The organism is Pseudomonas fluorescens, from assembly GCF_003732425.1.
Taxonomy (GTDB): domain Bacteria; phylum Pseudomonadota; class Gammaproteobacteria; order Pseudomonadales; family Pseudomonadaceae; genus Aquipseudomonas; species Aquipseudomonas fluorescens_BE.
Genome location: NZ_MOBX01000015.1, coordinates 245,141 through 301,325, shown reverse-complemented (window position 1 = coordinate 301,325; position 56,185 = coordinate 245,141). Strand labels below are relative to the sequence as shown.

55 protein-coding genes, 4 tRNA genes and 1 pseudogene (2 of these 60 cut by a window edge) are annotated in these 56,185 nt (G+C 59.7%); 51 read left to right on the top strand and 9 right to left on the bottom strand.

Annotated elements, in window-relative coordinates; genetic code table 11:
• The 4 genes and pseudogenes from BK670_RS23365 to BK670_RS30315 form a co-directional block, all read left to right on the top strand.
• Positions 1 to 638, top strand: partial view of an SDR family oxidoreductase gene (locus BK670_RS23365; protein ID WP_016983635.1) — the 3' portion only. It extends 124 nt beyond the left edge of the window; the window shows 638 of its 762 coding nt (coding positions 125-762); its start codon lies off the left edge, out of view; it ends in the stop codon at positions 636 to 638.
• A gap of 190 nt (positions 639 to 828) precedes the next feature.
• Complete coding sequence (locus tag BK670_RS23360; RefSeq protein ID WP_123453302.1) at positions 829 to 2,229, top strand: aminotransferase-like domain-containing protein; 1,401 nt, start codon at positions 829 to 831, stop codon at positions 2,227 to 2,229.
• Positions 2,162 to 3,445 (top strand): annotated as a pseudogene (locus BK670_RS30320) (HAMP domain-containing protein); the annotation flags it as partial. The gene BK670_RS23360 and the pseudogene BK670_RS30320, both read left to right, overlap by 68 nt.
• A complete protein-coding gene (locus BK670_RS30315) occupies positions 3,425 to 4,306 on the top strand; it encodes a methyl-accepting chemotaxis protein (protein WP_404942491.1) in 882 nt (293 codons plus the stop codon). The pseudogene BK670_RS30320 and the gene BK670_RS30315, both read left to right, overlap by 21 nt.
• Before the next feature lie 608 nt (positions 4,307 to 4,914).
• Here BK670_RS30315 and BK670_RS23350 read toward each other — a convergent pair.
• Positions 4,915 to 5,673 (bottom strand): hypothetical protein, encoded by a 759-nt coding sequence (locus BK670_RS23350; RefSeq protein WP_171057407.1) that lies wholly within the window; start codon positions 5,671 to 5,673, stop codon positions 4,915 to 4,917.
• Between the two features lie 384 nt (positions 5,674 to 6,057).
• Here BK670_RS23350 and BK670_RS23345 point away from each other — a divergent pair.
• The 5 genes from BK670_RS23345 to BK670_RS23325 all read left to right on the top strand — a co-directional run bounded on the left by BK670_RS23345 (position 6,058) and on the right by BK670_RS23325 (position 8,030).
• Positions 6,058 to 6,133 (top strand) — tRNA-Glu (locus BK670_RS23345).
• A 2-nt stretch (positions 6,134 to 6,135) separates the two neighbouring features.
• Positions 6,136 to 6,211: transfer RNA gene (locus tag BK670_RS23340), tRNA-Gly, on the top strand.
• A gap of 104 nt (positions 6,212 to 6,315) precedes the next feature.
• A tRNA-Glu gene (locus BK670_RS23335) sits at positions 6,316 to 6,391 on the top strand.
• Between the two features lie 2 nt (positions 6,392 to 6,393).
• Positions 6,394 to 6,469, top strand: a tRNA-Gly gene (locus tag BK670_RS23330).
• A gap of 199 nt (positions 6,470 to 6,668) precedes the next feature.
• On the top strand, positions 6,669 to 8,030 hold the full coding sequence (locus tag BK670_RS23325) for an MATE family efflux transporter (RefSeq protein WP_123453296.1): 1,362 nt from the start codon (positions 6,669 to 6,671) through the stop codon (positions 8,028 to 8,030).
• Positions 8,031 to 8,080: 50 nt separating this feature from the next.
• Here the strand turns inward: BK670_RS23325 and BK670_RS23320 are convergent, their stop codons facing one another.
• The 3 genes from BK670_RS23320 to BK670_RS23310 form a co-directional block, all read right to left on the bottom strand.
• Positions 8,081 to 8,719 carry a LysE family translocator gene (locus BK670_RS23320; RefSeq protein WP_123453292.1) on the bottom strand — a complete coding sequence of 213 codons (639 nt, stop codon included), beginning with the start codon at positions 8,717 to 8,719 and terminating at the stop codon, positions 8,081 to 8,083.
• A gap of 1 nt (position 8,720) precedes the next feature.
• A complete protein-coding gene (locus BK670_RS23315; RefSeq protein ID WP_123453290.1) occupies positions 8,721 to 9,491 on the bottom strand; it encodes a 2OG-Fe(II) oxygenase in 771 nt (256 codons plus the stop codon).
• 90 nt (positions 9,492 to 9,581) lie between these two features.
• Positions 9,582 to 10,208 carry an alanyl-tRNA editing protein gene (locus BK670_RS23310; RefSeq protein ID WP_123453288.1) on the bottom strand — a complete coding sequence of 209 codons (627 nt, stop codon included), beginning with the start codon at positions 10,206 to 10,208 and terminating at the stop codon, positions 9,582 to 9,584.
• A gap of 90 nt (positions 10,209 to 10,298) precedes the next feature.
• On the opposite strand from BK670_RS23310, the gene BK670_RS23305 reads away from it, so the two are divergent.
• Positions 10,299 to 11,297: a LysR family transcriptional regulator gene (locus tag BK670_RS23305; protein ID WP_123453286.1), complete on the top strand. Its 999-nt coding sequence runs from the start codon at positions 10,299 to 10,301 to the stop codon at positions 11,295 to 11,297.
• A 61-nt stretch (positions 11,298 to 11,358) separates the two neighbouring features.
• Here BK670_RS23305 and BK670_RS23300 read toward each other — a convergent pair whose 3' ends face one another.
• Both BK670_RS23300 and BK670_RS23295 read right to left on the bottom strand, forming a co-directional pair.
• Positions 11,359 to 11,766, bottom strand: coding sequence for a PA2817 family protein (locus BK670_RS23300; RefSeq protein ID WP_123453284.1), 408 nt, complete (start codon positions 11,764 to 11,766; stop codon positions 11,359 to 11,361).
• Positions 11,767 to 11,840: 74 nt separating this feature from the next.
• Positions 11,841 to 14,288 carry an acyl-CoA dehydrogenase gene (locus BK670_RS23295; RefSeq protein WP_123453281.1) on the bottom strand — a complete coding sequence of 816 codons (2,448 nt, stop codon included), beginning with the start codon at positions 14,286 to 14,288 and terminating at the stop codon, positions 11,841 to 11,843.
• Between the two features lie 248 nt (positions 14,289 to 14,536).
• Here BK670_RS23295 and BK670_RS23290 point away from each other — a divergent pair, with 248 nt between their 5' ends.
• The 4 genes from BK670_RS23290 to BK670_RS23275 all read left to right on the top strand — a co-directional run bounded on the left by BK670_RS23290 (position 14,537) and on the right by BK670_RS23275 (position 17,705).
• Positions 14,537 to 15,196 (top strand): transglutaminase-like domain-containing protein, encoded by a 660-nt coding sequence (locus BK670_RS23290; RefSeq protein WP_123453279.1) that lies wholly within the window; start codon positions 14,537 to 14,539, stop codon positions 15,194 to 15,196.
• A 43-nt stretch (positions 15,197 to 15,239) separates the two neighbouring features.
• The gene (locus tag BK670_RS23285) at positions 15,240 to 15,863 is read left to right on the top strand and encodes a glutathione S-transferase family protein (protein WP_123453277.1); all 624 of its coding nucleotides are present in this window, start codon (positions 15,240 to 15,242) and stop codon (positions 15,861 to 15,863) included.
• Positions 15,864 to 15,996: 133 nt separating this feature from the next.
• On the top strand, positions 15,997 to 16,929 hold the full coding sequence (locus tag BK670_RS23280; RefSeq protein ID WP_123453275.1) for an ABC transporter ATP-binding protein: 933 nt from the start codon (positions 15,997 to 15,999) through the stop codon (positions 16,927 to 16,929).
• The gene (locus BK670_RS23275; protein WP_123453273.1) at positions 16,926 to 17,705 is read left to right on the top strand and encodes an ABC transporter permease; all 780 of its coding nucleotides are present in this window, start codon (positions 16,926 to 16,928) and stop codon (positions 17,703 to 17,705) included. Before BK670_RS23280 ends, BK670_RS23275 begins: the two co-directional genes overlap by 4 nt.
• 147 nt (positions 17,706 to 17,852) lie before the next feature.
• Here the strand turns inward: BK670_RS23275 and BK670_RS23270 are convergent, their stop codons facing one another.
• Complete coding sequence (locus tag BK670_RS23270; RefSeq protein WP_122842567.1) at positions 17,853 to 18,371, bottom strand: DUF2062 domain-containing protein; 519 nt, start codon at positions 18,369 to 18,371, stop codon at positions 17,853 to 17,855.
• A 136-nt stretch (positions 18,372 to 18,507) separates the two neighbouring features.
• On the opposite strand from BK670_RS23270, the gene BK670_RS23265 reads away from it, so the two are divergent.
• The 12 genes from BK670_RS23265 to BK670_RS23210 all read left to right on the top strand — a co-directional run bounded on the left by BK670_RS23265 (position 18,508) and on the right by BK670_RS23210 (position 30,032).
• Positions 18,508 to 20,742, top strand: a complete 2,235-nt coding sequence (locus BK670_RS23265) for a DNA internalization-related competence protein ComEC/Rec2 (RefSeq protein ID WP_123453271.1) — start codon at positions 18,508 to 18,510, stop codon at positions 20,740 to 20,742.
• A gap of 101 nt (positions 20,743 to 20,843) precedes the next feature.
• Positions 20,844 to 21,479 carry a MotA/TolQ/ExbB proton channel family protein gene (locus BK670_RS23260; protein WP_042560451.1) on the top strand — a complete coding sequence of 212 codons (636 nt, stop codon included), beginning with the start codon at positions 20,844 to 20,846 and terminating at the stop codon, positions 21,477 to 21,479.
• Positions 21,476 to 21,904: an ExbD/TolR family protein gene (locus BK670_RS23255; protein WP_007908223.1), complete on the top strand. Its 429-nt coding sequence runs from the start codon at positions 21,476 to 21,478 to the stop codon at positions 21,902 to 21,904. Before BK670_RS23260 ends, BK670_RS23255 begins: the two co-directional genes overlap by 4 nt.
• A complete protein-coding gene (gene lpxK / locus BK670_RS23250; protein ID WP_123453269.1) occupies positions 21,904 to 22,914 on the top strand; it encodes a tetraacyldisaccharide 4'-kinase in 1,011 nt (336 codons plus the stop codon). The genes BK670_RS23255 and lpxK overlap by 1 nt, the downstream gene beginning before the upstream one ends.
• A gap of 21 nt (positions 22,915 to 22,935) precedes the next feature.
• Positions 22,936 to 23,121, top strand: a complete 186-nt coding sequence (locus BK670_RS23245) for a Trm112 family protein (RefSeq protein ID WP_003174668.1) — start codon at positions 22,936 to 22,938, stop codon at positions 23,119 to 23,121.
• On the top strand, positions 23,118 to 23,882 hold the full coding sequence (gene kdsB / locus BK670_RS23240) for a 3-deoxy-manno-octulosonate cytidylyltransferase (protein ID WP_123453267.1): 765 nt from the start codon (positions 23,118 to 23,120) through the stop codon (positions 23,880 to 23,882). Before BK670_RS23245 ends, kdsB begins: the two co-directional genes overlap by 4 nt.
• Complete coding sequence (locus BK670_RS23235) at positions 23,882 to 24,346, top strand: low molecular weight protein-tyrosine-phosphatase (protein ID WP_016986041.1); 465 nt, start codon at positions 23,882 to 23,884, stop codon at positions 24,344 to 24,346. Before kdsB ends, BK670_RS23235 begins: the two co-directional genes overlap by 1 nt.
• Complete coding sequence (gene murB / locus BK670_RS23230) at positions 24,343 to 25,362, top strand: UDP-N-acetylmuramate dehydrogenase (RefSeq protein ID WP_123453265.1); 1,020 nt, start codon at positions 24,343 to 24,345, stop codon at positions 25,360 to 25,362. Before BK670_RS23235 ends, murB begins: the two co-directional genes overlap by 4 nt.
• 314 nt (positions 25,363 to 25,676) lie before the next feature.
• Positions 25,677 to 26,147, top strand: a complete 471-nt coding sequence (locus BK670_RS23225) for a (2Fe-2S)-binding protein (protein WP_122604981.1) — start codon at positions 25,677 to 25,679, stop codon at positions 26,145 to 26,147.
• Positions 26,144 to 28,465 carry a xanthine dehydrogenase family protein molybdopterin-binding subunit gene (locus BK670_RS23220; RefSeq protein WP_123453263.1) on the top strand — a complete coding sequence of 774 codons (2,322 nt, stop codon included), beginning with the start codon at positions 26,144 to 26,146 and terminating at the stop codon, positions 28,463 to 28,465. The genes BK670_RS23225 and BK670_RS23220 overlap by 4 nt, the downstream gene beginning before the upstream one ends.
• Positions 28,465 to 29,445 (top strand): XdhC family protein, encoded by a 981-nt coding sequence (locus BK670_RS23215; protein ID WP_123453261.1) that lies wholly within the window; start codon positions 28,465 to 28,467, stop codon positions 29,443 to 29,445. The genes BK670_RS23220 and BK670_RS23215 overlap by 1 nt, the downstream gene beginning before the upstream one ends.
• On the top strand, positions 29,442 to 30,032 hold the full coding sequence (locus tag BK670_RS23210; protein ID WP_123453259.1) for a nucleotidyltransferase family protein: 591 nt from the start codon (positions 29,442 to 29,444) through the stop codon (positions 30,030 to 30,032). The genes BK670_RS23215 and BK670_RS23210 overlap by 4 nt, the downstream gene beginning before the upstream one ends.
• A 156-nt stretch (positions 30,033 to 30,188) precedes the next feature.
• On the opposite strand, the gene rne is transcribed toward BK670_RS23210, so the two are convergent.
• Positions 30,189 to 33,428 (bottom strand): ribonuclease E, encoded by a 3,240-nt coding sequence (rne, locus tag BK670_RS23205; RefSeq protein WP_123453256.1) that lies wholly within the window; start codon positions 33,426 to 33,428, stop codon positions 30,189 to 30,191.
• Positions 33,429 to 34,127: 699 nt separating this feature from the next.
• Here rne and rluC point away from each other — a divergent pair.
• The 3 genes from rluC to BK670_RS23185 are packed head-to-tail and all read left to right on the top strand — an operon-like array spanning position 34,128 to position 36,750.
• Positions 34,128 to 35,087, top strand: coding sequence for a 23S rRNA pseudouridine(955/2504/2580) synthase RluC (rluC, locus tag BK670_RS23195; protein WP_103306709.1), 960 nt, complete (start codon positions 34,128 to 34,130; stop codon positions 35,085 to 35,087).
• On the top strand, positions 35,074 to 35,736 hold the full coding sequence (locus BK670_RS23190) for an HAD-IA family hydrolase (RefSeq protein ID WP_123453254.1): 663 nt from the start codon (positions 35,074 to 35,076) through the stop codon (positions 35,734 to 35,736). The genes rluC and BK670_RS23190 overlap by 14 nt, the downstream gene beginning before the upstream one ends.
• Positions 35,737 to 35,760: 24 nt before the next feature.
• Positions 35,761 to 36,750, top strand: a complete 990-nt coding sequence (locus BK670_RS23185; protein ID WP_123453252.1) for a S49 family peptidase — start codon at positions 35,761 to 35,763, stop codon at positions 36,748 to 36,750.
• Between the two features lie 48 nt (positions 36,751 to 36,798).
• Here the strand turns inward: BK670_RS23185 and BK670_RS23180 are convergent, their stop codons facing one another.
• A complete protein-coding gene (locus tag BK670_RS23180; RefSeq protein ID WP_123453250.1) occupies positions 36,799 to 37,377 on the bottom strand; it encodes a Maf family protein in 579 nt (192 codons plus the stop codon).
• Between the two features lie 105 nt (positions 37,378 to 37,482).
• Between BK670_RS23180 and BK670_RS23175 the strand changes: the two genes are divergently transcribed.
• From BK670_RS23175 to araG, 22 genes are all read left to right on the top strand, one after another.
• The gene (locus BK670_RS23175; RefSeq protein ID WP_038364482.1) at positions 37,483 to 38,010 is read left to right on the top strand and encodes a YceD family protein; all 528 of its coding nucleotides are present in this window, start codon (positions 37,483 to 37,485) and stop codon (positions 38,008 to 38,010) included.
• 13 nt (positions 38,011 to 38,023) lie between these two features.
• Positions 38,024 to 38,206, top strand: coding sequence for a 50S ribosomal protein L32 (gene rpmF / locus BK670_RS23170; protein ID WP_003179396.1), 183 nt, complete (start codon positions 38,024 to 38,026; stop codon positions 38,204 to 38,206).
• 4 nt (positions 38,207 to 38,210) lie between these two features.
• Positions 38,211 to 39,221 carry a phosphate acyltransferase PlsX gene (gene plsX / locus BK670_RS23165; RefSeq protein WP_123453248.1) on the top strand — a complete coding sequence of 337 codons (1,011 nt, stop codon included), beginning with the start codon at positions 38,211 to 38,213 and terminating at the stop codon, positions 39,219 to 39,221.
• 123 nt (positions 39,222 to 39,344) lie between these two features.
• A complete protein-coding gene (gene fabD / locus BK670_RS23160; protein ID WP_122604994.1) occupies positions 39,345 to 40,283 on the top strand; it encodes an ACP S-malonyltransferase in 939 nt (312 codons plus the stop codon).
• Between the two features lie 16 nt (positions 40,284 to 40,299).
• Positions 40,300 to 41,043, top strand: a complete 744-nt coding sequence (gene fabG / locus BK670_RS23155) for a 3-oxoacyl-ACP reductase FabG (RefSeq protein ID WP_123453246.1) — start codon at positions 40,300 to 40,302, stop codon at positions 41,041 to 41,043.
• A 196-nt stretch (positions 41,044 to 41,239) separates the two neighbouring features.
• A complete protein-coding gene (gene acpP, locus BK670_RS23150) occupies positions 41,240 to 41,476 on the top strand; it encodes an acyl carrier protein (protein WP_003175607.1) in 237 nt (78 codons plus the stop codon).
• Between the two features lie 111 nt (positions 41,477 to 41,587).
• A complete protein-coding gene (gene fabF, locus BK670_RS23145) occupies positions 41,588 to 42,832 on the top strand; it encodes a beta-ketoacyl-ACP synthase II (protein ID WP_122604995.1) in 1,245 nt (414 codons plus the stop codon).
• Positions 42,832 to 43,647: an aminodeoxychorismate lyase gene (pabC, locus tag BK670_RS23140; RefSeq protein ID WP_123453245.1), complete on the top strand. Its 816-nt coding sequence runs from the start codon at positions 42,832 to 42,834 to the stop codon at positions 43,645 to 43,647. The genes fabF and pabC overlap by 1 nt, the downstream gene beginning before the upstream one ends.
• Positions 43,648 to 43,650: 3 nt before the next feature.
• The gene (mltG, locus tag BK670_RS23135) at positions 43,651 to 44,826 is read left to right on the top strand and encodes an endolytic transglycosylase MltG (RefSeq protein WP_123453243.1); all 1,176 of its coding nucleotides are present in this window, start codon (positions 43,651 to 43,653) and stop codon (positions 44,824 to 44,826) included.
• 19 nt (positions 44,827 to 44,845) lie between these two features.
• Positions 44,846 to 45,478 carry a dTMP kinase gene (tmk, locus tag BK670_RS23130; RefSeq protein ID WP_123453241.1) on the top strand — a complete coding sequence of 211 codons (633 nt, stop codon included), beginning with the start codon at positions 44,846 to 44,848 and terminating at the stop codon, positions 45,476 to 45,478.
• The gene (locus tag BK670_RS23125; protein WP_123453239.1) at positions 45,471 to 46,454 is read left to right on the top strand and encodes a DNA polymerase III subunit delta'; all 984 of its coding nucleotides are present in this window, start codon (positions 45,471 to 45,473) and stop codon (positions 46,452 to 46,454) included. The genes tmk and BK670_RS23125 overlap by 8 nt, the downstream gene beginning before the upstream one ends.
• A 42-nt stretch (positions 46,455 to 46,496) precedes the next feature.
• Positions 46,497 to 46,853: a PilZ domain-containing protein gene (locus BK670_RS23120; protein ID WP_007908272.1), complete on the top strand. Its 357-nt coding sequence runs from the start codon at positions 46,497 to 46,499 to the stop codon at positions 46,851 to 46,853.
• A 14-nt stretch (positions 46,854 to 46,867) separates the two neighbouring features.
• On the top strand, positions 46,868 to 47,659 hold the full coding sequence (locus BK670_RS23115) for a TatD family hydrolase (protein WP_123453236.1): 792 nt from the start codon (positions 46,868 to 46,870) through the stop codon (positions 47,657 to 47,659).
• A gap of 351 nt (positions 47,660 to 48,010) precedes the next feature.
• Positions 48,011 to 48,649 (top strand): TetR/AcrR family transcriptional regulator, encoded by a 639-nt coding sequence (locus tag BK670_RS23110; protein WP_007950805.1) that lies wholly within the window; start codon positions 48,011 to 48,013, stop codon positions 48,647 to 48,649.
• A 137-nt stretch (positions 48,650 to 48,786) separates the two neighbouring features.
• On the top strand, positions 48,787 to 49,755 hold the full coding sequence (locus BK670_RS23105; RefSeq protein ID WP_123453234.1) for a GTP 3',8-cyclase MoaA: 969 nt from the start codon (positions 48,787 to 48,789) through the stop codon (positions 49,753 to 49,755).
• A gap of 171 nt (positions 49,756 to 49,926) precedes the next feature.
• On the top strand, positions 49,927 to 50,532 hold the full coding sequence (locus BK670_RS23100; protein ID WP_093435410.1) for a DUF4823 domain-containing protein: 606 nt from the start codon (positions 49,927 to 49,929) through the stop codon (positions 50,530 to 50,532).
• Between the two features lie 15 nt (positions 50,533 to 50,547).
• On the top strand, positions 50,548 to 51,108 hold the full coding sequence (locus BK670_RS23095; protein ID WP_123453232.1) for a DUF1285 domain-containing protein: 561 nt from the start codon (positions 50,548 to 50,550) through the stop codon (positions 51,106 to 51,108).
• A gap of 193 nt (positions 51,109 to 51,301) precedes the next feature.
• Complete coding sequence (locus BK670_RS23090) at positions 51,302 to 52,018, top strand: FadR/GntR family transcriptional regulator (protein ID WP_123453230.1); 717 nt, start codon at positions 51,302 to 51,304, stop codon at positions 52,016 to 52,018.
• Between the two features lie 132 nt (positions 52,019 to 52,150).
• The gene (locus BK670_RS23085) at positions 52,151 to 53,026 is read left to right on the top strand and encodes an SMP-30/gluconolactonase/LRE family protein (protein ID WP_123453228.1); all 876 of its coding nucleotides are present in this window, start codon (positions 52,151 to 52,153) and stop codon (positions 53,024 to 53,026) included.
• 271 nt (positions 53,027 to 53,297) lie between these two features.
• A complete protein-coding gene (locus BK670_RS23075; RefSeq protein WP_123453224.1) occupies positions 53,298 to 54,116 on the top strand; it encodes an SDR family oxidoreductase in 819 nt (272 codons plus the stop codon).
• A gap of 135 nt (positions 54,117 to 54,251) precedes the next feature.
• On the top strand, positions 54,252 to 55,256 hold the full coding sequence (locus BK670_RS23070) for a substrate-binding domain-containing protein (RefSeq protein ID WP_064120360.1): 1,005 nt from the start codon (positions 54,252 to 54,254) through the stop codon (positions 55,254 to 55,256).
• Between the two features lie 53 nt (positions 55,257 to 55,309).
• Positions 55,310 to 56,185, top strand: partial view of an L-arabinose ABC transporter ATP-binding protein AraG gene (araG, locus tag BK670_RS23065; protein WP_123453222.1) — the 5' portion only. Its footprint extends 669 nt past the window's final position; 876 of the gene's 1,545 nt are visible here — the first part of the coding sequence; its start codon is at positions 55,310 to 55,312; its stop codon lies off the right edge, out of view.

Genomic DNA, 56,185 nt, shown 5'->3' with positions numbered 1-56,185 from the left:
CAGGGGGCGAGGGCACGGTGGCGCTGATTCGTACAGCCGGCGGCGAAGCGACCTTCGTGCGCTGCAACGTGACCGTCGAAAGTGAAGTGAAAAATCTGATGGACGAGGTTATCAACACCTACGGCCGTCTCGACTATGCCTTCAATAATGCCGGCATCGAAATCGAAAAAGGCAAACTCGCCGACGGCTCGATGGATGAGTTCGACGCGATCATGGGCGTCAACGTCAAAGGCGTCTGGCTGTGCATGAAGTATCAGCTGCCGCTGTTGCTGGCGCAGGGCGGTGGAGCGATCGTCAATACCGCTTCGGTGGCAGGGCTGGGCGCGGCGCCGAAGATGAGCATTTATGCAGCGTCGAAGCACGCGGTGATCGGTTTGACCAAATCGGCGGCTATCGAATACGCGAAGAAGAAAATCCGCGTCAACGCTGTGTGTCCGGCGGTGATTGATACCGACATGTTCCGCCGCGCCTATGAGGCCGATCCGAAGAAGGGCGAGTTCGCCAATGCCATGCACCCGGTCGGGCGCATCGGCAAAGTCGAGGAAATCGCCAGTGCCGTGTTGTACCTGTGCAGCGACGGGGCGGCATTCACCACCGGCCACTCGCTGGCAGTGGATGGCGGCGTCACCGCTTTCTGAAGGACGCGCAAGAAAAACAGCCCGCATTCGTTGCGGGCTTTTTTGTGGGCAGCGGTCAGTTCCGTGAAGCCCCTTAAACAATGTGTATCAAACGGTTAGAACGGTCGCTTTTGGCGGCGTTGTCGCACAGCCTGTCCGGCGCGGCTGTGATTTACTGCCGCCAGCAAAACGGACAGGAGTTTGCTTGCTCATGGAATTGAGAATTGATCGACAGGCAATGGTGCCGGTCGTGCAGCAGATTGTTGACGGATTGACCGAGTGGATCCTGCAAAGTGGCGTACCGCCGGCCACCCGTTTGCCCTCCGTGCGGCAGATCGCCAGGGGCAATCTGCTCAGTCAGTCGTGCGTGGTCGAGGCGTGTGAGCGGCTGGTATCGCAGGGGGTTCTGAGTTCATGCCAGGGCGCCGGGTTCATTGTCGCCGCCTCGCCGTCGGCACTGGGCGTAGAAGATGAACTGGCGCCATTCGAGGGTCGGTTTGCCTGGTGCGATGCCGTGTGCGAAGCCGCCGGTGGCTTGAAGCTTGGCGCGGGCGGTCTGCCGCAAAGCTGGCGCGAGCCCGACGACCTCAGCTATGCGCTGCGCGAAGTGGCGCGCACCGATATGGCCAGCCTGTTCAACTACAGTACGCCCTTGGGGCTTCCAGCGTTGCGCGAGCAGATCGTCAAACGTCTGAAGATGTTCAATATAGAGGCCCGCAGCGCGCAGTTGCTGAGTACCTGCGGCGCCAGCCACGCGCTGGATCTGATCGTGCGCACCTTGTTCAAGGCCGGAGACTGCGTGGTGGTCGAAACGCCCGGGTATGCGCCGTTGTTCGATCTTTTGCGCCTGCATGGCGTGCGCATGCTTGAGGTGCGTCGTACCCCGCACGGGCCGGATATCGACGCGCTGGAAGCGTTGCTGCAACAGTTTCGCCCTGGCGCACTGTTCATCAACAGCCATCATCAAAACCCCACGGGCAGTTGCCTGTCGCCGAGCGTGGCGCAACGTCTCCTGCAACTGAGCAAGACCTACGATTTGCGCGTGATCGAAGACGATGTCTACGCAGACTTGCACACCGGTAACGGCACGCGCCTGGCGGCTCTGGATGATGAGGGGCGGGTCATCTATGTGGGCAGTTTTTCCAAAACGCTGAGCAGTTCGTTGCGCGTCGGGTTCGTCTGCGCCGACAGCGAAATTGTCGAGCGTCTGGCGCAGGTCAAGATGATCAGTGGCCTGGGAGCATCGAGGTTTACCGAGGCGGTGCTGGCCAGTCTGATGGTCAGTGGCGCTTACCGCAAACTGGTGCAGCGCCAGCGACAACGCCTGAATGCTGATCGCGCCGCCGCGTTACAGGTGCTTGAGGATGCCGACTGGGAGGTTTTCGGCAAGCCTGCGGGTGGGTTGTTTATCTGGGCGCGTTCGCGCATGACCGATCATTCCCGGGTACGTCGGCAAGCTCAACGCTGTGGCGTGTTGCTGTCAGCACCTGATGCGTTCAGCCCCAGTGGCGAGTCGGGCGACTGGCTGCGCATCAACGTCGCCTATGCTTGTGATCCACGCGCCCGGCAGTTTTTTCGCAACACCGTGGCGGATCGACCTCAAGTGTTCTGAAAACGACGCGGGCGTAGCTTTTTGCCATTATTCCGACGTCAGAGACTTGTGCCGGTGGATGGCCGTTGCGACTCTTCGCTCTACTGACAATGGCAGGGGACTACGCGCAATGATTTCGGCCATGCAAGGACGTTTTGCCAACCTCGGTATGGCAATAAAACTGGGTATCGGGTTTGTACTGGTCTTGCTCCTGACCGCGCTGGTGGCGGCTATTGGCGTCTGGTCCCTGCAAACCATCAGTCAGCGTTTTGACGGGCTGAAGCAAATGTCCTCGCTCAATAGCGGTCTGCTCAAGGTGCGGCTGCTCGAGCAGGAGTATGCCCTGCGCGGCAATTCGAAGACGGCCGATGCCCTGCGTAAGGGCGTCGACGAACTGGTTGCTCTGGCTGATCAGCTCAAAGCGCAGTCGGCGGCCAATGTGCCGGTCATGAATGATGTACAGCAGTCACTGGGCGCCTATCGCAAGGCGTTCGACGAGTTTGTGTCGCTGACGCAGGCCAAGGATCTGGCACTGGAAATGGCCAGCTGGTCGGTGTCCAGTGTGGCCAACAACCTTGACGTATTGCAGGCCGGGCTTGCCGACGACGGCGCCTATACCTTGAAAGACACCGAGGGCAAGGATGGCGCGCAGTTCATCGAGCAGGCCAGTCAGGTCAGCCAGGTTTCGCGGTTGATGCTGCAAGCGATGAACGAAGCGCGGATTCGCCTGGATCAAAGCCGCAAGGGCGATGCCGACAGTGCCGGCAAGGGCAATATCGAACAGGCTGCACAGGCGCAGGCGCAGGCCGAAGAATTGAAAACCACGGTCAAGGACGAAGGCTATCTGACCGTGCTCAATGAAGTCTCCGGGCACATTGTCGGTTTCAACGACAAACTGGCTGAGTACACCGGATTGCTTGCAGAGGAAAAAACTGTCTACGAGAAATTGCATCAGCGTGCCGACCAAGTGGTCGAGCGGGTGAATCAGGCGTATGTCGCCGAAGACGGCGCGATGCAGGCGGAACTGAAGAAAAACTCGCTGCTGATCATTGGTTCTTCGGCGCTGGCGTTGTTGGTGGGATTGCTCGCTGCGTGGCTGATCACTCGACTCATCGTCGCGCCATTGCGCAGCGTGATTCAGGTCGCGCAACAGATTGCCGCTGGCGACTTGAGTGCGACCGTGGAAGTGACCCGCCGTGACGAGATCGGCCAGTTGATGCTGGCGATGCAACAAATGGGGGCGGGGCTGAGCACGATCGTCAGTGGACTGCAGGCGGGGATCGAGCAACTGGCCAGTTCGGCGCAATCGTTGTCGGCGGTCACCGAGCAGACCAACCTTGAGGTCAGCAGCCAGAAGGAAGAAACCGAGCAGGTCGCCACGGCAATGAACCAGATGACCTCCACCGTGCATGACGTTGCACGCAATGCCGAAGAAGCGGCGCTGGCCGCGCAGACGGCGGATGACAAGGTCGAGAGCGGGCAGCAGGTGGTGCGCCAAAGCATGGCGCGGATCGAGCAATTGGCTGACTCGGCGACGTCGGCCAGTTCGAGCATCGAAAGTCTCAGTGCGGAAATCCAGAATATCGGCACGGTGCTGGGGGTGATCAAGAGCGTCGCCGAGCAGACCAACCTATTGGCGTTGAACGCCGCGATCGAGGCCGCACGGGCCGGGGAGCAGGGCCGGGGCTTTGCGGTGGTGGCCGATGAGGTGCGTGCGCTGGCGCGGCGCACGCAGCAATCGACTGAGGAAATTGAGCGGCTGGTGAGTGCGTTGCGCACGGCGGCGCATTCATCGGTGCAGCAGATTCAGAGCAGCGGCGAGTTGGTGAAGCTGGCGGTCAGTGATGCGTTGCAGACTGAGAGTGCACTGGGGAGTATTGCGGCGGCGGTGTCGTTGATTCAGCAGATGAATCAGCAGATTGCGGCGGCGGCCGAGGAGCAGAGTTCGGTGGCGGAGGAGATCAATCGCAGTGTCACCAGTATTCGTGCGAGTGCGGATCAGTCGTCGATCGCGATGCGCGGGAATGCGGCTTCGAGTGTTGAACTGGCGCAGTTGGGGAGTGAGTTGCGTGGGATGGTTGGGCATTTTCGGCTTTGATTGAGCCTTGGCGGCCTGTGGGCCGACCATGCGCTTGGGTTTTGGGTGTATATCCGGTTTTTTGGGTGTTGCGGCTGGCGGTTCCGCCCTTACGGCGGGTCACTTTTGGCAAACGCCCCAAAAGTAACCAAAAACGCTTGCTCCTGCGTCCGGCCCACTCGCTAGGGCTCGGGGTTCCTTCGCTGCGGGATCCATCCGGGGGCATCGCTTCCGGTTTGCTTCGCTGCACCTCCTTTCGATGTGTTCGACTTCGTCGAACGGCGCTACGCGCCTGACCCCCGGATGCATCCCTCCACTCAGCCTTCCGACGTCGCCCGTGGATCAAGATCAATATCAAGAGCTGCAGCCGAGCTAACGCTCATCCTGTTGAGTGGTGAGGGGCGACGCGATACGAGTATCTAACGGTTGAACTTAATCCCTGTGGGAGCTGGCTTGCCAGCGATGGCGGCCTGACAGTCGACCAATCTCTATCCGAATTCACTCAATCGAAACTGTGGGAGCGAGCCTGCTCGCGAAAGCGTTCTCACATTCACCGGTTTTCTATCGGGTTCACTCCTGCGCGCCCACAAAAAAGCCACCTCTCGGTGGCTTTCTTTCAATCTTTGCAATCAGTCGTAGATCACTTTCTTCTTCCAGTCGGCATCGGCCTCGACATCTTTGAGGCCGGCGGTCAGTTGGTTCTCTTCGCCTTCGACCGGTGCAATCTTGTCCATGACCTGGGCGTTGGCGCGGGCCAGCAGTTTTTCCAGGTATTGCAGTTGTTCTGCGTAGATCTGCGGATCCTGCTGTTTGCGCAGGTATTGCACGCCGCGTTCGAAGGCGAGGCGGGCTTGGCCGGGCTGGTTTTGTTGCAGGGACTGTTGGCCGAGGTTGTTGAAGAATTCGATATGCAGCAGCACCAGAATGTGGCGGACTTCGCGAATCCAGTGTTTGGCTTCATTCGGCGGCAGGAAACCGTCGTGGGCGGCGCGGGTGATTTGGCCGTGGAGGGCTTCAAGCAGGAAGCGCACGTCTTTGGCTTTGGCTTCGGTCAGGATCGGCGCCGGTGGGTTGTTGACCGGGATCGATTCGCCTTGGGCAACCAGGGCGCTCAGTTCGGTGATGCGCGCCTTGGTGGTGGCGCTGGTTTTTTCCAGGTTCAGCAGGCGCTGGCAGACGTTCAATTCCAGACGGGTCAGCAGCAGCTTGAGTGCCGGGGTCATGAACTGGCCGGGGAAGGTTTCGGTCAGTTCGCCACAACGGCGCAGGCGGTCATTGAGTTCGACCTTGGTGCGGGCCTTCTCCAGTTTGTTGTTTTCCACCACATGGTTCATGTAGCCAATGGCGATCAGAATTGCGATCCCGGCTATGACTAGCAGGGTGATCATGAGTGGTGTCACCGGTAAGACCTCTTTATAGGGTTCGCATGCGAGTGTAGTGGCTAGGCATTTAGCCGCCTAGCGCCGCTCGACGAGTTGGATCGGCAGGTTCAATCTGTATCGGCCGCACGCTGCTTATATGAATGCTGGCGCTGCGGGTGCAGATTGCCATCACTGTGCGGTGGACTATAACGTCTTGGCGAGTGGCGGAATATAGGCGTCAATCGTCGGGCGACGGAAAAGCCTGGTTGCCGCTGTAAAGCAGGTCGAAGTCATTGATTTAAATAAATTTATATCAAGGGGTTGACGACCTCTCAATCCATCCATAGAATGCGCGCCACTTGCAGCGTAAAGCACATAGCGAAGCGCGGCAGGGAGTGAATGTTGTAGTGTGTCCCCTTCGTCTAGTGGCCTAGGACACCGCCCTTTCACGGCGGTAACAGGGGTTCGAGTCCCCTAGGGGACGCCAATGCGGGAATAGCTCAGTTGGTAGAGCACGACCTTGCCAAGGTCGGGGTCGCGAGTTCGAGTCTCGTTTCCCGCTCCAATTTTAAACAGCAGCGCTTTCGGGCGGTGCTGAGTGAAACCAGAACCAAGTCTTCGGATGCGGATCTGGACACCGAAACACACACCATGTGTTCCGGGTAGCGTGTCCCCTTCGTCTAGTGGCCTAGGACACCGCCCTTTCACGGCGGTAACAGGGGTTCGAGTCCCCTAGGGGACGCCATTGCGGGAATAGCTCAGTTGGTAGAGCACGACCTTGCCAAGGTCGGGGTCGCGAGTTCGAGTCTCGTTTCCCGCTCCAATTTCACAAAAACGCCGCTCAATAGAGCGGCGTTTTTGTATGCGCGTTTTTTGTGTTTCTCCTGCCTGTTACAAATTTCCTACCGCGAATCCGCGAGAAACGGAAAGGTCTGACAGCCTGCGCAAAACGATTCTGGGATAACGATCAGCCGGCTGGCGTGGGTCGTCGAGCCGTTCTGTCGAATCCAGAGATCTTTCCAATGTCCTTTAAATCAATATCGCGCGGCAGCTTGCCAGAGATACGCGCCACGGCACTTCTCGCACTGCCTTTGGTCATCGGCCATGTCTGTGCCGGTTTGATTGCCTTCGTTGACAATCTGATCGCCGGCAATCACGGCACCGACACATTGGCGGCCGTCACACTGGGCACCGCGTTGCTGTGGCTGCCGATGCTGGTGCCGATTGGCACGTTGATTGCGCTGACGGCTTCGGTTGCCCGTTTACAGGGCGCCAAGCGAAGCCATGAGATAGCGCCGATCTTTCGCCAGGCGTTATGGCTGGCGCTGTTCATGGGGCTGTTGATGTTTGTTTTTCTGAGCCTTGTGCCGATGGCGCTCGCACCTGCCGGGATCGCTGCCGAAATGATTCCCGGTGCAGAGGCGTTTCTGCATGCAGTGCGGTGGGGAAGCCCGGCGCTGACGTTGTTTTTCTGCATGCGTTATTTGTGCGAAGGGATGCACTGGATGCGTCCGACGATGATTTTCAGTTTCGGCGGTCTGCTGGTGCTGGCGCCGTTGGGCTACGTGTTGACCAATGGCAAGTGGGGTTTTCCCGAAATGGGCGCGCAGGGGCTGGGCATCGCTTCGGCAGTGATGATGTGGCTGCAGGCGCTGCTGTTTGCGGGCTATCTGTGGTACGGCAAGCGTCTGGCACATTTGCAGTTGTTTGCGCGTTTCGATGCGCCGAGCCTTACAGGCATCAAGGATCTGTTGCGAACCGGCATGCCAATCGGCATTGCGATTCTGATGCAGGGCAGCCTGTTTATTGTCACTTCGCTGCTGGTCGGGCGATTGGGTTCGACGTTCCTGGCCGCACATCAGATTGCGGTGAACCTTGCGCAGTTGTGTTTCATGATCCCGGTCGCCGTGGCGGAGGCGACCACGGTGCGGGTAGGGCATGCGCTGGGGCGCGGCGATCTCAAGGGCGTCAGGCAAGCCGCAGGCGCCGGGTGTGTCATCGTGCTGGTTGCGCAGAGTGTGTCAGTCGCGATCCTGCTGTTGGGCAATGAGGCAATTGCCAGCCTTTACAGCTCGGATGTTGCGGTCACGGCATTGGCCTCGACCCTGTTGCTGTTCGCCGCCGCGCTGCAGTTTCCCGACGGTTTGCAGATGCTTTCGGCGGGCGCATTGCGTGGCCTTCAGGACACACGTGTGCCGATGTGGCTGGCGGTTTTCTGTTATTGGGGTGTCGGCGTGCCACTGGGCGCGGGTTTGGCATTTGGCCTGGAGTGGGGGCCGCAAGGAATCTGGACGGGCCTGATCACCGCCCTGAGCCTGGCAACACTGCTGATGGGCGCGCGATTTATCCATAGCAGCCGGATCAGGGTGGCTGCCGTCAGTTGAAAAAAAGGCCCGTCGATGAGCATCGACGGGCCTTTTTGCGTGCCTTTGAGTTACCAGGACATCATCAGGCGACCGGCAAACAGGATCAGTACGACACCCATGGTGCGCTCGAACCAGTGCCCCATGCGCAGGAACAGCAGGCGTACTTTGGCGCTGGAGAAAAACAGCGCGACGATCACGAACCACGATGCGTTCACAAAGCACATCCACAGTCCGTATAGCGCCTGAATTTTCAGTGGTGTGCTGGCGCTGATGATCGTGGTGAAGATCGCCAGAAAAAACAGCGTGGCCTTGGGGTTGGTGGCGTTGGTCAGGAACCCGGTGGTGAAAGCCTTGAGTAGTGTTTGCTCGACCACGGGTTCGTCGACAGTCTTCTCACCTTCGATTGCTGACTTGGGTTTGCTGCGTAACAGGCTGACACCCAGATACAGGATGTAGGCGCCACCAATGACTTTGGCCACGGTTAGCAGCCAAGGGGTGGTGTGCATCAATGCACCGACCCCAAGTAATGTATACAAGACATGCACGGAGATGCCCGCGCCGATACCCAGCGCCGTACAAATGCCCACCACTCGGCCAAAACGCACGCTTTGGCGGATGGTTACGGCGAAGTCCGGTCCGGGGGCGACGACGGCCAGAAAGTGGATGGTGGCCAACGCGAGAAATTCGCCCAGGTAGTTCGATAACATCTCAGCTCCAGAAAGTCAGGGGGGAAGCATTGCCGCGGTAGCCGACAAAGAACGAAAGGCTCAGGCGCGGGTCCGCCACACCGGGGGTTACCGAGTGCATGCAGCGCGAATTGAACATGATGAAATCGCCGGGATTCGGCCGCACCTCAAGGGCTGGCGGGCCGAGCAGGGCAGGGTCGATGCCGTAACTGGCGCCGCGCATTTCGTCGAACTGATCCGCAGAAATGTCGTCATCCCACATTTGCAGTGCGCCGCCTTCGGTCGGCATGTTCAGGTAAACATTGCAGGCGAACTGTGCTTCCAGGCTGCGGGCCTGAAAGCTGTCCGGGGCATCTTTGGCAAAGATGTCGTGATGGGCGAGGAAGCACACCCCGGGCTTAACTACGCGGGACAGGCCGACATACATTTTACGTCCGTAAAGGTTTTCCAGATGCGCCCCGGCTGGCCATGACTCGTCGAGCATGCAGCGCAGCGTATCAACGGGTGAAGAGTAGGGAGCGCAACGCTTGCGCAGTTCCGCGATATTGCTGGTGGCGCGCTCGAAGTAGTCTTCGATAAGCAACGGCTGATTTTCCGCTTCATAAAACGCCATACCAATGCGGCCAATACTCGGTGCGTTGATGTAGCCTTCAAAACCAGGCCCCAGGATCTTGTCGCCAATCTGGATCGCCAGCGGCTCAGGCAAAAAGCCTTTGACGCGGATGGCAAGGACTTCTTCGTTGGCCAGTTTTTTTATGCACGTCTCATCGAGACGCTCGACGTCTAGCATCATTTTTTGTAGGTCCATCTATCGATAGTCAACGGAACCGGCGAACGCGGTCCCCCCGGCGTCGAGCGATGCGCGCTGCACCGCCCAAAATCCTTAATCCACGCTGTAATGGACCGACAAGGTGCCCTTTTTCTGCGACAGGGACGCGATCGTGACTGTGCCCAAATCCTTCAGGCTGCGTACATGGGTGCCGCCGCAGCCGTAGGCCGGCAGCTCACCGAAACTGATTTCCCGCGCGCCTTCACGCAGCGAGGTCAGGCGCGGCAGATCGTGTTCGATCCACTGGCCGATGCCGTATTGAACGGCGTCTGCATCGACTTCCTGAGCGATATCGCCCGGTTTGAATTGCACACGGCCTTCATCAGGCCAGTGATGTGCCTTGATCGGCGTCCAGCCCATGGCTTGCACGAAATGCCCGATCAGGTGGCCGGCCGAATGCATGCGCGTGTTGAAGCGACGACGTTCTTCGTCGATGCGAATGCTGGTCATGCCGAGGGGCACAGGGTGCTCGACGAAATGAATGATGCGATCCGTCTCCTGCACCACGCGCAGCACCTGGCTGTCACCGATCCAGCCAGTGTCGCAGGGCTGGCCACCCCCTTGCGGATGAAACAGCGTGGCGCGCAGCACCACGGCAAATTCGGTGTCGCGGGGCGTGCAGTCGAGGACTTCCACATTGGCCTTGAGGTCATCACTATGGAAAAAGAGGCGAAGCGTCATATTCCATGCCCTTATTAAAGTTTCTTTTTTTATTATATGAATCGTGTAATAACGTGATAATCCGTTAAAACCTCAAAGGACTTGTGCGCTGTGAGCATAAATCTTCCACTACCGCTGCTCGGTGAGATGGCGATCTTCGTGAAAGTCGTGGAGACCGGCAGTTTTTCTGAAGCGGCCCGCCAGCTCGGTTCATCGCCGTCGGCGGTCAGTCGCAGCATTTCGCGTCTGGAAAAAGCCCTGGCTACGCGGTTGCTGCAGCGCACTACGCGCAAGCTGCGACTGAGTGACGGCGGGGAAGAGGTGTTCAAGCGCTGTCAGGAGATGGTCAGCGCGGCCAAGTCGGTGATGGAAATCAGCGGTCAGTTCACCCATGAAGCGGAAGGACTGGTGCGCGTCAGCGTGCCGAAAGCGGTGGGGCGCTTCGTGATTCATCCACACATGCCGGAGTTTCTGCGGCGTTATCCCAAGGTCGATGTCGAGTTGCTGTTGGAGGATCGTCAGGTCGATTTGATCGACGACCATGTCGATCTGGCGATTCGCATTACCGATCGGCCACCCGCCGGGCTGGTCGGTCGGCAATTACTGACCATCGACCACTTGCTCTGTGCCACGCCGCAGTACCTGGCCGAACACGGCACACCGACTCACCCGCATGATTTGCTCAATCACAGTTGTATTTATCTGGGCGAAACCCCGAGCGACGCGCGCTGGAAATTCAAGCGGGGCACCAAAGCGGTGACAGTCGGTGTGCGTGGTCGTTATGCCGCCAATCACACGGGCGTGCGATTGGGGGCGGTGTTGCAGCACATCGGCATCGGCAGCCTGCCGTATTTCACTGCCCGCTATGCGCTTGAGCAAAAGTTGGTGGTACAGGTGTTGCCGGACTGGACGTTTCTTGCTTCCTATCATGGCGGATTGTGGTTGCTGCACTCGCCGACGCGTTATCTGCCACCCAAGTTGCGGGTGTTTATCGACTATCTGGTGGAGTGCCTGCAGAAAGAGCCGACCTTGAGCAAACCGGGCAAATCGGTGGGGGAGAGCAACGCCGCGATGGCGTATGAATTGCCCGAAAGCGAAGGTCTACTCTGACGCCAGCGCAAAAAAATGCCCGCATGGTCAACCATGCGGGCATTTTTATAACGGTGGGAAATCAGTGCTTGCTGTCCTGAGCGGACATCGCCAGCAGCTGTTTTTCCTGATTCCAGTCGAACGGCTCATCGTTCTGTTCGGCTTCGTAGCGACGTTCTTCCAGTGCCTGATACAAGTCGATCTCTTCATCGGACAGGTAGTGCAGGCAGTCGCCGGCGAAGAACCACAGCAGATCGCGCGGGATCAGGTGGGCGATCTGCGGATAACGGCTAATCACTTGAGTCAGGATGTCCTGGCCCAGGTATTGGCTTTCGATCGGTTCGATCGGTAGCGATGCCAGCAGTTCATCGAAGCGCTCCAGGAACAAGGCATGGCTTTCTTCGGGCACCTGATCGGCCTCACCTACGGCGACCAGGATACTGCGCAGGTGGTCGAGCAAAACAAGATGATCGGCAACGACGTTGGACACGAGATAAGTCCTCAAGAGCAAAACGGGCGCGGGAGTATAAAGCGCCCGCGCGCGCATTGACATGCCTGTCAGGATCAGCGGACTTTGCCCTCTGCCAGCGCCAGCTCCTCTTTGTCGAAATCGTCGACGTCGATCACCTTGCGTCGTGCCGCTTCGGCATCGCGCAGACTCTGCGCTTCCACCGGTTGCAACACCCCGGCCTCAAGTGCTGCATCGATGGCATGTTCACCCGCGGCCGGTTTCACCTGACCGCTTTTCAGCGAGGTGTGCAGTTTTTTGTGCAGTGGCTGCGCGGCATTCAGCAAATCACTGGCGTGTTGCAGCGCGCCGACTGCATCGTCTGCCGACTGCGGGCGATAGCAACCGGCGAGCAGTTCTTCCAGTGCCGGATCGCCCTTGGCGCGACCAATGACGCCAGCCACTTCGGCACCGAGTTTGTCCGACGGGCCTTTGTGACGACGACCGAACGGGAAGACAATGGCGCGCAACAGACAACCGAACACTTTGTTCGGGAAGTTGCGTAGCAACTCGTCCAGCGCCCGTTCCGATTGGCCGAGGCTTTCTTCCATCGCCCATCTGAAGAGCGGTTCCATATACGCCGGCGAATCCAGATCGTGATAACGCTTGAGCGCGGCCGAGGCCAGATACAGGTTGCTCAATACATCGCCCAGACGGGCCGACAGACGTTCGCGACGTTTCAGTTCGCCGCCCAGCAGCATCATGCTGAAGTCGGCGAGCATGGCGAATGCCGCGGCCTGACGATTGAGTGCGCGGAAGTAGCCCTGGCTGATCTTGTCGCCCGGCGCATGTTCGAAATGGCCGAAACCGAGGTTCAGCACCAGCGTGCTGGCGGCATTGCTCACGGCGAAACCGATGTGTTTGAGCAGCAAGCCGTCGAACTCTTTCAGCGCCTGATCCTTGTCCTCACGACCGGCGAGAGCCATTTCCTTCAGTACGAACGGATGGCAGCGAATCGCACCCTGACCGAAGATCATCAGGTTGCGCGAAAGGATGTTCGCGCCCTCCACAGTGATGAAGATCGGCGCGCCGTTCCAGCTGCGCCCGAGGTAGTTGTTCGGGCCCATGATGATCGCCTTGCCGCCGTGCACATCCATGGCGTGGCTGATGCACTCGCGGCCGCGTTCGGTGAGGTGATACTTGAGAATCGCCGACAGCACCGACGGCTTCTCGCCCAGATCCACCGCGTTGGCGGTGAGCATCCGTGCCGCGTCCATCATCCACGCGTTGCCGCCGATGCGCGCCATGGCTTCCTGAATACCTTCGAAAGCCGACAGCGGTACGTTGAATTGTTCACGAATCTGCGCGTACTGACCGGTAACCAGGCTGGTGAACTTGGCCGCGCCAGTGCCGACAGCCGGCAACGAGATCGAACGGCCGACCGACAGGCAGTTCATCAGCATCATCCAGCCCTTGCCGAGCATCTCCTGACCGCCGATGAGGAAGTCCAGCGGGATGAACACGTCTTTACCCGAATTCGGGCCGTTCATGAACGCCGCACCCAGTGGCAGGTGACGACGACCGATTTCCACGCCTGCGGTATCAGTCGGAATCAGCGCGAGGCTGATGCCGAGGTCTTCCTTGTCGCCCAACAGATGTTCCGGGTCATAGGCCTTGAAAGCCAGGCCGAGGAGGGTCGCGACCGGGCCGAGGGTGATGTAGCGTTTTTCCCAGTTCAGGCGCAGGCCGATGACTTCCTGACCTTCCCATTGGCCTTTGCAGATGATGCCGGTGTCGGGCATCGCACCGGCATCGGAACCTGCCAGTGGGCCGGTGAGGGCGAAGCAGGGGATGTCATCGCCGCGGGCCAGGCGTGGCAAGTAGTGATTGCGTTGTTCGTCGGTGCCGTAATGCAGCAGCAGTTCGGCCGGGCCGAGGGAGTTGGGCACCATCACGGTGGAGGCGAGGTCACCGCTACGGGTGGCGAGTTTCATCGCCACTTGCGAGTGGGCGTAAGCCGAGAAGCCCTTGCCGCCAAATTCTTTCGGGATGATCAGGGCGAAGAAGCCGTGTTCCTTGATATGCGCCCAGGCTTCGGCCGGCAGGTCCATTGACTGGCCGATCTGCCAGTCAGTGACCATCGCGCAAAGCTCCTCGGTCGGGCCGTCGATGAACGCCTGTTCTTCTTCGCTCAATTGCACCTTGGGATAGGCCAGCAGTTTGTCCCAGTCCGGACGACCGCTGAACAGCTCGCCATCCCACCACACAGTGCCGGCGTCGATCGCGTCGCGCTCGGTCTGCGACATGGGTGGCAGGGTTTTCTGGAACCAGCTGAACAGCGGCGCAGTGAAATGTTTGCGGCGCAGGTCAGGCAACAGCAGCGGTGCAGCGACCACCGCCAGCAAGATCCACAACACCGCCAATAACCAGCCCGGCGCATGACTGAAAATACCCATCGCCAGCAGATAGACGGCCACGATGCCCAGCGCGGGCAGCGGGGCGGTACGCCGGTGGGCGAGATATGCCACGCCAACGATCAAAACCAGTATCCACAACAACAGCATATTCAGTCCTCCGTGAACCAAGGCAAAACGACCCTCCAGAGCTTAGACGGCATCTGTAAAACCGGGTGGTCAGACCAAGGTGATTGAAATCGTGGGAAACCCCGGATGGTTTTCGTAGGTTCGGTGGGCAACACGTGTGGGAAATCGTTCGCTGATCCCGCGTCTTTGCGTCCAAGTTTGGCCGAAACGTCGTTATCTCTGTGCTGACGCTGTCGCTAGACTCGGGGCTCACCCAGGAGATTGTCGTCATGCACGAGTATCTGAGCCCCGGCCGCTTCATCGATAGTGACCACCCGGCGGTGGTGGAGTTCGCCGAACAACATCGGGGTGCCAGCCGCGATCCGCTCGAGCAGGCGATCAGTCTTTATTACGCCGTGCGTGAGGCGGTGCGCTACAACCCCTACACCTTCAGCCGTGATCCGCAGACCTTGCGTGGCAGCTATGCGCTGGCAACGGGGGAGAGTTATTGCGTGCCGAAAGCCACGCTGCTCGCCGGTTGTGCGCGGCATTGCGGGATCCCGGCACGCATCGGTCTGGCCGATGTGCGCAATCACCTGTCGACCCCGCGCCTGCTCGAGCTGCTGAAGAGCGACATGTTCGCCATGCACGGTTACACCGAGTTGTTCCTCAATGAGCGCTGGGTCAAGGCCACGCCGGCGTTCAATCAGAAACTCTGCGAATTGTTCAACGTTGCACCGCTGGAGTTCGACGGCGTTAACGACAGCGTTTTTCACCCGTTCAACCGTGACGGTGCGCAGTTGATGGAGTATCTGGTCGATCACGGTCAATTCGCCGATGTGCCGGAAACGTTCTTCTTCGAACATCTGCAAAAGTGCTATCCGCATCTGTTCACTGATCTGCAGCCGCAACGGCTGGGCGATATGCAGAGTGATTTGAGCCGTACCTGATCCGGCGTATGCTGCCTGCCCACTCATTTGAAAAGAGGCGGTCATGCTGAAGATCTGGGGACGGAAAAACTCATCGAATGTCAGGAAGCCATTGTGGGCGGCTGAAGAGCTGGGCCTGGCCTACGAGGCGATCGATGCCGGCGGCGCATTCGGTGTGGTCGACACACCCGAGTACCGGGCGATGAACCCGAACGGCCGGGTGCCAGTGATCGAGGACGACGGTTTCGTGCTGTGGGAATCCAACGCCATCGTCCGCTATCTGCTGGCCAGACATGCGCCGGACAGCCACTGGTATCCGGCGGATCTGCAAGCGCGAGCCATCGCTGACAAATGGATGGACTGGACCACTTCAAGTTTTGCCGGCCCCTTCCGCACGGTGTTCTGGGGCGTGTTGCGCACCCCGGCGGACAAGCAGGACTGGGCTGCGATCAACGCTGCGATCAAGGAATGCAATGAGTTGCTGAGCATGGCCGACCATGCCTTGGCCAGTCAGCCCTATCTCTCTGGACAAGACATCGGCATGGGCGATATCCCGTTGGGCAGTTTCATTTATGCCTGGTTCGAGATGCCCATCGAGCGCGCGCCACAGGCGCATCTGCAAGCCTGGTACGAGCGCTTGAAGCAGCGTCCGGCTTACCAGAAAGCGGTCATGACCGCGTTGACTTAATACTTACTATCGACACACTTGACTGTACTTGTGCGGCGGCGGCAAGCACCATTGCGCTCGGGTGCTGCGGTTGTTTCCCTCGCCGCCCGCCCTTATGTATCCCTTTCTTCCCTTCTTGGTGCGTAAATCCGATATGAGTTCCGCTCTGTCCATCCGGCAGCTAACCAAAACCTACGGCAACGGGTTCCAGGCCTTGAGTGGTATCGATCTGGACGTCGCCGAAGGTGACTTTTTCGCCCTGCTCGGCCCTAACGGTGCCGGCAAATCCACGACCATCGGCATTCTCTCGACCCTGGTGAACAAGACCAGCGGCACAGTGAATATCTTCGGCCATGACCTGGACAAGAACCCGGCAGCGCTCAAGCGCTCGATCGGCGTGGTGCCCCAGGAATTCAACTTCAACCAGTTCGAAAAGACTTTCGACATCGTCGTGACCCAGGCCGGTTACTACGGCATTCCGGCGAAAATCGCCAAGGAACGCGCCGAGCAGTACCTGACCCAGCTTGGTCTATGGGACAAACGCGATGTGCCGTCACGTTCGTTGTCCGGCGGCATGAAGCGGCGCTTGATGATCGCCCGTGCGCTGGTGCACGAACCGCGTCTGCTGATCCTCGACGAACCGACTGCCGGGGTCGACATAGAGCTGCGCCGCTCGATGTGGACGTTCCTCACTGAACTGAACCAGAAAGGCATCACCATCATCCTCACCACGCACTATCTGGAAGAGGCTGAGCAGTTGTGCCGCAACATCGGCATCATCGACCACGGCACCATTGTCGAGAACACCAGCATGAAACAATTGCTGGGCCAGTTGCACGTCGAAACCTTCCTGCTGGACCTGAAAAACGACTTGAGCGCCGCGCCGCAATTGCTCGGCTATCCGGCCCGGTTGATCGACAGCCATACCCTGGAAGTCCAGGTCGACAAGTCCATGGGCATCACGGCGCTGTTCACTCAGTTGGCGCAGCAAAACATCGAAGTGCTGAGCCTGCGTAACAAAACCAATCGCCTCGAGGAGCTGTTCGTGTCCCTGGTGGAGAAAAATCTGTCGAAGGTGGCGGTATGAGTTCCGAATTCCGACCCAACCTCGTCGCCCTGCAAACGATCGTTTACCGCGAGGTCAAACGCTTTACGCGGATCTGGCCACAAACCCTGCTGCCGCCGGCGATCACCATGGTTCTGTACTTTGTGATCTTCGGTAATCTGATCGGCCGGCAGATTGGCGACATGGGTGGTTTCACTTACATGGAGTACATCGTACCGGGGCTGATCATGATGTCGGTGATCACCAACTCCTACGGTAACGTGGTCTCGAGTTTCTTCGGCAGCAAGTTCCAGCGCTCCATCGAAGAGTTGATGGTGTCGCCGGTGTCGCCGCACACGATTCTGATCGGCTTCACCATTGGCGGTGTGTTGCGTGGTCTGATGGTCGGCGTGATCGTGACCATTCTGTCGCTGTTTTTCACCCATTTGCAGGTGCATCACCTTGGTGTGACGGTGCTGGTGGTGGTGCTGACGGCGACGATTTTCTCGCTGCTGGGCTTCATCAACGCGGTGTTTGCGCGCAACTTCGATGATATTTCGATCATCCCGACCTTTGTGCTGACGCCGCTGACGTACCTGGGTGGGGTGTTTTACTCGATCACCTTGCTACCGCCGTTCTGGCAGACCGTGTCGCTGGCCAACCCGGTGCTGCACATGGTCAACGCTTTCCGCTACGGCATTCTGGGCGTGTCGGATATCAAGATCGGCATCGCGATCACCTTCATGCTTGTCGCGACCGTTGTGCTGTATCTCGGTTGTGCGCGGTTGCTGGTAAGTGGGCGCGGGATGCGTACCTGATCCGGAACCGCGTCGATTTCTTCGCGAGCAGGCTCGCTCCCACATTGGATCTATGTTGTGCTGAAGATCTCCTGTGGGAGCGAGCCTGCTCGCGAATGCAGACGCCACAAATCAAAACGGCCTCCCACTGCGGAGGCCGTTTTGCATTCAGCGCATGCGACTTTTCTTGCGCCGCGCCCATTGCCGCGCCACCCACCAGCGCCAATACATCATCACAATGCAGTAGGCGAGGGCGCCGAGTACCAGTCCCACCACCACCGAGCCGAGCAGAAACGGCTGCCACAACGTCGACAACTCGCCGCTGATCCACTCCCAAGTCAACTCGTCCGGCAGATGCCGGGCGGGCACATCCATCAAAAACGCCCCGGCCTGATAGGTGCAGAAGAACACCGCCGGCATGGTGATCGGATTGGTCAGCCAGACCAGACTGACGGCAATCGGCATGTTGCCCCGTACGGTGATCGCCAGCGCGGCCGCCACCAGCATCTGCGCCGGTATCGGCAGGAACGCGGCGAACAGACCGACCGCCATCGCCCGGGCGACGGAGTGACGATTGAGGTGCCAGAGGTTCGGGTCATGCAGCAACTTGCCGAGAAAGCGTAAGGATTTGTGTTCCCTGATGCTCGTCGGGTCAGGCATGTAACGTTTGAATAAGCGCCGGGGCATAAGGCTTCTCGGTCGGTTAAGGCGGCAAGTATGTCTGGATTCTACGAAGCGCCCATTCAGACTTTGTGACAATTGTTGACGACGCTCGTGCCCGACACCCGCTATGCCTAGTTGTGGGACTCTCAAGGACGGGCTTATGCGCACAGGGATGATGGCGCTCGCAGTCGGTCTGCTGGTCGCGGTTTTTATGCCGGCATTACCGCCGGTCTGGTTGATGCTGTTGTTGCCGGTCGTGGTGTTGATGCTGCTGCCGTTTCGCAGCTATCCCTTGGCGTTTTTGCTGTTTGGCTTCACATGGGCCAGCGTCGGTGCGCAATGGGCGTTGAATGACCGTTTACCGACCGGGCTGGATGGCGAAACCCGGTGGGTTGAAGGGCGGGTTGTCGGTTTGCCGCAGAACAGTGACGGCGTGGTGCGCTTCGAATTGGCCGATGCGCGATCACGTCACGAAAAGCTGCCATCGCTGATGCGGCTCGCCTGGTACGCCGGGCCGCCGGTCAACAGTGGCGAGCGTTGGCGTTTGGCAGTCAAGCTCAAGCGTCCCGGTGGCTTGCGCAATCCATATGCGTTCGACTATGAGGCCTGGCTGCTGGCGCAACGCATTGGCGCCACCGGCACGATCAAGGACGGCCAGCGCTTGAGCGAAGCGCGCTGGGCTTGGCGTGACAGCATTCGCCAGCGTTTGCTGAGCGTGGACGCGCAGGGGCGAAACGGCGCATTGGCGGCGCTGGTGCTGGGCGACGGTTCGGGACTCAGTCGCGAGGACTGGCAGATTCTGCAGGACACCGGAACGGTGCACTTGCTAGTGATTTCCGGTCAGCACATCGGTTTGCTGGCGGCGCTGATGTATGGGCTGGTCGCCGGCCTGGCGCGATTTGGCCTGTGGCCGCTGCGCTGGCCATGGCTGCCGTGGGCCTGTGGTCTGGCGTTCGCAGCAGCACTGGGCTATGCCTTGCTCGCCGGGTTCGATGTGCCGGTGCAGCGCGCCTGCGTGATGGTCGGGCTGGTGCTGTTGTGGCGCCTGCGCTTTCGTCATCTTGGCCCATGGTGGCCACTGCTGCTGGCGTTCAACGCTGTGCTGTTGCTGGACCCGCTCGCCAGTTTGCGCCCGGGTCTGTGGCTCTCGTTTGCAGCGGTGGCGGTGCTGATTTTTACCTTTGGCGGCCGCTTGGGCGCGTGGCGCTGGTGGCAGACCTGGACGCGGGCGCAATGGTTGATCGCGATTGGTTTGTGCCCGGTGTTGCTGGCGCTGAACCTGCCGATGAGCCTCAGCGGGCCGCTGGCCAATTTGCTCGCGGTGCCCTGGGTCAGTCTTGCGGTGTTACCGCCGGCGCTGCTCGGGACGGTGTTGTTGCCGGTTCCTTATGTCGGCGCCGGCCTGCTATGGCTGGCCGGCGGTTTGATCGATGGGCTGTTTCGCACGCTGGCAATGATTGCCTGGCATTGGCCGGCGTGGATCGTACCCTCGATACCCGTTTGGCTCTGGGCCATCGGCAGCCTCGGCGCCGTGTTGTTGCTGTTGCCGCGCGGCGTGCCGCTGCGTCCACTGGGCTGGCCGTTGCTGTTATTGCTGATCGTGCCGCCGCGCGAGCGGCTGGATGAAGGCCTGGCCGATATCTGGCAGCTCGATGTCGGCCAAGGCCTGGCCATCCTGATTCGTACTCGTCATCACGCATTGCTCTACGATGCGGGGCCGCGCTTTGGTGAGTTCGATCTCGGCGAGCGTGTGGTGCTGCCCGCATTGCGCAAACTCAGTGTGGAAAAACTCGATTTGATGCTGCTCAGTCATGCTGACGCCGATCACGCTGGCGGCGCTTTGGCGATCAGTCGTGGGTTGACCGTTGATCAGGTGATCAGCGGCGACCCGGCGGGATTGCCCGCGCAATTGAACGCCGGAGACTGCGCAAGTGGCCGGCAATGGCAGTGGGACGGCGTGCGTTTTCAACTCTGGCAGTGGGCGGACGCTCGCGACAGCAATCAGCGTTCCTGCGTATTGCAGATCGAGGCCAATGGCGAGCGCTTGCTGCTGACCGGCGATATCGACACCCACGCCGAACGCGTGCTGCTCGACAGTCCATTGGCCGTGCCGACGCAATGGCTGCAGTCACCTCATCATGGCAGCCGCAGTTCATCGTCAATGGCGCTGCTCAAAGTCCTGAAGCCTGAGTCCGTGTTGATCTCTCGAGGCCAGGGCAACTCCTTTGGCCATCCGCATCCGACTGTGTTGGCGCGTTATCGCAAACTGAGCCTGCAGATTTACGACAGCGCCGAGCAGGGTGCCATTCATCTGCAATTGGGTCGCTTCAGGGCGCCACGCACGATGCGTCATCAGCGGCGGTTCTGGCGTGATCCGCCCGCACTGACCCGCTGATCGGGACGTGGGTCAATGGGGCGTCACGGTCGTCGGGGCGGCGGGTCTTAATCGTCAATCGGTATGGTAAAGTGGCGCACTTTTTCGAGGGGACTGTCACTGTGTGGGAATTGGTCAAATCCGGCGGCTGGATGATGTTGCCGATCATTCTGAGCTCCATCGCGGCTATGGCGATCGTTGCCGAACGCCTGTGGACCCTGCGCGCCAGTCGCGTCACCCCCGAGCATCTGCTGGGCCAGGTCTGGGTCTGGATCAAGGACAAGCAGCTCAATAAAGAAAAACTCAAGGAATTGCGCGCCAATTCGCCGCTGGGGGAAATCCTCGCCGCCGGTCTGGCCAACTCCAAGCATGGTCGCGAGATCATGAAAGAGTGCATCGAAGAGGCCGCCGCCCGGGTCATTCACGAACTCGAACGCTACATCAATGCGCTGGGCACCATCGCCGCCATGGCGCCGCTGCTGGGCCTGCTGGGCACGGTGCTGGGCATGATCGATATTTTCAGCGCGTTCACCGGTTCGGGCATGACCACCAACGCTTCGGTCCTGGCCGGTGGTATCTCCAAAGCGCTGATCACCACCGCAGCGGGCCTGATGGTCGGTATCCCGGCGGTGTTCTTCCACCGCTTCCTGCAACGCCGCATCGATGAATTGGTGGTGGGCATGGAGCAGGAAGCGATCAAACTGGTTGAAGTGGTGCAGGGCGATCGTGACGTCGACCTGGCCGAGGGCCGCGCGTGAAATTCCGTCGCAAGCCTCGGGAAACCATCGACATCAACCTCGCGTCGCTGATCGACGTGGTGTTCATTCTGCTGCTGTTTTTCGTCGTGACCACCACGTTCACTCGCGAAACCCAGCTGCGCGTCGATCTGCCGGAGGCGGTTAGCGGCTCGCCAGCCGAAGATCAACAGCTCAAGCAGATCGACGTCGCCATCAGCGCCGAAGGTGTGTTTTCGGTGAACAACAAGATTCTGCCGAAGAACGACCTGGCGACCCTGATGGAAGCCATGCAGAAAGAGTCCAACGGCGACACCAACATGCCGTTGTCGATCAGTGCCGATGGCAAGACTCAGCATCAATCCGTGATCACCGCCATGGACGCGGCCGGCAAGCTCGGTTTCAGCCATCTGCGCATGACCACGGTCGAGGCGGCGCCCAAATCCTGATGAGCCTGTCCGATCGCTTGCTCGCCGCGTGGTATCAGGGGCACCCGGCCCTGACGCTGCTGCGGCCGCTGGAAATGCTGTATCGCCGCGTGGTGGTGGGAAAACGCCAGCGCTTTCTCGCCGGTCAGGGTGAAATCTATCAGCCGTCCGTGCCGCTGATCGTGGTCGGCAACATCACCGTCGGTGGCACCGGCAAGACGCCGATGATTCTCTGGTTGATCGAACATTGCCGGCGCAGCGGTTTGCGCGTCGGTGTGGTCAGCCGTGGTTACGGCGCCAAGCCGCCGCAACTGCCGTGGCGCGTTGAGGCCGAGCAAACTGCTGACATTGCCGGTGACGAACCGTTGCTGATCGTCCAGCGCACCGGCGTGCCGCTGATGATCGATCCCGATCGCAGCGCCGCCGTCAAAGCCTTGCTCGCCAGCGAACCGCTGGACCTGATTCTGTCCGACGACGGTATGCAGCATTACCGTCTGGCGCGGGATCTGGAGCTGGTGCTGATCGACGCCGCTCGCGGCCTTGGTAACAAACGCTGTTTGCCGGCAGGGCCGTTGCGTGAACCGATTGAGCGCCTGCAAAGTGTCGACGGCGTGCTGTTCAATGGTGCCAGCGAAGACCGCGACGACGGTTTCGCTTTCCGCCTGCAACCGACCGCACTGGTCAATCTGCGCAGCGGCGAGCGCAAGTCGCTCGATCATTTTCCGCCCGGCCAGGCCGTGCATGCGGTGGCCGGGATCGGCAATCCACAACGTTTCTTCAATACCCTCGAAGCGCTAGACTGGCGAGCAGTCCCCCATGCGTTTGCCGACCACGCCGAGTACAGCGTGCAGGCCTTGAATTTCACACCGTCATTGCCATTGGTGATGACCGAAAAAGACGCGGTGAAGTGCCGTGCCTTCGCGGCTGCCGACTGGTGGTATCTGGCGGTCGATGCACTGCCGTCGCCAGCCTTTGTGGCTTGGTTCGACACGCAGTTGGTGCGCCTGTTGCCGGATCGTCTTTTGCCTTAATTTTTTACTCAGGGAAAGTTCATGGACACCAAATTGCTCGATATCCTCGCGTGCCCGATCTGCAAAGGCCCGCTCAAGCTCAGCGCTGACAAGACCGAGTTGATCAGCAAGGGCGCCGGTCTGGCCTACCCAATCCGCGACGGCATCCCGGTGATGCTCGAAAGCGAAGCCCGCACCCTGACCACCGATGAGCGTCTGGATAAATGACCACTGCCTTTACCGTTGTCATCCCGTCGCGTTTTGCCTCGACCCGTTTGCCGGGCAAGCCGTTGCTGGACATCGCCGGCAAGCCGATGATCCAGCACGTCTGGGAACAGGCGAGCAAAAGCAGCGCCAGCCGTGTGGTCGTCGCGACCGACGATGCGCGCATCGTCGAGGCCTGCAAGGCTTTTGGTGCCGAAGTGGTGCTGACCCGTGAGGATCACAATTCCGGCACCGATCGTCTGGCCGAAGTCGCGGCGAAACTGGGTCTTGAGCCCGACGCGATCGTGGTCAACGTGCAGGGTGACGAGCCGCTGATCCCGCCGAGTGTGATCGATCAGGTCGCCGCCAATCTGGCTGCCCACACCGAAGCGCGCATGGCCACGCTGGCCGAGCCGATCGAAGACGTGGACACCCTGTTCAATCCGAACGTGGTCAAGGTCGTCAGCGATCTCAACGGTCTGGCGCTGACCTTCAGCCGCGCGACCTTGCCCTGGGCGCGCGATGCGTTCGCCAAGAGCCGCGAGCAATTGCCGGAAGGCGTGCCGTACCGTCGTCACATCGGCATTTATGCCTACCGTGCCGGTTTCCTTCACGATTTCGTGAGCTGGGGCCCGTGCTGGCTGGAAAACACGGAATCCCTCGAGCAACTGCGCGCCCTGTGGCACGGTGTGCGGATTCATGTCGCCGACGCGCTGATCGCGCCGCCAACCGGCGTCGACACCGCTGAAGACCTCGAGCGCGTTCGTCGCCTGCTGGAGGCCTGATGCGCGTTCTGTTTGTGTGCCTGGGCAACATTTGCCGTTCGCCCACGGCCGAAGGCGTACTGCGCCACAAATTGCGTGAAGCGGGGCTGGCGGATCAGGTCGAGGTGGCCTCCGCCGGCACCGGTGACTGGCACGTCGGCAACCCGCCGGACAAGCGCAGCCAGGCCGCCGCCAAAGTGCGCGGCTATGACCTGTCGGCGCAACGCGCGCAGCAGGTCAGCCGTGCCGATTTCGCCAGTTATGACCTGATTCTGGCGATGGACAACAGCAACCTGCGCAACCTCAAGGCGTTGCAGCCATCCACCGGCAAAGCCGAGCTGGATCTGTTTCTGCGCCGTTATGCCGGCGTCGTCGATGAAGTGCCAGATCCGTATTACGACGGCGATCAGGGTTTCGAGCAAGTGCTGGACCTGATCGAAGCTGCATGTGACCAATTGTTGATCGAAGTGAAGGGCCGGTTATGAGTTTGCAGGTGCAACCGCAGGTTTCCCTGAAACCGTTCAACAGTTTTGGCGTGGATGTGCGCGCGCAACTGTTCGCCGAAGCCCACAGCGATGCCGATGTCCGTGAAGCGCTGGCCTATGCCACCGCGCACGATGTGCCGTTGCTGGTGATCGGCGGTGGCAGCAACTTGCTGCTGACTGCCGACATCGCGGCGCTGGTGCTGCGCATGGCAACGCGCGGGATCCACGTGATCAGCGATGATGGCAGCCGCGTGGTGATCGAGGCTGAAGCCGGCGAGCCGTGGCATCCCTTTGTGCAATACACGTTGGCGCAGGGCTTTTCCGGACTGGAAAACCTCAGCCTGATTCCCGGCACGGTCGGCGCCGCGCCGATGCAGAACATCGGTGCCTACGGTGTCGAGATCAAGGATGTGTTTGCCGGACTGACTGCGCTGGATCGCCAGACCGGCGAATTGCGCGATTTCAGCCTCGAAGAATGCAACTTCGCCTACCGCGACAGTCTGTTCAAGCAGCAGCCAGGGCGTTGGCTGATTCTGCGCGTGCGTTTTGCGCTCGACCGCGTCGCCCATCTGCATCTGGAATACGGCCCGGTGCGTCAGCGCCTGAGCGAGCAGGGTATCGAGCAGCCGACGCCGACCGACGTCAGTCGCGCGATTTGCAGCATCCGCAGTGAAAAACTGCCGGACCCGGCGGTGCTCGGCAACGCCGGCAGCTTCTTCAAGAATCCGCTGGTGTCGGCGGCCATCGTTGCCCAGATCAAAGCGCAACATCCGGATATGGTGGCGTACGCGCAACCGGACGGGCAGATGAAACTGGCCGCCGGTTGGTTGATCGAGCGGGCCGGCTGGAAAGGTTTCCGCGAGGCCGATGCCGGCGTGCATAAGTTGCAGGCACTGGTATTGGTCAACTACGGGACGGCAACCGGGCTGCAACTGCTCGATCTGGCGCAACGCATCCAGAAAGACATTGCCGAACGTTTCAATGTCGAGCTGGAAATGGAGCCCAATCGGTATTGAAGCAGCTGCGAGCTTCAAGCTTTTAGCGGCAAGCTACAATCTTTCCAACATGAACCAGCTATTGCCTTTACGTGCAGCGTGTAGCTAGAAGCTCGCCACTGAAAAGCCCTGTCTCAGCAGGGCTTTTTTGTTAATGCTGGGTTAACTTAGCGAGCTAACGATAACCGTCATTTGCTCCACCAAAGGCCCGGTGCAGACGTTCCCGTCGGCACAAGAGAGCCTGATTAGCCTGAGTCGATCTGCGTGAACCACCGCCGATTCAACGGCGGCAGATTGCTCGACCCGATAACCACCAAAAATATGCGGGCGTGCCCATGATTACCCTGAAACTCAACGGTCAAGACCATCCCCTCGATGTCACTGAAGACATGCCACTGTTGTGGGCGATTCGTGATGTCGCCGGTTACAACGGCACCAAGTTCGGCTGCGGCATGGGCTTGTGCGGCGCCTGCACCATTCATATCGACGGCTTGCCGGCGCGCAGTTGCATCACGCCGATCGGCTCGGTGGTCGGCCAGAACGTCACCACTATCGACAACCTGCACGCCGATCCGGTGGGTCAGATCGTCCAGCAAGCCTGGCTCGACACGGCTGTCGCCCAATGCGGTTTTTGTCAGGGCGGGCAAATCATGTCGGCCACTGCGTTGCTCAAGACCAACCCGAACCCGAGCGACGAGCAGATCGAAGAAGCCATGGTCGGCAACATCTGCCGCTGCGGCACCTACAACCGGATCAAGACCGCGATCCGTCAGGCGTCCACGCACTTGAAGGAGGCCAAGGCATGAGCCACCTGCCGAATGATTTCGCCCTGAGCAATCTCAGCCGTCGCGGTTTCCTCAAAGGCGTCGGCGCCACCGGCGCCCTGGTGCTGGCCGCCAGTTGGGGTTGGCAGGATGCGTTGGCCGAGGACAAACCGAAGCAATTCGGCGCCGATGGCATGCCCAATGGCTGGATTGATGATCCGAAGGTCTATGTGAGCATTGCCGCTGACGGCACCGTCACGGTGGTCTGCAACCGCTCCGAGATGGGCCAGGGCGTGCGCACCAGTCTGACCATGGTCGTTGCCGATGAGCTGGAAGCCGACTGGGCCCGGGTCAAAGTGCAGCAGGCGCCGGGTGATGAGGTGCGCTTCGGTAACCAGGACACTGACGGTTCGCGCAGCATGCGCCATTGGTTTGAACCGATGCGGCGTTGCGGCGCGGCCGCGCGAACCATGCTTGAGCAGGCGGCTGCTGCGCAGTGGAACGTGCCGGTAGGCGAATGCCACGCACAGTTACATAAAGTGCTGCACAAACCGTCCGGCCGTGAACTGGGTTATGGCGAACTTGCCGCCGCCGCCAGTGCGTTGCCGGTGCCGGCGCGCGACAGTCTGCGCCTCAAGCAGCCGTCGGAGTTTCGCTACATCGGCAAGGAAGGCACGAAAGCCATCGATGGCGCAGACATCGTCAACGGTCGTGCGGTATACGGCGCCGATGTGCATTTCGATGGCATGTTGTACGCGACCATCGCCCGTCCGGCGGTGTACGGCGGCAAGGTCAAATCGCTGGATGATAGCGCCGCGCTGAAAGTCCCCGGCGTGCTTAAAGTGCTGCAGATCGAAAGCCGCCCGCTGCCTTCGGAATTTCAGCCGTTGGGCGGTGTGGCGGTCGTGGCCAGCAATACCTGGGCCGCGATCAAGGGCCGCGAGGCGCTGAAAATCGAATGGGACGACGGTCCGAACGCCAGTTACGACTCGATCGCCTATCGCAAGGAGCTGGAAGCCGCATCGCTGAAACCCGGCAAAGTGGTGCGCAACACCGGTGATATCGACAAGGCCCTGAGCGGTGCTGCCAGTACCCTCGAAGCTTCTTACTATTTACCGCATCTGGCCCAGGCGCCGATGGAGCCGATGGTCGCCATCGCCCGGTACAAGGACGGCGTTTGCGAAGCCTGGGCACCGAGTCAGGCGCCACAAGTCACCCGCGAGCGCATCGCCGAGCGTCTTGGACTGCCGTTCGATAACGTCACCTTCAATGTCACCTTGCTTGGCGGTGGTTTCGGTCGCAAGTCGAAACCGGATTTCGTCGTCGAAGCAGCGATTCTCGCCAAAGAATTTCCCGGCAAGGCTGTGCGGGTGCAATGGACCCGTGAAGATGACATTCACAACTCGTATTTCCACACTGTGTCCGCCGAGTATTTGAAGGCGGGCGTGGGCAAGGACGGCATGCCGTCCGGCTGGTTGCATCGCACCGTGGCGCCGAGCATCACCGCGCTGTTCGCGCCGGGCATGAACCATGAAGCAGCCTTCGAGCTGGGCATGGGCTTCACCAACATGGCCTACGCGATTCCCAACGTGCGCCTGGAAAACCCCGAAGCGACCGTGCACACGCGGGTTGGCTGGTATCGCTCGGTGTCGAACATTCCCCATGGTTTTGCCATCCAGAGTTTCGTCGATGAGCTGGCGCACAAGGCCGGTGAGGATCCGCTCAAGTATCAGATCAAACTGCTTGGCCCTGATCGCCAGATCGACCCGCGCACCTTGAGCGAAGAGTGGAACTACGGCGAGTCGCCCGAGCGTTATCCGATCGATACCGGGCGTATGCGTACGGTGCTGGAAACTGCTGCGAAGGCGGCCGGTTGGGGCCGCAAACTGCCCAAGGGCCGTGGTCTGGGCCTGGCAGTGCATTACAGCTTCGTCACTTACGTGGCGGCGGTGATCGAAGTCGAGGTCAAGGATGATGGTTCCTTGATTGTGCACAAGGCGGATATCGCCGTGGATTGCGGGCCGCAGATCAATCCTGAACGCATTCGCTCACAGTTCGAAGGCGCGTGTGTGATGGGCCTCGGTAATGCGGTGCTGGGGGAAATCAGCTTCAAGGATGGCAAGGTGCAGCAGGACAACTTCCACATGTACGAAGTGGCGCGCATGTCGCTGGCGCCGAAGGAAGTTGCCGTGCATCTGGTGACGCCGCCGGGCGACGTACCTTTGGGCGGTGTCGGCGAACCGGGCGTGCCGCCGATTGCTCCGGCCCTGTGTAACGCGATCTTTGCCGCCACCGGCAAGCGCATCCGCAATCTGCCGGTGCGTTATCAACTGCAGGGCTGGCAGAAGGCAGAAGCTTAATGGACAGCGTCGATCTCAATGTCTTGCGCAGCGTCCTTGAATGGCGCCGCGCCGGACAGCGGGTGGTGCTGTTCAGTGTGGTGCAGACTTGGGGCACGGCGCCGCGGGCGCCCGGTGCCATGCTCGCCTTGCGTGAGGATGGCGTGGTGATCGGGTCGGTGTCGGGCGGCTGCGTCGAGGATGACTTGATCGCCCGTCTGCACGACGGGCGCATCGCCATCGATGGGCCGCCGGTGCAGTTGATCACTTATGGCGTCACACGCGAGGAGGCAGCGCGCTTTGGCTTGCCTTGTGGCGGCACGTTGCGCCTGACTGAAGAGCGTGTCGGCGATCCTGCGTGGGTCGCTGAATTACTGTCCCGTTGCGAGGCTCACGAGATCGTCGCTCGCGAGTTGAACATCGAAACCGGTGAAGTGCTGCTGTCACCGGCGAGTAAAAGTGATTCGCTGGAGTTCGATGGCAAAACCCTGCGCGCAATCTACGGGCCGCGCTGGCGCTTGCTGTTGATCGGTGCCGGGCAGTTATCGCGCTACGTCGCGGACATGGCGCGGCTGCTGGATTTCGAAGTGCTCATCTGCGATCCGCGCACCGAGTTTGTTTACGGTTGGGAAGAGCACCACGGTCGCTTCGTCCCGGGCATGCCGGATGACGCGGTGTTGAGCATCCAGACCGATGAGCGCACGGCGATTGTCGCGTTGACCCATGATCCGCGTCTGGATGACATGGCGTTGCTGACGGCGCTGGATTCGCCGGCCTTTTACGTCGGCGCACTCGGCTCGCGGGTCAATAGTCAGAAGCGCCGCGAAAATCTGGCTCAGCTAGGCTTGTCGGTACAGGCGATCGAACGCCTGCACGGGCCAATCGGTCTGCACATTGGTAGTCATTCGCCGGCAGAAATTGCCTTGTCATTGTTGGCGGAGATTGTCGCGATCAAGAACGGCGTGGAGTTGAAGCAGAAGAAAACTTTGGAGGACGCATGAGTCGATCCATTGCAGTGATTGTGCTGGCGGCGGGTGAGGGCAGCCGTTTTCGCCAAGTGGCGGGTGCCGATAAGGACAAGTTGCTGGCGGACTGCACCGGGAGGGATGGCGCGGTGCGTTCGGTGATCGAGCAGGTGCTGGTGAATCTGCCGGCCATTCTCGACAAGCGCGTGCTGGTGACGACCGAGGCGCGGCCGCAGGCGATGCGCATGGCGCAGGCGTATGGCTGTGACGTGGTCTCGATTGAATCGACCGGGATGGGCGACAGTATTGCTGCGGGCGTCGCGGCATGCCCGGAGGCGGATGGCTGGTTGATTGTGTTGGGGGATATGCCGTTTATCTTGCCGTCGAGTATCGAGCGGGTGGTCGCGGCCATTGCCGATGATGCGGTGAGCGTGCCGGTTCAGGGTGGCGAGTTTGGTCATCCGGTGGGGTTTGGGCGCTCGTTTGGTCCGGGGTTGCAGGCATTGAGAGGCGATCGTGGGGCCAGACCGTTGTTCAAGCAGGGGAGGGTGGTGGAAGTGGCGGTGGATGATCCTGGGGTGTTGTGGGATATCGATGTACCGGAGGCGTTGGTTTTCAAATAACAGCAAGATCAAAAGATCGCAGCCTTCGGCAACTCCTACATGTGATCGCATTTCAATGTAGGAGCTGCCGAAGGCTGCGATCTTTTGATCTTTTAAACAGTATAAAAAAGCCCCGCCAGGTTTTCACCGGGCGGGGCTTTTTAACGGCTTTGGAAATTACACGAGAGGTTTAGGCTCGTGTTCTTTTTCCTCGGCCTCTTGGTGTTGCTCGGCTGCGTCCTGAACGGAGCGTGGTGCTTCAGCAATCACCGACTCAACTACGGCTTCTTCAGTCACCGGGGCAGGAGCTGCCTCGACCACTTCAGCAACCACGGCTGGCTCGGCAGCGACTGGAGCAGCAGCGGCAGCCAGTTCGGCTTCCTTCTGCAGACGCTCTTCTTCACGCTTGCGACGACGCACTTCACGTGGGTCGTTTGGCGCGCGGCCGCTTGGCGTCAGAGCGCTGACCGGAGCCGGAGCTTCAACTACCGGGGCAGCCTCTGCAACTACTGGAGTTTCGACAACCGGAGCTTGAACGGCAGGCGCTGGTTCAGCGACGACCACTGGCTCGGCAGCCTTGGCGTGTTCGAACACGGGGGCTTCAACAACCGGCGCTTCAACCACTGGCGCAGGTTTTTCAGCAACAGTCGGCTCGGCAACCCAGTTGAAGGCAGTCTGCTCTTCGCGAACTTCACGCACGGTTTCGGTCACGGTTTCTGCGACGGTTTCAACCACTGGCTCGGCAGCCACAACTGGCGCTGGTTCAACCTGAGGCAGGGTTTCCTGAACCGGTGCCACTTCGACTTCCGGAGCAGCAACCACTTCTACCGGCGTGGTTGCTTCAACAACCGGCGCTTCCACTGCAGTGGTTTCCTGAACAGCCGCGGTAGCGCGTTCAGCTTGCTCGTGGGCTTGTGCTTCAGCCGGCGCACTGATCACGCTGCTGGCAACAGCGGCGGTTACAGCCAGGCCAGCAGCCAGATCGGCAGTGCCTGGCGCTTCAGCGTTTTCGCCGGCTTCGGATTCTTCCGAACCTTCGATCACGTTGCCGTTGGCATCACGCTGACGCTCACGACGGTTGCTGCGACGACGCTGACCGCGGGAGCGACGACGTGGACGATCGCCTTCAGCGTTCTCCGAACCGTCTTCCGGCAGTTGCTCTTCGTTGCTGTTCACTTCTTCTTCAGCGACGGCAGCAGCGGCCTGTTCGGCACGCGGTTGACGCTCTTCACGTGGCGGACGCGGTGCGCGTTCTTCACGTGGCTGACGGGCCGGGCGTTCTTCAGCGGTAACGGCAACGGCAGCTGCAGCGGCTGGAACGGCGTCCAGTGGCTCGCGCAGTTCACGCACACGCTCTTCACGCTCGCCACGTGGCTTGCGGTCTTCGCGCGGTGCACGAGGTGCACGTTCTTCACGCGGAGCACGTGGTGCGCGCTCTTCGCGAGCTACTGGCGCTTCGGTACGGGCTTCACGAGGCTCGCGGACTTCACGGGCTTCACGTGGTGCACGCTCTTCACGCGGCTCACGTGGAGCGCGTTCTTCACGTGGAGCACGTTCTTCGCGCGGCTTGCGCTCTTCATCGCGGCGACCGTTACGGTTGCGGCTCTGCTGACGACCGTTGCGACGTTCTTCGTTGCGGGCCGGACGTTCGGTGGCTGGTTTTTCAACCACCACCGGAGCGGCTGGCTCTTCTTTGGTGGCGAACAGGCTGACCAGCGATTTCACCAGACCTTTGAACAGGCTTGGCTCTGGTGCAGCAACCGGAGCCGGTGCTGGAGCGGCAGGCGCGGTGGCTTCGCTCGGAACCGGAGCGTTGGCACGGGCCGGCGCAGTCTTGACTGCAGCTTCCTGGCGAACCAGGGTGCGGGTCGCGGCGGCCGGCTGGACTTCTTCGACTTCGGCAGCGGCAGCAGCGATTTCGTAGCTGGACTGGTTGGTCGCGGCTTCCGGGCTGTCGTCACGCAGACGCTGAACTTCGAAGTGCGGCGTTTCGAGGTGATCGTTCGGCAGAATGACGATGCGAGCACGGGTGCGCAGTTCGATCTTGGTGATCGAGTTGCGTTTTTCGTTGAGCAGGAATGCAGCGACCGGGATCGGCACCTGGGCGCGCACTTCGGCAGTGCGGTCTTTCAGGGCTTCTTCTTCGATCAGGCGCAGGATCGCCAGCGACAGCGATTCAACGTCACGGATGATGCCAGTGCCGTTGCAACGCGGGCAGACGATGCCGCTGCTTTCGCCCAGGGACGGACGCAGGCGCTGACGGGACATTTCCAGCAGGCCAAAGCGCGAAATGCGGCCGATCTGCACGCGGGCGCGGTCGGCTTCCAGGCATTCGCGGACTTTCTCTTCCACGGCGCGCTGGTTCTTGGCAGGGGTCATGTCGATGAAGTCGATGACGATCAGGCCGCCGATGTCGCGCAGGCGCAACTGACGGGCGATTTCTTCGGCGGCTTCAAGGTTGGTTTGCAGAGCGGTTTCTTCGATGTCGCTGCCTTTGGTGGCGCGCGCCGAGTTGATGTCGATGGACACCAGGGCTTCGGTCGGATCGATAACGATGGAGCCACCGGAAGGCAGCTCGACGACGCGCTGGAAAGCGGTCTCGATCTGGCTTTCGATCTGGAAACGGTTGAACAGCGGTACGCTGTCTTCGTAGAGCTTGATCTTGCTGGCGTACTGCGGCATCACCTGGCGAATGAAGGTCAGGGCTTCGTCCTGGGCTTCAACGCTGTCGATCAGCACTTCGCCGATGTCCTGGCGCAGATAATCGCGGATCGCGCGGATGATCACGTTGCTTTCCTGGTAGATCAGGAATGGCGCGGAGCGATCCAGCGAGGCTTCTTTGATGGCGGTCCAGAGTTGCAGCAGGTAATCGAGGTCCCACTGCATTTCTTCGCTGCTGCGGCCCAGGCCGGCAGTGCGCACGATCAGACCCATGTCCGCTGGGGCAACCAGACCGTTCAGCGCTTCACGCAGTTCGTTGCGCTCTTCGCCTTCGATGCGACGGGAGATACCGCCGGCACGCGGGTTGTTCGGCATCAGCACCAGGTAACGACCGGCCAGGCTGATGAAGGTGGTCAGGGCAGCGCCCTTGTTGCCACGTTCTTCTTTTTCGACCTGAACAATGACTTCCTGGCCTTCGCTCAGGACGTCCTTGATGTTGACGCGGCCTTCCGGGGCTTTCTTGAAGTATTCGCGGGAGATTTCTTTGAGGGGCAGGAAGCCGTGGCGCTCGGAGCCGAAATCGACAAAGGCAGCCTCAAGGCTTGGTTCGATGCGAGTGATACGGCCTTTATAGATGTTGGCCTTCTTCTGCTCGCGTGCACCGGATTCGATGTCCAGGTCGTAGAGGCGTTGGCCATCTACCAGTGCAACACGCAACTCTTCGGGTTGAGTTGCGTTAATCAGCATTCTTTTCATGTAGTACCGTCGGTTTCCGGGCTGCCGGAAACGGCGTTCGGCACACACGACTTCTCACGGTCGGTGTCAGGTGCGTCGGGAGTGGTTGGCCATTCCCGTGTCCAGCGATATGCGGCCAATTGGGCCGATATAGCGACGTACGCGTCCTGCTTGCTGTGGCTACTTAAGCACTCAGTCAGGAGGAGGAATCAACCAGCGGCTGTGGACGAGATGAAGCGTCTTGATAAAGCCTATTGCTACACAGTCCAGCGGTTGTGCATCTCCACCCTACACGTATCCCTGATAATTCGGGTGCTGCCGCGCGCAGAATCCGCAGCGGGTTGGCATTTACCGTGAGCTCCGAAAGGGGAGGTCACGCATCATGGCTAATTCAGGCGTTGTTTCCGAAGCATTCGCTCGGGGTCATCTGCAGCTGACTGCACTTTGTGAACTGGCCTTGAATGTGTGCCTGCCAGGCGAGTAAAAACTCTGCTCGGCGGTGTAATTCAGGCCTCATGTCACCTGCGCTTGTTACAACTGAAAACTCCACCGTTACGTAGCGAAAGCCCCGTAGGACGGCCTCGCGTCCTGGTGAATTGCGTTGGTCAGGGCCGGTTTTTGACCGTGGTTCCTCTGTCCAGGCCGCTTTTGGCGGCGTTCGCGACTATAGCAGCAATGATTAAGTGCTTCAATTCCATAAAAATTGTTATCATCCGCCGCATGACAACTACTGCCCCTTCGACTCCAGGCGTTCAATTGCTTGAAGTCTCGCCGGAGTATGCCGGCCAACGAATCGACAATTTTCTCCTCGCCCGGCTCAAAGGCGTGCCCAAGACCTTGATTTACCGCATTTTGCGTAAAGGCGAAGTGCGCGTGAACAAAGGTCGGATCAAGCCCGAGTACAAGCTGCAGGCCGGCGATATCGTGCGCGTGCCGCCGGTTCGCGTGCCTGAGCGTGACGAACCGGTGCCGCTGGCCCAAGGCCTGTTGCAGCGCCTTGAGGCCTCGATCGTCTACGAAGACAAAGCCCTGATCGTGATCAACAAGCCCGCCGGCATTGCGGTTCATGGTGGCAGCGGTTTGAATTTCGGCGTGATCGAAGCCTTTCGTCAGTTGCGTCCCGATGCCAAGGAGCTGGAGCTGGTTCACCGTCTCGACCGTGACACCTCCGGCCTGCTGATGATCGCCAAGAAGCGCAGCATGCTGCGCCACCTGCACGAAAAACTGCGTGGTGATGGCGTCGACAAGCGTTACATGGCGCTGGTGCGTGGTAACTGGGCGACCTCGATCAAGCAGGTCAGTGCGCCGTTACTCAAGAGCAACCTGCGTTCCGGCGAGCGCATGGTCGAAGTCAACGACGAGGGTAAAGAAGCCCTGACCGTGTTCAAGGTGCTGCGCCGTTTCGGCGATTTCGCCACCATGGTCGAGGCTAAACCGGTTACCGGTCGTACCCACCAGATTCGCGTGCACACTTTGCATGCTGGCCATTGCATTGCTGGTGACAGCAAGTACGGCGATGACGACTTCACCAAAGAGATTCGCGATCTGGGCGGTAAGCGCCTGTTCCTGCACGCTTACATGCTGACAGTGCCGCTGCCCGATGGCGGCAAGCTGACCTTGCAGGCGCCGGTCGATGAAATGTGGGCCAAGACCGTGGAGCGATTGAGTGCGCCCATCTGATTACAAACTGCTGATTTTCGATTGGGATGGCACGCTGGCCGACTCCATTCACCGGATCGTCGAAGCCATGCATTCGGCGTCCGGGCGCTCCGGTTTCGAGTTGCGTGATGATTTTGCCGTCAAAGGCATTATCGGTCTGGGCTTGCCTGAGGCGATTCGCACCCTGTATCCCGAGATCAGTGACGCCGAAATGACCGCGTTTCGCGAGTATTACGCCGATCACTACATCGCAGCGGAAGCCGTGCCTTCGCCATTGTTCGAGGGCGTAGTCGAGTCGATTGCGTCCTTTCGCGAGCAGGGTTATCACCTGGCCGTCGCCACCGGCAAGAATCGCCGCGGGCTGGATCGGGTGCTTAAGGCCAATGGCTGGGAAGATTATTTCGATATCACCCGCGCCGCCGATGAAACTGCGAGCAAGCCGCACCCTCTGATGCTGGAGCAGATCCTCGCTCATTGTGGTGTGCGCGCGGAGCAGGCGCTGATGGTCGGCGATTCGTCCTTCGATCTGTTGATGGCGCGCAATGCCGGGATGGATTCGGTGGCCGTCAGCTATGGCGCGCAATCGATCGAGTCGCTGCAGCAGTTCGAGCCGCGCCTGTCGATCGACCGTTTTTCCGAATTGCATGCCTGGCTGGGGAAGCAGGCTTAATACGTTTTTGCTGGGGTGGATGGCATGACCGACGAATGGAAAGCACCGGCCAAGGCAAGTGCCGACGGCGGTGACGAGAAAAGCTGGAAGCTGTTGGAAAAGACCCTGCTCGCCGGTGTGCAAGAGCAGCGTCGTTCGCGGCGCTGGGGGATTTTCTTCAAGTTGCTGACATTTGTTTATCTGTTTGTTGCGCTGATTCTGTTCACGCCACTGATGGACATGGAAAAGAGCGCCACACGCGGCCCGAACTACACCGCGTTGATCGACGTCACCGGCATGATCGCCGACAAAGAGCCGGCCAGTGCCGATAATATTGTTGGCAGCCTGCGCGCGGCGTTCGAGGACAAGAAGGTCAAGGGCGTGATCCTGCGCATCAATAGCCCGGGCGGCAGTCCGGTGCAGTCGGGGTATGTCTATGACGAGATCAAGCGTCTGCGCGGCCTGCATCCGGATACCAAGCTGTATGCGGTGATTTCCGATCTGGGCGCGTCCGGTGCTTATTACATTGCCAGTGCTGCGGATCAGATCTATGCCGACAAGGCCAGCCTGGTCGGCTCTATCGGCGTGACGGCGGCGGGTTACGGCTTTGTTGGCACTATGGACAAGCTCGGTGTCGAGCGCCGTACGTACACTTCGGGCGAACACAAGTCGTTCCTCGATCCGTTCCAGCCGCAGAAGCCTGATGAAACGGCGTTCTGGCAGACGGTGCTGGACACCACGCACAAGCAGTTCATTAACAGCGTCAAGCAGGGTCGTGGCGATCGCCTGAAAGACAAAGAGCATCCGGAGCTGTTCTCCGGGCTGGTCTGGTCAGGCGAGCAAGCGCTGCCGCTGGGCTTGATCGATGGTCTGGGCAATGCCAGTTCGGTGGCGCGTGATGTGATTGGCGAGAAAGAGCTGGTCGACTTCACTGTTCAGGAATCGCCGTTCGATCGCTTCTCGAAGAAGCTCGGCGCCAGTGTCGCTGAGCAGTTGGCGATGTGGATGGGTTTCCATGGGCCGTCGTTGCGTTAAAAAGTCGCGGCATAAAAAAACCGGCCTTGATGGCCGGTTTTTTGTGGGTCAGGGGATTTGCACGCCTTCAACCAATAGCATGTCGATCAGGCGAATCAGCGGCAGGCCGATCAGGCTGGTGGCATCAGGGCCTTCGGTGGATTGAAACAGGCTCACGCCCAGTCCTTCGGCCTTGAAGCTGCCCGCGCAGTCGTAGGGCTGCTCCAGTCGCAGGTAGCGCTCAATGCTTGCTTGGTCGAGTTGGCGCATGTGAACCGTGAACGGCACGCAGTCGACCTGGCATTGACCGGTCTGGCTGTTGAGCAGCGCCAGTCCGGTGAGGAAGGTCACGCTGGCGCCGCTGGCAGCCATCAATTGCTCGCGCGCCTTCTCAAAGGTGTGTGGCTTGCCGATGATCTGCTCGCCGAGCACGGCAACCTGGTCCGAGCCGATAATCAGATGGGCGGGATGGCTGTCAGCCAATGCTCGGGCTTTTTGTTCGGCGAGGCGTTTGACCAGTTCGATCGCCGATTCGCCCGGGCGATGACTTTCATCGATATCCGGCGAGCTGCAGACGAACGGCAGGTGCAGGCGGGCGAGCAATTCCCGACGATAGGTCGAGCTTGAAGCGAGTAATAAAGGCAGCATTCGCGTCTCCTGAGGCAGGTGCGAATTCTAGCGGAGGCACGCAAGTGACGGACAGGGCACAATTTCCTTTGACATGGGTGGGTGCATCCCTATAATGCTGCGCCTATGTTGAATGACCCGATTCCACCTCACGTTGACCCGCGCAAATTGGCTGACCGTGGCACCACCCTTCAAGGTGAACTGCTGCTGGCCGATTTGAAGAGACTCTGCGACCCGCTTTCCGACGATGTCGGTACGGTGCAGGCGAAATTCGTTTTTGAACGAGATGAACGTAAATCTGTGGTGATCCACAGCTTTATCGACACCGAGGTCAAAATGGTTTGCCAGCGTTGTCTTGAGCTGGTCACCCTGCCGATCCACAGCGAATGCAGTTACGCTGTTGTGAAGGAGGGTGCGAATACCCAGTCGTTACCGAAAGGTTATGACGTGCTGGAACTGGGCGAAGATCCATTGGATCTGCAGTCACTGGTCGAGGAAGAGCTTCTGCTTGCCTTGCCTATTGTGCCTGCTCATCATCCGGAAGAATGCCAGCAGCCGGCGGGAGCAGATGAGCCCGAACCGAGCGAGGACGAGGTAACGCGGTCCAACCCGTTCAGTGTATTGGCGCAGTTAAAGCGTGACCCAAACGTTTAGGAGTTAATCAATTATGGCTGTTCAGCAGAACAAAAAATCCCGCTCTGCCCGTGACATGCGCCGTTCGCACGACGCTCTCGAGGCTAGCACCCTGTCTGTAGAAAAAACCACTGGTGAAGTTCACCTGCGTCACCACGTATCGCCAGAAGGCGTATACCGTGGCCGTAAAGTGATCGACAAGGGCGCTGACGAGTAATCACTTGTCCGCTCAAGTCATCGCGATTGACGCAATGGGCGGGGACTTCGGTCCCCGCAGCATTGTTCAGGCCAGCCTTGCTTGCCTTTCTGCTACGCCCTCGCTGCACCTGACCCTCGTCGGTCAACCCTCCCTTCTTGAAGAATTGATCAACGGCCAATCGGCTGCCGATCGCGCGCGCCTGTCGATTGTCCCGGCGTCTGAAGTCATCACCATGGACGAAAAACCGACCCAGGCCTTGCGTGGCAAGCCGGACTCGTCGATGCGTGTCGCCCTTGAGCTGGTCCGTGATGGCAAGGCGCAGGCGTGTGTCAGTGCCGGCAATACCGGTGCGTTGATGGCGTTGTCACGGTTTGTGCTGAAAACGCTGCCCGGTATCGATCGTCCGGCGATGGTGGCGGCGATCCCGACACAGACGGGCTATTGCCAGTTGCTCGACCTGGGCGCCAACGTCGATTGCAGTGCCGAGCATTTGCTGCAGTTTGCGGTGATGGGCTCGGTGGCGGCACAGACACTGGGCATCCATCGTCCGCGTGTCGCGCTGTTGAACATCGGTACCGAAGACATCAAGGGCAATCAGCAGGTCAAACTGGCCGCGACACTCTTGCAGGCTGCCCGCGGCATCAACTACATCGGCTTTATCGAAGGCGACGGTTTGTATCGTGGCGAGGCCGATGTCGTGGTGTGTGATGGTTTCGTCGGTAATATCCTGCTCAAGTCCAGTGAGGGGCTGGCTACGATGATTGCTGCGCGCATCGAAGCATTGTTCAAAAAGAATCTGGCCTCCCGTGCGGTGGGGGCTTTGGCGTTGCCACTGATGAAGCGCTTGCAGGCGGATCTGGCGCCGGCGCGACATAACGGCGCAAGCTTTCTCGGCTTGCAGGGCATTGTCGTGAAAAGTCACGGTTCGGCCGGGGTTCAGGGCTTTCAGAGTGCTATTTCCCGTGCGTTGATCGAGATTCAGGAGAATCTTCCCGAGCGTCTCCACGGTCGTCTGGAGGATCTGTTGTCTTAGGCGTTTTCGTCGGACAATGCTTAAATGTGACCGCCCGGTTCAAAGGGCCATCCAACTGTCAGTTTCTTGCGTCCCAAAGCGGGGCGTCATTTTTCGACGACAAGATCATTAGGGGCTTGTTACATGTCTGCTTCCCTCGCATTCGTCTTTCCAGGACAGGGTTCGCAGTCCCTCGGCATGCTGGCCGAGCTGGGCGCGGAATATCCGTTGATCCTCGAAACTTTCAAAGAAGCCTCCGAGGCTCTGGGCTATGACCTGTGGGCGCTGACCCAGCAGGGCCCGGAAGAGCTGCTCAATCAAACCGATAAAACCCAACCGGCCATTCTGACCGCTTCGATCGCCCTGTGGCGTCTGTGGCTGGCGGAAGGTGGTGCGCGTCCGGCCTTTGTTGCCGGTCACAGCCTGGGCGAATACAGCGCGCTGGTCGCTGCTGGCAGCCTGACACTGGCTGATGCGGTGAAGCTCGTTGAGCGTCGCGGCCAGTTGATGCAGGAAGCGGTTCCGGCCGGGCAGGGCGGCATGGCCGCGATCCTCGGTCTGGACGATGCCGATGTGCTGGCTGCCTGCGCCGAAGCGGCGCAAGGTGAAGTGGTCAGCGCGGTCAACTTCAACTCGCCGGGCCAAGTGGTCATTGCCGGTGCCAAGGCCGCCGTCGAGCGCGCCATCGAAGGCTGCAAGGCCCGTGGCGCCAAGCGTGCCATGCCGCTGCCGGTGAGCGTGCCGTCGCACTGCGAGCTGATGCGTCCGGCCGCCGAGCGTTTCGCCGAATCCATCGCCGCCATCGACTGGCAGGCGCCGCAGATCCCGGTGGTACAGAACGTCAGCGCGCAAGTGCCGGCTGATCTGGAAACCCTCAAGCGTGATCTGCTCGAACAACTGTACAAGCCAGTACGCTGGGTCGAGTCGGTGCAGACGCTGGCCGCCAAGGGCGCGACCAATCTGGTCGAATGTGGCCCGGGCAAAGTCCTGGCCGGTCTGAACAAACGTTGCGCCGAAGGCGTGGCGACTTCCAACCTCAATACCCCAGACGCTTTCGCTGCCGCTCGCGCAGCGCAAGCCTGAATCAGGAGAAACTTGCATGAGTCTGCAAGGTAAAGTTGCACTGGTCACCGGTGCAAGCCGTGGCATCGGTCAGGCTATCGCACTGGAACTGGGTCGTCAGGGCGCCATCGTCATTGGCACCGCGACTTCCGCTTCGGGCGCTGAGCGTATCGCTGCAACCCTGAAGGAAAACGGTATTCAGGGCACCGGTTTCGAACTCAACGTCACCAGCGATGAATCGGTCACTGCGGTGTTGGCGGGCATTCAGGAGCAGTTCGGTGCGCCAGTGGCGATCCTGGTCAATAATGCCGGCATTACCCGCGATAACCTGATGATGCGCATGAAAGACGACGAGTGGTACGACGTGATCGATACCAACCTGAACAGTCTGTATCGCCTGTCCAAGGGCGTTCTGCGCGGCATGACCAAGGCGCGCTGGGGCCGAATTATCAGTATTGGCTCGGTGGTGGGTGCCATGGGCAACGCAGGCCAAGTAAACTATGCAGCCGCCAAGGCCGGTCTGGAAGGTTTCAGCCGTGCAATGGCGCGTGAAGTCGGTTCGCGTTCGATTACGGTCAACTCGGTAACCCCAGGGTTTATCGACACCGATATGACGCGCGAGCTGCCTGAAGCACAGCGTGAAGCCTTGCAGACGCAGATTCCGCTGGGTCGTCTGGGGCAAGCTCAAGAGATCGCGTCTGTGGTCGCTTTTCTTGCATCCGACGGTGCGGCATACGTCACTGGGGCTACAATCCCGGTGAACGGTGGGATGTACATGTAAGTAAAATGTGACGGATTGCTTCAAAAAAATGTCATACGAGCTGTCTAAAATCCGTTATAAAGCTGCAATCTATTTATAGGCAGAGGGCTGCAGGGTTTGAGGAGTGAAGCTTTCAGTTGAAAAACTGAAAAGTCTTTCTATACACTTACCCACTGGCCAGCTGCCTGAATTTGTCCATTAGGAGTGAAAACAAGGTATGAGCACCATCGAAGAGCGCGTCAAGAAAATCGTTGCCGAGCAACTGGGTGTTAAAGAAGAAGAAGTGGTCAACACTGCTTCCTTCGTAGAAGACCTGGGTGCCGACTCCCTTGACACCGTTGAGCTGGTGATGGCTCTGGAAGAGGAATTCGAGACCGAAATCCCTGACGAAGAAGCTGAAAAGATCACTACTGTACAAGCTGCAATCGACTACGTTACTAGCCACCAGGCGTAATAGTTTGTAATCGTTGTTTGCTGTCATGGAAAAACCGCACTGCCATCATGGCGTGCGGTTTTTTCTTTAGGCCTGATGCAAAGTCGTCGTCATTTGAAAAAGGAGAGTGCTGTGTCGCGTAGACGCGTCGTAGTCACCGGTATGGGTATGTTGTCGCCACTGGGCACGGATGTGCCGAGCAGTTGGCAGGGCATTCTGGCTGGCCGCAGTGGCATTGGTCTGATCGAACACACCGACCTTTCTGCCTATTCCACCCGCTTTGGCGGCTCGGTAAAGGGCTTCAATGTCGAGGAATACCTGTCGGTCAAGGAAGCGCGCAAGCTCGACCTGTTCATTCAGTACGGTCTCGCTGCCGGCTTTCAAGCCGTTCGCAACGCCGGTCTGGAAGTCACCGACGCCAACCGTGAACGCATTGGCGTGGCCATGGGTTCGGGTATCGGCGGTTTGACCAACATCGAAGAAACCAGCCGTACTCTGCATGAGACGGGCCCGCGTCGAATTTCGCCATTCTTCGTGCCAGGTTCGATCATCAATATGATTTCCGGTTTCCTGTCCATCCACCTGGGGGCACAGGGACCTAACTACGCCATCGCCACTGCATGTACCACCGGTACGCACTGCATCGGCATGGCGGCGCGCAACATCATGTACGACGAAGCCGACGTGATGATTGCCGGCGGTGCCGAAATGGCCGCATGCGGTCTGGGCATGGGTGGCTTCGGCGCGTCCCGTGCGCTGTCGACCCGCAACGACGAACCGACCCGCGCCAGCCGTCCATGGGACAAGGGCCGTGATGGCTTCGTCCTGTCCGACGGTGCCGGTGCACTGGTTCTCGAAGAGCTGGAACACGCCAAGGCGCGCGGCGCGACCATCTATGCCGAACTGATCGGCTTTGGCACGAGTGGCGACGCGTTCCACATGACCTCGCCACCTGCCGACGGCGCCGGTGCAGCACGCTGCATCACTAATGCGCTGCGTGATGCGAAGATCAACGTTGATCAAGTGCAATACATCAACGCTCACGGTACTTCGACTCCGGCCGGCGACCTCGCCGAAGCCAATGCGATCAAGACCGTGTTCGGTGATCACGCCTACAAACTGGCGGTCAGCTCGACCAAATCGATGACCGGTCACCTGTTAGGTGCGGCGGGCGCGGTTGAAGCGATCTTCAGCGTTCTTGCGATCAACAGCCAAGTGGCACCGCCGACCATCAACCTCGATGAGCCGGATGAAGGCTGCGATCTTGATTTCGTGCCGCACACTGCGCGCAACATGGACATCGATGTCGTGCTGTCCAACTCCTTCGGTTTTGGCGGCACCAACGGCACCTTGGCGTTCCGTCGGTTCGCAGGCTGATGGACAGCTGGGTCGACGGTCAACCGGCTGACGCTCTGTCGCTGAAAGATCGCGGCCTGGCTTACGGCGACGGTCTGTTCGAGACCATCGCCGTGCATGGCGGCCAGCCGATCCTGCTGGATCGGCACCTGACGCGACTGGCTGACGGCTGCTTGCGTCTGGCCATCGTGGCCGATATCGAGCTGATTCGCCATGAACTGCTGAGCTATGCGGCAGCAATGGGTGAGGGCGTGCTCAAGCTCATCCTGACCCGTGGCGACGGTTTGCGCGGTTATGCGCCTGATCCTGCGGCGCCGGGCCGACGCATTCTGCAAGGCAATCCTCCGGCGGCTTATCCTGCTGTGCATGCTGAACAAGGCGTTCGTCTGTTTCCGTGCAGCACGCGCCTGGCCAAACAGCCTTTACTGGCTGGACTCAAACACCTCAATCGACTGGAACAAGTCATCGCCCGTGCCGAATGGCAGGACAGCGAGCACGCCGAAGGCTTGATGCTCGATCAGGCGGGTCGGGTGATCGAGGGGGTATTCAGCAATGTGTTTCTGGTCCGCGACGGTGTGTTGATCACGCCGGATCTGAAACGCTGCGGCGTCGCCGGGGTGATGCGCGCCGAAATATTGTTTCAGGCCGAGTCATTGGCCATTCCCACGCAGATCGCCGACATCAGCCTCGAACAGCTGCAATGGGCCGATGAAGTGTTTGTCTGCAACAGCGTGTATGGCGTCTGGCCGGTACGCGCCTACGCTGCACTGAGCTGGCCGGTTGGCTCGCTCACCCGTAAACTGCAAACCATTGCCCGCGCCCTACTGGATGCCTGATTTGTGAGACGTAAACTTTTGCTGCTGCTGGAAACCGGACTGGTTCTGGCAGGGCTGTTGATGGGCGCCAGCGCCTGGAAGATTCACAGTGCGCTGGAACAGCCTCTGAACATCACGCAGGAAGAACTGCTGGATGTGCCGAAAGGCTCTACACCGACTCGAACTTTCCTTGAACTCGAAACCGATGGCGTCATCAAGGATGCGTTCTGGTTGCGGGTTTACTGGCGCTTTAATCTCGCTGGCACGCCGATCCATAGCGGCGAATACCGCATGCAGCCGGGCATGACCGTCAACGGCCTGATCGACTTGTGGAAGCGTGGCGAAGTGGTTCAGTACAGCCTCACCTTGGTCGAGGGCTGGAATTTCCATCAGGTACGCGCGGCGTTGGCCAAAGATGAAAAGCTCGCTCAGACCCTCAATGGCATGAGCGACAGCGACGTCATGGCGAAAATTGGTCATAAGGGCCTGTTCCCGGAAGGGCGTTTCTTCCCCGACACCTACCGTTTCGTGCGTGGCATGTCCGATGCCGAACTGCTGAAAAAAGCCTTTGATCGTCTCGATGAAGTCCTGGCGAAAGAATGGGAAAGTCGTTCTGCCGATGTGCCGTACACCGAACCCTACCAAGCGCTGATCATGGCCTCGCTGGTCGAGAAAGAGACCGGCGTGCCACAGGAGCGCGGGCAGATTGCCGGTGTCTTCGTGCGCCGCATGGCCTTGGGCATGCAACTGCAAACCGACCCGACCGTCATCTATGGTCTGGGCGATCGCTACACCGGCAAGCTGACTCGCGCGCATTTGAAAGAGCCGACGCCTTACAACACTTACGTGATTCCCGGGCTGCCTCCGACGCCGATTGCGATGGTCGGGCGTGAAGCGATTCACGCAGCGTTGAACCCGGTGGATGGCACCAGCCTGTACTTCGTTGCACGTGGCGATGGCAGCCATGTGTTCTCCGATGATCTGGATGCGCACAACAATGCGGTGCGTGAGTACCAGCTCAAGCGCCGTGCCGATTACCGTTCCAGCCCGGCGCCGGCGACATCGCCTGAAGCCGCTCCGGCTGCCGGGGAGGCGATTCCCGCTGCATCTCCGGATACAGCCCCGGAATCGTTGCCGCAAGTTGCGCCTGATGCGCCCGCGCCGGCTCCAGAAGCTGCTGCCCCACAAAACACGCAATGACTTTGATTAAGGACTGCCTGTGACTGGCTTGTTTATTACGCTGGAAGGCCCGGAAGGCGCCGGCAAAAGCACTAACCGCGAATACCTCGCCGAGCGCCTGCGCGCCGCCGGTATCGAAGTGGTGCTGACTCGCGAGCCGGGTGGCACACCATTGGCCGAGCGGATTCGCGATGTGCTGCTGGCGCCGGCTGACGAGGTCATGAACCCGGACGCCGAGCTGCTGTTGGTATTTGCCGCGCGCGCTCAACACCTGGCTGAAGTGATTCGCCCGGCGCTGGCTCGCGGTGCAGTGGTGCTGTGCGATCGTTTCACCGATTCCACTTACGCCTATCAGGGCGGCGGGCGCGGTTTGTCGCTGGAGCGCATCGCCACGCTGGAAACCTTCGTGCAGGGCGACCTGCGTCCGGACCTGACGCTGATTTTCGATCTGCCGGTAGAAATCGGCCTGGCCCGCGCCAGTGCCCGTGGCCGTCTGGATCGTTTCGAGCTGGAGGGGAGAGGGTTTTTCGAGGCTGTGCGCAATGCATTTCTGAAGCGCGCCGAAGCCGATCCCGCGCGCTATGTGCGCATTGATGCCGGTCAGTCATTGGTCAAGGTTCAACAATCGCTGGATACCTTGTTGCCGAACCTGCTGGAGCTGGCCCGTGGCTGAGGCCTATCCATGGCAGGACAGCCTCTGGCAGCAACTGGCCGGGCGTAAACAGCACGCCCACGCCTATCTGCTGCATGGCCCGGCCGGCATCGGCAAACGTGCATTGGCCGAACGCTTGATGGCCAGCCTGTTGTGCCAGCGGCCGACGCCGGAAGCCTGCGGCGAGTGCAAATCCTGCCTGCTGCTCAAGGCCGGCAGCCACCCCGATAATTACATTCTCGAACCGGAAGAAGCCGACAAGGCGATCAAGGTCGATCAGGTGCGCGATCTGGTCAGCTTCGTGGTGCAGACCGCGCAACTGGGCGGACGCAAAGTGGTGCTGATCGAGCCGGTCGAGTCGATGAACATCAACGCTGCCAACGCCTTGCTCAAGAGTCTTGAAGAACCGTCCGGCGATACCGTGCTGCTGTTGGTCAGCCACCAGACCAGCCGCTTGCTGCCAACGATCAAGAGCCGTTGCGTGCAGCAGGCCTGTCCGTTGCCGGGCGAGGCGATGAGTCTGCAATGGCTGGCGCAAGCGTTGCCGGACTGCTCCGAAGAGGAGCGTGTCGAATTGCTGACGCTGGCGGCCGGCTCGCCGTTGATGGCGGTCAGCTTGCAGTCTCAGGGCGTGCGCGAGCAGCGCGCGCAAGTGGTTGAAGGCGTAAAGAAGCTGCTTAAACAGCAGCAATCGCCGACGCAACTGGCCGAAGAATGGAAAAGCATTCCGATGCTGCGTCTGTTTGACTGGTTCTGCGATTGGTCGAGCCTGATCCTGCGGTATCAATTGACCGAGGATGAAGCGGGTCTCGGTCTGACCGATATGCGTAAAGTCGTGCAGTACCTGGCGCAGAAAAGTGCGCAAGGCAAAGTCCTGGAGATTCAGGACTGGATTCTCGCCCAGCGCCAGAAAGTTCTGAGCAAGGCCAACCTCAATCCGGCCTTGCTGCTGGAAGCGTTGTTGGTGCAATGGGCGGGATTGCCTGGTCAAAGATAAGAATGTGTACCTAGACTCTGAGCATCAGTAGTGGAGGTCAACATGAATGAACCCGTCAGCCCCGGGCCGCGCAACGGCATTTTGTCCCTGACCATCAAGGACAAGTCGGTGCTTTACGCCGCGTACATGCCGTTCATCAAGAACGGTGGCTTGTTCATCCCGACCAACAAGAGTTACCGGTTGGGCGATGAGGTGTTCATGCTGCTCAACCTGATGGACGAGGCCGAGAAGATCCCGGTGGCCGGCAAGGTCGCCTGGATCACCCCCAAAGGGGCGCAAGGCAATCGCGCTGCCGGTGTCGGCGTACAGTTCAACGATGGCGACAACACGGCGCGCAGTCGCATCGAAACCCATCTGGCCGGAGCGCTTAAATCCGACCGTCCTACTCATACGATGTAAGTAGCCGTCTTTTTATGCTTGTAGATTCCCATTGTCACCTTGATCGACTCGACCTCGCCGCCCATGACGGCTCGCTGGATGCTGCACTGGATGCGGCCCGTGGGCGCGGAGTAGGGCACTTCCTGTGCATCGGCGTGAGTGCCGATAACGCCGCCGACGTCAAAGCTCTGGCTGAGCGTTATGACGATGTCGATTGCTCGGTCGGCGTGCATCCGCTCGATGTGCAACCCGGTGCGGCGCCGGCGCTGGACTGGCTGTTGCACGAGCTCAATCACCCGAAAGTAGTGGCGATCGGTGAAACCGGTCTGGATTATCACTACGAGCCGGAAGCCGCCGAGCTGCAGCAGGAATCGTTCCGTCTGCACCTGCAAGCGGCGCAGCAGACTGGCAAACCGGTGATCATCCACACCCGTGGCGCCCGTGCCGATACCCTTGCACTGCTGCGCGAAGCGGCGTTGCCTCAGGCCGGTGTGCTGCACTGCTTCACCGAAGATTGGGACATGGCCAAAGCCGCGCTGGACATGGGTTACTACATTTCCCTGTCGGGTATTGTCACGTTCCGCAATGCTGATGCGTTGCGCGATGTCGCGAGCAAGGTCCCGGCGGATCGCTTGCTGGTGGAAACCGATTCACCGTATCTGGCGCCAATCCCTTATCGCGGCAAGCCGAACCTGCCGCAGTATGTGCGCGAAGTGGCGGAATTTCTGGCGATGCTGCGCGGGGAAAACTATGAGCGTTTTGCCGAGCAGACGACCGAGAACTTCAAGCGTCTGTTCCCGCTGGCGAGTGTTAAATCTGCCCTGTAGCCAGTGGTCAAATCGCAGGCAAAAAAAACCCGGGTTCTGGGGGGTGAATCCGGGTTAAGACCATTAGGAGTAAAACAAAGGCACGCGGTCCCTTGGTACCTTTACCGGCGCGACACTTGGGGGAGATGTCGCCCGACAGTTCAAGTATTGATCAGTCTGGCGTGCAGTCCAGTTAGCCGGTCGGGGTTTTTAAACAAATTTGGAATACGTTCGCTTCAGTTGAGTTCTCATTGCGCCCAAAACGTTCTCAAAATGAACATGAAACACAGATATGGTCGGATGATCCGTGCATTTTTGCGCAAGTTAGGCATAATACGCGGCTTCGAATTTTGACCCTTCAGACCTTTTCTTATGCACAAAGAACCTCGTAAGGTCCGTGAGTTTCGTCGCCGCGAGCAAGAAATTCTCGATACCGCGCTCAAGCTGTTCCTCGAACAAGGTGAAGACAGTGTCACCGTCGAGATGATTGCTGATGCCGTGGGTATCGGCAAAGGCACGATCTACAAGCACTTCAAATCCAAGGCCGAGATTTATCTGCGCCTGATGCTCGATTACGAGCGCGATTTGAACGAGCTGCTGCATTCGGCCGATGTCGACAAGGACAAGGAAGCGCTGTCCCGCGCCTACTTCGAATTCCGCATGCGCGACCCGCAGCGTTATCGCCTGTTCGACCGTCTCGAAGAGAAGGTCGTCAAAGGCAACCAGGTGCCGGAAATGGTCGAGGAGCTGCACAAGATCCGTGCCTCGAACTTCGAACGCCTGACCCTGCTGATCAAGGGCCGCATTAGCGAAGGCAAGCTCGAAGACGTGCCGCCCTACTTCCACTACTGCGCATCCTGGGCGCTGGTGCATGGCGCTGTGGCGCTGTATCACTCGCCGTTCTGGAGCAATGTGCTGGAAGATCAGGAAGGTTTCTTCCAGTTTCTGATGGACATCGGCGTGCGCATGGGCAACAAGCGCAAGCGCGACCCGGAAACGCCAAGCAGCTGAGCCATTCAGCAGCCTTATTGCGCCATGATTTCGCTACATGGCGCAGTAACGCAGGAATATACTCAGGCATAGGGCTTGCTAAAACTTGATTTGTGAGTCAAGTTTTAGTGGCTCGATTTTCTATCGCCGGAGTGATCATGATCGTTGACCGTCAAGGCAGGCGTTTTCGCAATTTGCGGATCAGTCTGACTTCAGCCTGCAATTACGCGTGTACTTACTGCGTGCCCAACGGCAAGCGGTTGGTGGCTGCGCAGGATGAACTGTCGGCCGAAGCCATGGCCCGTGGCGTGGCGTATCTGATCGAAGCGGCCGGCATCGAACGGCTGCGCATCACTGGCGGCGAACCGCTGGTCAGCCCCAAACTCGAATCGTTCATGACCGCTGTCGGCAAGATGGGCCTGGAAGACATCAGCCTGACCACCAACGGTCAACTCCTCGCAAAAAAAATGCCGTTGCTGGTGGATGCCGGTCTGCGCCGGATCAACGTGTCCCTCGATACCCTCGACGCTGGTGCTTTCCGCAGCATCGCCCGTGGCGGCGATCTGGCCACCGTGCTTGACGGTATGGATCAGGCCGCTGCGGCGGGGATGAAGATCAAGGTCAACATGGTGCCGTTGCGCGGGCAGAACCTCGATCAGGTGATGCCGCTGCTCGATTACTGTCTGGAACGCGGCTACGAGCTGCGTTTCATCGAGCTGATGCGCATGGGCCACCTCGCCACCGACTCCAATGCCTTCCTGCAACAGTTCGTCAGCTTGCAACAACTGCTGAGTCTGATCGGCGAGCGCTACGAGTACGCCCAGGCCGATGCGCCGGTGGACGCCACGGCCGTGCGGTATGCGATACCGGGCGTCGGTCATTTCGGCGTGATCGCCAACGAAAGCGTGCCGTTCTGCCGGACGTGCTCGCGCTTGCGTCTGTCGTCGACCGGTTGGCTGCATGGCTGCCTGTCGTCGAGCAACCGCCACTATGTCGGCGATCTGCTCGACAAGCCGCGCCATCAGGCGTTGCCGGCGCTTCAGCGTTTGCTGGTCAAAGCATTGGGCGACAAGCAGGAAGTGGCGTTCTCTGGCGGCGCGACCGTCATGAAGATCATCGGCGGTTGAACTTCCCTCATCGCGAGCAGGCTAGCTCCCACAGGTTGAACGCGTTCCACTTGTGGGAGCGAGCCTGCTCGCGAATACGATCTAACCATCAACGAACAACCAGAGCTGGCGCAAAAGCTGCATCCTACGGCCATTCGCCGGTTTTCCGTCACCGGCCTCTGGAGGAATAGGATGCGTAGCCTGGTTTTGCTGCTGGCCGTTTTGGCGCTTGGCGGCTGTATGACTGTCAGCGATATGGCCGAAGGCACTCGCTACCAGATGAGCGACGCGGGCTTGCTGGATCACAGCGACAGCCGCCGCGTGAACAACTTCCGCATTCAGCCGGACTCGTTCATCTACATCGCCCAAGGCGCGTTCGCACCGCCGGGTGGTTCTTATCCACGCCCTAACGTGGTCGCCGAAGAAGCCTTCAAAGGCTTCGTCGAGTACTTCCCGATGGTCCGCCGTGCCCGGGCGCCGGAAGGCCTCGATCAGGCGATGGGCGAAGCTCGCGATGCCGGTGCGCACTATCTGCTGTACACGCGTTTCGCCAAGGCTGACGACCGCATCGGCAACTCCGATGAGTGGCTGGATGAAGAGGCTGTGGATCGCCTCGGCATCGACGGCGGTGTGATTCAGATCATGTTGATCGAGACCAGCACCCAGTATTTGATTGATACTGCACGGATCAAGAGTCGTGGCGGTTTACTGACGTTCCACGACAACAAGCCTGAAGACCTGATCGGCCCGCCGCTGGCCCAGTACGCGCGCAGCCTGTTGGGAGTCGGTGACCAATAATTCAAGGAGAACGTCATGAGTGGCCCGCAAAAAGCCAATGACCTGTTGGGACAGATCCCCAAAACCAAAGGCTTGCCGCCGGTGCACTTGTGGAACCCGGACTTCTGCGGCGACATCGACATGCGCATCGCCCGCGACGGCACCTGGTATTACCTGGGCACGCCGATCGGGCGCAAGCCGATGGTCAAATTGTTCTCCACGATCATTCGCCGCGACGGCGATGATTATTTCCTGATCACCCCGGTCGAGAAGGTCGGGATCAAAGTCGACGACGCACCGTTTGTGGCAATTGCCGTCGAGGTTGAAGGCGAAGGGGAGGCGCAGCTGTTGCGCTTTACCACCAACGTCGATGAAACCGCCGAGGCCGGGCCGGAGCATCCGATCCGGGTCGAGATTGATCCGACCACGCAGGAACCGGCGCCTTACGTGCATGTGCGCACCAACCTTGAAGCGCTGATTCACCGCAATGTGTTCTATCAACTGGTGGAACTGGCGGTGAGCCGTGAAATCGATGGCCAGCGCTGGCTCGGTGTGTGGAGCGGCGGCGAGTTCTTCCGCATCGGCCTCGAACCCTGAACCACAACCCCTTGTAGGCCTTCGCCTGCTCGCGATGGCGGTATGTCAGTCACCACAGATATCGACTGAACCACCGCTATCGCGAGCAGGCGAAGGCCTACATTTGTTTTGGCTTTCAGCATTAAATCCAGATTGACTGTTAATCGTATGATGATTAGCTTAATCACCCATCGCGATCCGCTTTGAGGTGTTCATGTCCAGTAGCTTTCATGCGTCGACCGTTGACTGGCTGGGCAGCTGGATCGCCGCGGGCCAGGTCAAGCCGGGGCAGGCCATCAAGGTCGAGGCCGATCTGGGCGAACAGCTCGGGGTCAGCCGCACGGTCATCCGCGAAGCGATCAAAACCCTCGTTGCCAAAGGCATGCTTGAAGTCGGGCCGAAAGTCGGCACCCGCGTGCTGCCGGTAAGGCGCTGGAACCTGTTCGATCCGCAAGTGGTGGGTTGGCTGTCACGCAACGGTCTGCCGGAAAATTTCGTCGATGATTTGCTCGACCTGCGCCGCACCATCGAACCGATGGCCGTGCGCTGGGCGTGTGAGCGCGCCACCTTCGCACAGATCGAAGCCGTGCAACTGGCCTACAACGCCCTTGAACGTGCGGTCGACAGCGGCACCGATTACAACCGCGCCGACCAGTTCTTCCACGAATGCATTCTCGCTGCCAGCCACAATCAATTCATCGAGCAAATGGTTCCGGCCCTCGGCGCGTTGCTGGCCGTGTCGTTCGAGGTTTCTGCTGCCGACCCGGATGAACTGCGTCGCACTTTGCCGATCCACAAGGACATGGCCGACGCCATCGCCGCCCGGGATTCCGCGCGAGGCGTGTGGGCGTGCATGACCCTGATCGACAATGCCGATCTGGCGATCAAACGCTTCTACCCGAAAGTCATGGCCGACAAAAAAGCAGGCTAACACCCAGATCCCCTGTAGGAGTGAGCCTGCTCGCGATAGCGGTAGATCAGCCGCATTGAAGTCAACGGACACTACGCCATCGCGAGCAGGCTCACTCCTACAGAAAATCACAAGAACAATGGAGACCGTTATATGCCGTGGACCGCCCTGACCCAACATCGCGCCCGACTCGGTGAAGGCCCGTTCTGGGACGCGCCGACCCAGGCGTTGTACTGGGTCGATATCGCCGGCAAACAGGCCCTGCGCCTGATTGGCCAGAACGTGCAGATCTGGCAAATGCCCGAACACGTTTCCGCGTTCATCCCTTGCGCCAGCGGCGATGCACTGGTGACCCTGAGCAGTGGCGTCTACCGTCTCGACCTCGATTCTCCCGGCCTCGAACCACGTCTGACGCTGTTCTGCGTGGCTGACCCGCAACCGGGCAATCGACCCAACGAAGCGCGGTGCGATGCTCAGGGCCGTTTGTGGCTCGGCACCATGCAAATCAACATCGGCGAACAGGGCGAAGATCTGCCGATCACCCGTCGCTCCGGTGGCCTGTTCCGCATCGATCCGGATAAACGTGTCACGCCATTACTGCGCGGCTTGGGCATACCCAACACGCTGCTGTGGAGCGACGACGGCACCACACTGTTATTCGGCGACAGCCTCGACAGCACGCTGCACCGTTATTTCATCCACCCCGACGGCAATCTCGGTGCCGCTGAAACCTGGTACGGCTCCGATCAGCAGGGCGGCCCGGACGGTTCGGCGATGGATGCCGAAGGCTACGTGTGGAATGCCCGCTGGGACGGCAGCTGCCTGCTGCGTCTGACGCCTGACGGCGAGGTCGACCGCCGGATCGATCTGCCGGTCAGTCGCCCGACCAGTTGCGTATTCGGCGGTGAAGATCTGAAAACCCTGTACATCACCAGTGCCGAGAGTCCGCACAACCATCCATTGGATGGCGCTGTGCTGTCGATGCGCGTGGATGTCCCAGGAAAGCTCTGTACGCGGTTTGCCGATTAGATCCCAAAATATGGGATGCAAAATTATATATTGAGATTATTTGGCGGTCGGGTTTATAGTCGGCTCCAGCAGTAACACGCACTCACACTTAAAAAGAACAAAACAGGTGAAGTGATGCAGCGAATGTCTATCGCACTCCCGCGTGGAGTCCGCGTCTCGCAACGGCCCGAAGCTGTCGGCCGCGCCTGCCTGTTTCGTTCCAACCGCCTTCCAGACCGGACATCGGCAGATGTCTGGTTTTTTTGCGCGTACGAAACAGGAGTCCTGATCCATGGCTGAACCTCTTTCCCTGCCGCCGGTGCCTGCACCGCCGAAGGGCGAGCGTCTGAAAAACAAGGTCGTGCTGCTGACCGGCGCCGCGCAAGGCATCGGCGAAGCCATTGTTGCGGCTTTCGCCTCACAGCAAGCGAAACTGGTCATCAGCGATATCCAGGGCGAGAAAGTCGAACAGGTTGCCGCGCACTGGCGTGAGCAAGGTTGCGACGTGCAAGCGCTGAAGGCGGATGTCTCGCGTCAGCACGATTTGCACGCCATGGCCAAACGCGCCGTTGAACTGCACGGGCGCATCGACGTGCTGGTCAACTGCGCCGGGGTCAACGTATTCCGTGATCCGCTGCAGATGACGGAAGAAGACTGGCATCGCTGCTTCGCCATCGATCTGGACGGTGCCTGGTTCGGCTGTAAAGCGGTGTTGCCGCAGATGATCGAGCAGGGTGTCGGCAGCATCATCAACATTGCCTCGACCCATTCCAGCCACATCATTCCCGGCTGCTTCCCGTACCCGGTGGCCAAACATGGCTTGCTCGGCCTGACCCGTGCGCTCGGCATTGAGTACGCGGCGAAGGGTATTCGGGTCAACGCCATCGCACCCGGCTACATCGAGACGCAGTTGAACGTCGACTACTGGAACGGTTTCGCCGACCCGCACGCCGAACGTCAGCGCGCTTTCGATCTGCATCCGCCGAAACGCATCGGTCAGCCGCTCGAAGTGGCGATGACCGCGGTGTTTCTAGCCAGCGACGAAGCACCGTTTATCAACGCGTCATGTATCACTATCGATGGTGGTCGCTCGGTGATGTACCACGACTGAGCACAGTGGCTTTCATGGGGAGAAGTCCGTTTGAAATCCAATCATCATACGATATGACTATTTTCAACAGGCTTTGCAGGAACACGCTTTAACGCTTTTCAAAATGTGCTCAAAAAAATAACAAGGAGTCAGCTTATGAAACGTCGTTTCGGGATTCGTACCCTGTGCAGTACCGCCCTGGCGGTCACCGCGTTCAGCCTGAGCAGTGCGCTGCTCGCTGCCGACACCGTGAAAATCGGTTTTCTGGTCAAGCAGGCGGAAGAGCCGTGGTTCCAGACCGAGTGGGCCTTCGCCGAGAAAGCCGCCAAGGACAAGGGCTTTGAACTGATCAAGATCGCCGTGCCGGATGGCGAGAAAACCCTTTCGGCGATCGACAGCCTCGCCGCCAACGGTGCCAAGGGCTTCGTCATTTGCCCGCCGGACGTTTCGCTCGGCCCGGCGATCATGGCCAAAGCCAAACTCAATGATCTGAAAGTGATCGCCGTCGATGACCGTTTCGTCGATGCCAACGGCAAGTTCATGGAAGACGTGCCGTACCTCGGCATGGCCGCATTTGAAGTCGGCCAGAAGCAGGGCAACGCCATGGTTGCCGAAGCGAAGAAACGCAACTGGGACTGGAAAGACACCTACGCGGTGGTCAACACCTACAACGAGCTCGACACCGGCAAGAAGCGCACCGACGGTTCGGTGAAATCCCTTGAGGACGCCGGCATGCCGAAGGATCACATTCTGTTTGCCGCGCTGAAAACCCTCGACGTGCCGGGCAGCATGGACGCCACCAACTCGGCGCTGGTGAAACTGCCGAGCGCGGCGAAGAACCTGATCATCGGCGGCATGAACGACAACACCGTGCTTGGCGGCGTGCGCGCCACCGAAGCCGCCGGTTTTGCTGCGGCCAACGTGATCGGCATCGGCATCAACGGCACCGACGCCATCGGCGAACTGAAAAAGCCTAACAGCGGCTTCTTCGGCTCGATGCTGCCAAGCCCGCACATCGAAGGCTACAAGACCGCCGAGATGATGTACGAGTGGGTCACCACCGGCAAAGAACCGCCGAAGTACACCGCGATGGACGACGTCACCCTGATCACCCGCGAGAACTTCAAGCAAGAGCTGGAAAAAATCGGCCTGTGGAACTGATGCCGCGATGGCCCGGGCAGCCGGGCCGTTTTTCGGTGTGAAGAGGTGGCTTTATGCACGCGCAAGTACAAACACAACAACACAGCTCCAGCGGCAGCCTGCGCTTCAACGGGATCGGCAAAACCTTCCCCGGCGTGAAGGCGCTGGACGCCATCAGCTTCGTCGCCCATCCGGGGCAGGTTCACGCCTTGATGGGCGAGAACGGCGCCGGTAAATCGACCCTGTTGAAGATCCTCGGCGGTGCGTACATCCCGAGCAGCGGCGAGTTGCGGATCGGCGAGCAGACCATGGCGTTCAAGTCGACCGCCGACAGCATCGGCAGCGGCGTCGCGGTGATTCACCAGGAGCTGCATCTGGTGCCGGAAATGACCGTCGCCGAGAACCTGTTTCTTGGCCATCTGCCGGCCAGCTTCGGTTTGATCAATCGCGGCGTGCTGCGCCAGCAAGCGCTGAATTGCCTGAAAGGCCTGGCCGACGAAATCGATCCGCAGACCAAGGTCGGACGCCTGTCCCTTGGCCAGCGGCAATTGGTGGAAATCGCCAAAGCGCTGTCGCGCGGCGCGCATGTCATCGCCTTCGATGAACCGACCAGCAGCCTCTCGGCCCGTGAGATCGACCGCTTGATGGCGATCATCGGTCGCCTGCGTGACGAGGGCAAAGTCGTGCTCTATGTCTCCCATCGGATGGAAGAAGTGTTCCGCATCTGCGACGCGGTGACGGTGTTCAAGGACGGCCGCTACGTGCGCACCTTCGACGACATGAGCCAGTTGACCCACGATCAACTGGTGACCTGCATGGTCGGGCGCGACATTCAGGACATCTACGATTATCGCCATCGTCCACGCGGCGCCGTCGCGCTGAAAGTTGATGGTTTGCTTGGCCCGGGTCTGCGCGAGCCGATCAGTTTCGAGGCACACAAAGGCGAAATC

Bases quoted from the DNA above. Each gene is read 5' to 3' on its own strand.
- BK670_RS23360 (WP_123453302.1), top strand. From the start codon at position 829: ATGGAATTGAGAATTGATCGACAGGCAATGGTGCCGGTCGTGCAGCAG.
- BK670_RS30315 (WP_404942491.1), top strand. From the start codon at position 3,425: ATGCTGGCGATGCAACAAATGGGGGCGGGGCTGAGCACGATCGTCAGT.
- BK670_RS23350 (WP_171057407.1), bottom strand. From the start codon at position 5,673: ATGATCACCCTGCTAGTCATAGCCGGGATCGCAATTCTGATCGCCATT.
- BK670_RS23325 (WP_123453296.1), top strand. From the start codon at position 6,669: ATGTCCTTTAAATCAATATCGCGCGGCAGCTTGCCAGAGATACGCGCC.
- BK670_RS23320 (WP_123453292.1), bottom strand. From the start codon at position 8,719: ATGTTATCGAACTACCTGGGCGAATTTCTCGCGTTGGCCACCATCCAC.
- BK670_RS23315 (WP_123453290.1), bottom strand. From the start codon at position 9,491: ATGATGCTAGACGTCGAGCGTCTCGATGAGACGTGCATAAAAAAACTG.
- BK670_RS23310 (WP_123453288.1), bottom strand. From the start codon at position 10,208: ATGACGCTTCGCCTCTTTTTCCATAGTGATGACCTCAAGGCCAATGTG.
- BK670_RS23295 (WP_123453281.1), bottom strand. From the start codon at position 14,288: ATGCTGTTGTTGTGGATACTGGTTTTGATCGTTGGCGTGGCATATCTC.
- BK670_RS23290 (WP_123453279.1), top strand. From the start codon at position 14,537: ATGCACGAGTATCTGAGCCCCGGCCGCTTCATCGATAGTGACCACCCG.
- BK670_RS23285 (WP_123453277.1), top strand. From the start codon at position 15,240: ATGCTGAAGATCTGGGGACGGAAAAACTCATCGAATGTCAGGAAGCCA.
- BK670_RS23280 (WP_123453275.1), top strand. From the start codon at position 15,997: ATGAGTTCCGCTCTGTCCATCCGGCAGCTAACCAAAACCTACGGCAAC.
- BK670_RS23275 (WP_123453273.1), top strand. From the start codon at position 16,926: ATGAGTTCCGAATTCCGACCCAACCTCGTCGCCCTGCAAACGATCGTT.
- BK670_RS23270 (WP_122842567.1), bottom strand. From the start codon at position 18,371: ATGCCCCGGCGCTTATTCAAACGTTACATGCCTGACCCGACGAGCATC.
- BK670_RS23265 (WP_123453271.1), top strand. From the start codon at position 18,508: ATGCGCACAGGGATGATGGCGCTCGCAGTCGGTCTGCTGGTCGCGGTT.
- lpxK (WP_123453269.1), top strand. From the start codon at position 21,904: ATGAGCCTGTCCGATCGCTTGCTCGCCGCGTGGTATCAGGGGCACCCG.
- BK670_RS23245 (WP_003174668.1), top strand. From the start codon at position 22,936: ATGGACACCAAATTGCTCGATATCCTCGCGTGCCCGATCTGCAAAGGC.
- kdsB (WP_123453267.1), top strand. From the start codon at position 23,118: ATGACCACTGCCTTTACCGTTGTCATCCCGTCGCGTTTTGCCTCGACC.
- BK670_RS23235 (WP_016986041.1), top strand. From the start codon at position 23,882: ATGCGCGTTCTGTTTGTGTGCCTGGGCAACATTTGCCGTTCGCCCACG.
- murB (WP_123453265.1), top strand. From the start codon at position 24,343: ATGAGTTTGCAGGTGCAACCGCAGGTTTCCCTGAAACCGTTCAACAGT.
- BK670_RS23225 (WP_122604981.1), top strand. From the start codon at position 25,677: ATGATTACCCTGAAACTCAACGGTCAAGACCATCCCCTCGATGTCACT.
- BK670_RS23220 (WP_123453263.1), top strand. From the start codon at position 26,144: ATGAGCCACCTGCCGAATGATTTCGCCCTGAGCAATCTCAGCCGTCGC.
- BK670_RS23215 (WP_123453261.1), top strand. From the start codon at position 28,465: ATGGACAGCGTCGATCTCAATGTCTTGCGCAGCGTCCTTGAATGGCGC.
- BK670_RS23210 (WP_123453259.1), top strand. From the start codon at position 29,442: ATGAGTCGATCCATTGCAGTGATTGTGCTGGCGGCGGGTGAGGGCAGC.
- rne (WP_123453256.1), bottom strand. From the start codon at position 33,428: ATGAAAAGAATGCTGATTAACGCAACTCAACCCGAAGAGTTGCGTGTT.
- rluC (WP_103306709.1), top strand. From the start codon at position 34,128: ATGACAACTACTGCCCCTTCGACTCCAGGCGTTCAATTGCTTGAAGTC.
- BK670_RS23185 (WP_123453252.1), top strand. From the start codon at position 35,761: ATGACCGACGAATGGAAAGCACCGGCCAAGGCAAGTGCCGACGGCGGT.
- BK670_RS23180 (WP_123453250.1), bottom strand. From the start codon at position 37,377: ATGCTGCCTTTATTACTCGCTTCAAGCTCGACCTATCGTCGGGAATTG.
- BK670_RS23175 (WP_038364482.1), top strand. From the start codon at position 37,483: ATGTTGAATGACCCGATTCCACCTCACGTTGACCCGCGCAAATTGGCT.
- rpmF (WP_003179396.1), top strand. From the start codon at position 38,024: ATGGCTGTTCAGCAGAACAAAAAATCCCGCTCTGCCCGTGACATGCGC.
- fabD (WP_122604994.1), top strand. From the start codon at position 39,345: ATGTCTGCTTCCCTCGCATTCGTCTTTCCAGGACAGGGTTCGCAGTCC.
- fabG (WP_123453246.1), top strand. From the start codon at position 40,300: ATGAGTCTGCAAGGTAAAGTTGCACTGGTCACCGGTGCAAGCCGTGGC.
- acpP (WP_003175607.1), top strand. From the start codon at position 41,240: ATGAGCACCATCGAAGAGCGCGTCAAGAAAATCGTTGCCGAGCAACTG.
- pabC (WP_123453245.1), top strand. From the start codon at position 42,832: ATGGACAGCTGGGTCGACGGTCAACCGGCTGACGCTCTGTCGCTGAAA.
- BK670_RS23120 (WP_007908272.1), top strand. From the start codon at position 46,497: ATGAATGAACCCGTCAGCCCCGGGCCGCGCAACGGCATTTTGTCCCTG.
- BK670_RS23115 (WP_123453236.1), top strand. From the start codon at position 46,868: ATGCTTGTAGATTCCCATTGTCACCTTGATCGACTCGACCTCGCCGCC.
- BK670_RS23110 (WP_007950805.1), top strand. From the start codon at position 48,011: ATGCACAAAGAACCTCGTAAGGTCCGTGAGTTTCGTCGCCGCGAGCAA.
- BK670_RS23105 (WP_123453234.1), top strand. From the start codon at position 48,787: ATGATCGTTGACCGTCAAGGCAGGCGTTTTCGCAATTTGCGGATCAGT.
- BK670_RS23100 (WP_093435410.1), top strand. From the start codon at position 49,927: ATGCGTAGCCTGGTTTTGCTGCTGGCCGTTTTGGCGCTTGGCGGCTGT.
- BK670_RS23095 (WP_123453232.1), top strand. From the start codon at position 50,548: ATGAGTGGCCCGCAAAAAGCCAATGACCTGTTGGGACAGATCCCCAAA.
- BK670_RS23090 (WP_123453230.1), top strand. From the start codon at position 51,302: ATGTCCAGTAGCTTTCATGCGTCGACCGTTGACTGGCTGGGCAGCTGG.
- BK670_RS23085 (WP_123453228.1), top strand. From the start codon at position 52,151: ATGCCGTGGACCGCCCTGACCCAACATCGCGCCCGACTCGGTGAAGGC.
- BK670_RS23075 (WP_123453224.1), top strand. From the start codon at position 53,298: ATGGCTGAACCTCTTTCCCTGCCGCCGGTGCCTGCACCGCCGAAGGGC.
- BK670_RS23070 (WP_064120360.1), top strand. From the start codon at position 54,252: ATGAAACGTCGTTTCGGGATTCGTACCCTGTGCAGTACCGCCCTGGCG.